General features: G+C 58.9%; 32 protein-coding genes and 1 rRNA gene. 29 read left to right on the top strand and 4 right to left on the bottom strand.

Features of this window, described 5'->3' with window-relative positions:
- Positions 1-56: 56 nt before the first annotated feature.
- From rrf to uvrB, 4 genes are all read left to right on the top strand, one after another.
- Positions 57-172: ribosomal RNA gene (gene rrf, locus DW796_RS08565) — 5S ribosomal RNA — on the top strand.
- 1 nt (position 173) lies between these two features.
- The gene (gene coaE, locus DW796_RS08560; protein ID WP_233539711.1) at positions 174-1007 is read left to right on the top strand and encodes a dephospho-CoA kinase; all 834 of its coding nucleotides are present in this window, start codon (positions 174-176) and stop codon (positions 1005-1007) included.
- Positions 1000-1581: a lytic transglycosylase domain-containing protein gene (locus DW796_RS08555; protein WP_117776100.1), complete on the top strand. Its 582-nt coding sequence runs from the start codon at positions 1000-1002 to the stop codon at positions 1579-1581. The genes coaE and DW796_RS08555 overlap by 8 nt, the downstream gene beginning before the upstream one ends.
- A 51-nt stretch (positions 1582-1632) precedes the next feature.
- Positions 1633-3873: an excinuclease ABC subunit UvrB gene (gene uvrB, locus DW796_RS08550; protein ID WP_118094832.1), complete on the top strand. Its 2241-nt coding sequence runs from the start codon at positions 1633-1635 to the stop codon at positions 3871-3873.
- A gap of 65 nt (positions 3874-3938) precedes the next feature.
- On the opposite strand, the gene DW796_RS08545 is transcribed toward uvrB, so the two are convergent.
- The 4 genes from DW796_RS08545 to DW796_RS08530 form a co-directional block, all read right to left on the bottom strand.
- The gene (locus DW796_RS08545; RefSeq protein ID WP_118094831.1) at positions 3939-5579 is read right to left on the bottom strand and encodes an NAD(P)/FAD-dependent oxidoreductase; all 1641 of its coding nucleotides are present in this window, start codon (positions 5577-5579) and stop codon (positions 3939-3941) included.
- 80 nt (positions 5580-5659) lie between these two features.
- Positions 5660-6931, bottom strand: a complete 1272-nt coding sequence (locus DW796_RS08540; RefSeq protein WP_118094830.1) for an NAD(P)/FAD-dependent oxidoreductase — start codon at positions 6929-6931, stop codon at positions 5660-5662.
- Entirely contained in the window at positions 6932-7762 is an 831-nt protein-coding gene (locus tag DW796_RS08535) for an Mrp/NBP35 family ATP-binding protein (RefSeq protein ID WP_022094864.1), read from the bottom strand. It abuts the gene before it with no gap.
- A 145-nt stretch (positions 7763-7907) separates the two neighbouring features.
- Complete coding sequence (locus tag DW796_RS08530) at positions 7908-10061, bottom strand: LTA synthase family protein (protein WP_158567718.1); 2154 nt, start codon at positions 10059-10061, stop codon at positions 7908-7910.
- Between the two features lie 193 nt (positions 10062-10254).
- Here DW796_RS08530 and uvrA point away from each other — a divergent pair, with 193 nt between their 5' ends.
- The 25 genes from uvrA to DW796_RS08405 all read left to right on the top strand — a co-directional run bounded on the left by uvrA (position 10255) and on the right by DW796_RS08405 (position 41677).
- Positions 10255-13134, top strand: coding sequence for an excinuclease ABC subunit UvrA (uvrA, locus tag DW796_RS08525; RefSeq protein ID WP_118094828.1), 2880 nt, complete (start codon positions 10255-10257; stop codon positions 13132-13134).
- 132 nt (positions 13135-13266) lie between these two features.
- A complete protein-coding gene (ybaK, locus tag DW796_RS08520; protein WP_117746693.1) occupies positions 13267-13767 on the top strand; it encodes a Cys-tRNA(Pro) deacylase in 501 nt (166 codons plus the stop codon).
- Between the two features lie 105 nt (positions 13768-13872).
- Entirely contained in the window at positions 13873-15453 is a 1581-nt protein-coding gene (gene murJ / locus DW796_RS08515; protein ID WP_117759563.1) for a murein biosynthesis integral membrane protein MurJ, read from the top strand.
- A 6-nt stretch (positions 15454-15459) separates the two neighbouring features.
- Entirely contained in the window at positions 15460-17400 is a 1941-nt protein-coding gene (gene uvrC / locus DW796_RS08510; RefSeq protein WP_324249369.1) for an excinuclease ABC subunit UvrC, read from the top strand.
- Between the two features lie 365 nt (positions 17401-17765).
- Positions 17766-19379 carry an ABC transporter substrate-binding protein gene (locus DW796_RS08505; protein WP_117655648.1) on the top strand — a complete coding sequence of 538 codons (1614 nt, stop codon included), beginning with the start codon at positions 17766-17768 and terminating at the stop codon, positions 19377-19379.
- A 157-nt stretch (positions 19380-19536) separates the two neighbouring features.
- A complete protein-coding gene (locus tag DW796_RS08500) occupies positions 19537-20493 on the top strand; it encodes an ABC transporter permease (RefSeq protein ID WP_055251823.1) in 957 nt (318 codons plus the stop codon).
- A gap of 3 nt (positions 20494-20496) precedes the next feature.
- On the top strand, positions 20497-22512 hold the full coding sequence (locus DW796_RS08495; protein ID WP_035138893.1) for a dipeptide/oligopeptide/nickel ABC transporter permease/ATP-binding protein: 2016 nt from the start codon (positions 20497-20499) through the stop codon (positions 22510-22512).
- Positions 22513-23340: an ABC transporter ATP-binding protein gene (locus DW796_RS08490; RefSeq protein ID WP_089573612.1), complete on the top strand. Its 828-nt coding sequence runs from the start codon at positions 22513-22515 to the stop codon at positions 23338-23340. It abuts the gene before it with no gap.
- 80 nt (positions 23341-23420) lie between these two features.
- Entirely contained in the window at positions 23421-24398 is a 978-nt protein-coding gene (locus DW796_RS08485; protein WP_117647499.1) for an acetylxylan esterase, read from the top strand.
- The gene (locus tag DW796_RS08480) at positions 24391-25242 is read left to right on the top strand and encodes an acetylxylan esterase (RefSeq protein WP_118066012.1); all 852 of its coding nucleotides are present in this window, start codon (positions 24391-24393) and stop codon (positions 25240-25242) included. The genes DW796_RS08485 and DW796_RS08480 overlap by 8 nt, the downstream gene beginning before the upstream one ends.
- Positions 25243-25310: 68 nt before the next feature.
- A complete protein-coding gene (locus tag DW796_RS08475; protein WP_035138887.1) occupies positions 25311-26231 on the top strand; it encodes a dihydrodipicolinate synthase family protein in 921 nt (306 codons plus the stop codon).
- 172 nt (positions 26232-26403) lie between these two features.
- Positions 26404-27369, top strand: coding sequence for an ROK family protein (locus DW796_RS08470; protein WP_118094827.1), 966 nt, complete (start codon positions 26404-26406; stop codon positions 27367-27369).
- Positions 27370-27509: 140 nt separating this feature from the next.
- Positions 27510-28196 (top strand): N-acetylmannosamine-6-phosphate 2-epimerase, encoded by a 687-nt coding sequence (locus tag DW796_RS08465; protein WP_022094877.1) that lies wholly within the window; start codon positions 27510-27512, stop codon positions 28194-28196.
- Positions 28197-28297: 101 nt separating this feature from the next.
- Positions 28298-29218: an RNase adapter RapZ gene (gene rapZ, locus DW796_RS08460; RefSeq protein ID WP_118094826.1), complete on the top strand. Its 921-nt coding sequence runs from the start codon at positions 28298-28300 to the stop codon at positions 29216-29218.
- A gap of 6 nt (positions 29219-29224) precedes the next feature.
- A complete protein-coding gene (whiA, locus tag DW796_RS08455; protein WP_117759549.1) occupies positions 29225-30154 on the top strand; it encodes a DNA-binding protein WhiA in 930 nt (309 codons plus the stop codon).
- Between the two features lie 193 nt (positions 30155-30347).
- Positions 30348-31373, top strand: coding sequence for a type I glyceraldehyde-3-phosphate dehydrogenase (gap, locus tag DW796_RS08450; RefSeq protein ID WP_099431436.1), 1026 nt, complete (start codon positions 30348-30350; stop codon positions 31371-31373).
- 140 nt (positions 31374-31513) lie between these two features.
- Positions 31514-32704 (top strand): phosphoglycerate kinase, encoded by a 1191-nt coding sequence (pgk, locus tag DW796_RS08445; RefSeq protein ID WP_117564871.1) that lies wholly within the window; start codon positions 31514-31516, stop codon positions 32702-32704.
- Entirely contained in the window at positions 32697-33464 is a 768-nt protein-coding gene (tpiA, locus tag DW796_RS08440) for a triose-phosphate isomerase (protein WP_022094882.1), read from the top strand. The genes pgk and tpiA overlap by 8 nt, the downstream gene beginning before the upstream one ends.
- A 5-nt stretch (positions 33465-33469) precedes the next feature.
- A complete protein-coding gene (gene gpmI, locus DW796_RS08435) occupies positions 33470-35023 on the top strand; it encodes a 2,3-bisphosphoglycerate-independent phosphoglycerate mutase (RefSeq protein WP_117564869.1) in 1554 nt (517 codons plus the stop codon).
- 165 nt (positions 35024-35188) lie between these two features.
- Complete coding sequence (gene secG / locus DW796_RS08430; protein WP_006236144.1) at positions 35189-35443, top strand: preprotein translocase subunit SecG; 255 nt, start codon at positions 35189-35191, stop codon at positions 35441-35443.
- 290 nt (positions 35444-35733) lie between these two features.
- On the top strand, positions 35734-37410 hold the full coding sequence (locus DW796_RS08425) for an ABC transporter substrate-binding protein (RefSeq protein WP_118094825.1): 1677 nt from the start codon (positions 35734-35736) through the stop codon (positions 37408-37410).
- A 156-nt stretch (positions 37411-37566) separates the two neighbouring features.
- A complete protein-coding gene (locus tag DW796_RS08420) occupies positions 37567-38604 on the top strand; it encodes an ABC transporter permease (RefSeq protein WP_118094824.1) in 1038 nt (345 codons plus the stop codon).
- A gap of 14 nt (positions 38605-38618) precedes the next feature.
- Positions 38619-39554: an ABC transporter permease gene (locus DW796_RS08415; protein WP_117640785.1), complete on the top strand. Its 936-nt coding sequence runs from the start codon at positions 38619-38621 to the stop codon at positions 39552-39554.
- A 2-nt stretch (positions 39555-39556) separates the two neighbouring features.
- A complete protein-coding gene (locus DW796_RS08410) occupies positions 39557-40648 on the top strand; it encodes an ABC transporter ATP-binding protein (protein WP_022094887.1) in 1092 nt (363 codons plus the stop codon).
- The gene (locus DW796_RS08405) at positions 40649-41677 is read left to right on the top strand and encodes an ABC transporter ATP-binding protein (protein ID WP_118094823.1); all 1029 of its coding nucleotides are present in this window, start codon (positions 40649-40651) and stop codon (positions 41675-41677) included.
- Positions 41678-41809: the final 132 nt, after the last annotated feature.

Below are 41809 nucleotides of genomic sequence, written 5' to 3'. Positions count from 1 at the left end.
CCAGGGCACGTAGATGTTAGACCCAGGACACCGTGAACGGTGGGCGCCGCCCACCGGTCAGCGGCCAGAGCATGGGGGGCACGCCCGGTCCCGTTCCGAACCCGGAAGCTAAGCCCCATCGCGCCGAGAGTACTGCGGGGCCAGCCCGTGGGAGGCCAGGGCGCCGCTGACCGGTGGACGGCACCGAGCCGTCGCAAGACTTGAAGAAGGGGGAGGCCTCGCGGCCTCCCCCTTTTTTGCGTTTTATAGAGAGCTGTAATACAAGAACTCGCCTTCTTTTAGCTTGTCTTACTGTTTGGCTGTATTTTGAGTCCTTCTTTTGTATTTGCGCGATAATAACTCCCATTGGCGTTAGGGAGGACTTGATGTTTACCGTTTTTGTCTTGGGCAATATTGCTTCGGGTAAGTCGACTGCCTGCCGCTATCTCGAATCTCATGGCGCCATGCTTATCGATCTGGACGAGCTTGCCAAATCGCTGTATGTGCCAGGCTCCGATATCGTCAATGCCCTCGCGGAAGAATTTGGCTGGGATATTTTGGACGAGGAGGGCGGCGTTCGCCGTAACATCCTCGCTTCTCGAGCTTTTGTTTCTCCTGATGCGGTCGCGAGGCTCAATAGCATTGTGCACCCCGTTCTCATTGAGCAGCTTTCGCTTAGGATTCTTGATCCGGTTTGCTGCACGGTTTCGTCCCCCCGTTATCCCTTTGCGGTTGTCGAGGTTTCTGCCCCGACTGGTTTTGAGGATGCTTTTGGCCTGGCTGATGAAATTCTGGTTATCAGCGCTCCTTTAGCAGTTCGTCGCGGGCGTGCTATTCATCGTGGTATGGAGCCCTCTGATTTTGATGCGCGTTCTGCATGCCAACCTGATGAGGCTTCGCTTTGCAATCTCGCTTCGACGGTAATCGATAATGCGGCGGGCGATAACTCGCTCTTTGAACAACTGGACGCTTGGCTTGTGCGCCATGGCTTCGGGGATGTAGTGGATAAGGAGGAGGTCGATGCCTAGGACACGTTTCTTTACGTGGTATCGCGTGGCGCCACTTGCCGTTGTGTTCGTCTTTGGCCTTATTTCGCTCGTCTACTCGTATGCTCCTGCCGCTTTCTTTAAGCCTTTGTATCCGATTGACTACGAGGCGTACGTAAAGCAATCGAGCATTTCGCACAATCTTGATCCGTATCTGGTGTGTGCTGTCATAAAGTCGGAATCGAATTGGGATCCCGAGGCCGAGTCGAATCAAGGCGCTCGGGGATTAATGCAGCTGATGCCCGAGACTGCCCAGGATATGATTGCCAAAGGTCTTGTCGATGGTAGCGAGTATTCAGCCGACAACCTTAACGATCCCGCTACGAACATCGAGTTTGGCTGTGCGTATCTTTCGTATCTTCTAACGTATTTTAACGGGTCGACCGACAGTGCCATTGCTGCCTATAACGCTGGCATGGGCAATGTCGACGGTTGGGCGCAGCAGAGCACTTCGCTTCATAATGCAATCACCTTTCCCGAGACGCAGGCGTATCTGATTCGTGTCAATAATGCCTGGGTTCGCTATAAGACCCTCTATCCCGATCGGTTCGTATAGGACTATGCCTGCCGCCTGCGTATACTGCAGATATATGAGTTAGGAGTATCCATGGCGGAATTTGAAGTTGAGCGTGTTGGAGGAGAGCTCAAACGTTTTGGCGTTGAGGGCTCTGCGGTGCCATTTAAGGTTGTATCTCCTTATGAGCCTGCAGGTTCTCAGCCTAAGGCCATTGAGTCGCTTGTGCAGGGCGTGAGGGATGGAGATCGCTATCAGGTTTTGCTGGGCGTGACTGGTTCGGGCAAGACCTTTACGATGGCTAAAACCATCGAGGCCCTGGGGAAGCCGACGCTTGTCATGGCTCCCAATAAAACGCTCGCCGCTCAGCTTGCGAGCGAGCTCAAAGAGTTCTTTCCCAACAACGCTGTGGTCTACTTTGTCTCGTACTACGACTACTATCAGCCCGAGGCGTATGTGCCGCAAAGCGATACATATATCGAGAAAGACTCCTCGATTAACGAAGAGGTCGAGATGCTGCGACATCAGGCGACCGCATCGCTGCTCTCTCGACGCGATGTGATCGTTGTCGCATCGGTCTCGTGTATCTATGGCATTGGCTCTCCTGAGGACTATGCGGGTCTGGCTCCAAACGTCGACAAGAAGGTGCCGCTCGAGCGCGATGACTTTATCCACGCACTTATCGACATTCAATATGATCGCAATGACTATGACCTGGCGCGCGGCACGTTCCGCGTGCGTGGCGATGTCGTCGACGTGTATCCGCCTTATGCCGAGCATCCGTTGCGGTTTGAGTTCTTTGGCGACGAGGTCGAGCTGATTGCCGAGATCGATGAGGTCACCGGAGAGATGCTTCGTGAGTACGAGGCCATCCCCGTGTGGCCGGCCTCGCACTACGTGACCGAGAAGCCGAAGGTCAAGGCGGCTCTGAAATCGATCAGCGAAGAGTGCGAGAAACGTGTGGCCGAGCTCAAGGCGACTGATAAGTTGCTCGAGGCGCAGCGTCTGCAGCAGCGCACCGATTATGATCTTGAGATGCTCGAGACCATGGGTTTTTGTAACGGTATCGAGAACTACTCGCGTCATCTGGACGGTCGCAAGCCGGGTGAGCCGCCGTTTACCCTGATCGATTACTTTCCCAAGGATATGCTCTGCATCATCGATGAGAGCCATGTGACGGTGCCGCAGATTCGCGGCATGCACGAAGGTGACCGCTCGCGTAAGGTGACGCTGGTGGAACACGGTTTTCGTCTGCCCTCGGCGCTCGATAACCGCCCACTTCGTTTCGATGAGTTTGAGGCGAGGATTCCCCAGTTCATCTATGTTTCGGCCACGCCGGGCGACTATGAGCTGCGGGTGAGCCAAAACGACGTTGAGCAGATTATTCGTCCGACCGGTCTGCTCGACCCCAAGATTGATGTGCGTCCGGTTCGTGGGCAGATTGACGATCTTGAGGACGAGATTCGCGAGCGCGTGGTGCGCAAGGAGCGCGTACTGGTGACCACGCTCACCAAGCGCATGGCCGAGGACCTGACCGACCATCTGCTTGATGCCGGCATTAAGGTCAATTACATGCACTCCGATACAGCGACGATGGACCGTGTCGAGATCCTGCGAACGCTGCGCGAGGGAAAGATCGATGTTCTCGTTGGTATCAACCTGCTTCGCGAGGGCTTGGATCTCCCCGAGGTCTCACTGGTGGCAATTCTCGATGCCGATAAGGAAGGCTTCTTGCGCAACCGCCGTTCGCTGATTCAGACGATTGGCCGCGCGGCCCGTAACGCCGATGGCGAAGTCATCATGTATGCAGACGTTATGACCGATTCGATGAAAGAGGCCATCGAGGAGACGCAGCGCCGTCGCGAGATTCAGATGGCATATAACGAAGAGCATGGCATTGTGCCCAAGACGGTGCGCAAGGCCATCAACGACATCTCAAGTTTTATTGCCGAGGCCGAAAAAACCGTGGGTTCCAAGGGACGCTCGAAGGGCGACTCTCTTGGCCATGGCGCATTCTATACGCCCGATGAGTCGGGCGAGGGTGGCGTGCCGGAAACGGTGGCGCCCGAGCAGACACTTGCGGAGCAGTTGGAAGAACTGCCGCATGACGAGCTCGTGCGGATCGTCGAAACCATGGAAGAGGATATGCGTAACGCTTCTGCTGCCATGGACTTTGAGGAGGCGGCGCGCCTGCGCGATGCCGTCGTTCAGATTCGAGCGATGCTCGAGGGTGCGTCTGAGGACGAGACGATTGAGCGCTTACGTTCGCAGGCCCGCAAGGGTTCCACGTTCGCATCGGGCAGAAAACGCCAGGGTGCACGGTTTAAGAAATAGTGAACAGGCCCCGAGTTCCCTGTGGAGCTTGGGGCCTGTGTCTTTTGCGCGCTGGAATTCGTGCGTTAGAGGTCTGCGATCAGGGCTTCGGCACAACGGATGCCGTCGGTGGCCGCGCTCATGATGCCGCCGGCATATCCAGCTCCCTCACCACAAGGATAGAGGCCCGGGGTCGACACGGCATGGCACGTTCGGTCTCGGGTGACGGTGACCGGTGAGCTCGAACGAGTCTCCACGCCGGTAAGAACGGCGTCGGGGCGGTCGTAGCCGCGCAGCTTTTTTCCGAGTAGGGGAAGTCCCAGGCGGAGCGACTCGACGATATGCTGCGGCAGGGCTTCGTCAATTGCCGTCCAGGTCACACCGAGCGGATAGGTGGGCTTTACCTTTCCGGGCGCCTTGCTGGCACGTCCTGCGAGGAAATCTCCGACGAGCTGTGCCGGTGCGTTCCAGTTGGAACCGCCCAGGCGATAGGCGGCCGCCTCGCAGGCACGCTGGAGCTCGATGCCGGCGAGCGGGTCATCGTTGGGAAGGTCCTCGGGTGTGACGTTAACGAGCAGGGCGGCATTTGCGTTGCATCCGCCGCGGGCATTGAGACTGGCGCCGTTGACGCACAGGTGGCCCTGCTCGGAAGAGGCGGCGACAACCTGCCCGCCGGGGCACATGCAAAACGAGAACACGCTGCGGCCGTTGGGAAGATGGGCGACGAGCTTGTAAGGGGCTGCTCCGAGGGCAGGATGTCCCGCCGAGGCTCCGTATTGGACTCGGTCGATGTCGCGCTGCGGATGCTCGATGCGAACGCCCATGGCAAAGGTCTTTTGTGCGAGGGCCACGTTGTGGCCCTTAAGGAGCTCAAAAATATCGCGAGCAGAATGCCCGCAGGCGAGGATGAGGTGCTTTGTCTCGATTGGCTCGCAAGCGGCGTCTTGGGACGATTGGACATCAATACCGGTGATGGCGCCAGACGCGTCGATGCGAATGTCGACGAGCTTCGTTCGATAACGGACGACACCTCCGAGCTGCTCGATGCGCTGGGATATAGCGGTGACAACCGTGGGAAGGATGTCGGAGCCAATGTGCGGCTTGGCATCCCACAGAATATCGCGGGGCGCGCCCGCCTCGACGAAGGTTTCGAGGATAAGGCGATGGGCGGGATTTTTGGTTCCCGTATTGAGTTTGCCGTCCGAGAAGGTTCCCGCGCCGCCCAGGCCAAACTGGATATTGCTCTCGGGGTCGAGGATGCGCTCCTTTAGAAAGAGGTCGATCGCCTGCGAGCGGCGAAATGCCGGGTCGCCGCGCTCGATGAGCAAGGGCTTAAGACCTGCTTCGGCGAGCGTAAGCGCAGCGAAAAGGCCGGCGCATCCGGCGCCGACAACGACAGGGCGTTCTTGAGGCGCGTCGGAGGCGGGGGAGGGGAATGAAGGCTCATCGTCTTCTATCGCGCGTACGCGCGAGCGGTCACGCTCGGCAACGCTGTCGACCGCTTCTCGCTCGAGGTGGGGACTAGTCAGCTCAACACGAAAGCTCAGGATAAAATGGACGTCTCGTTTTTTGCGAGCGTCGATTGACTTGCGGTGGAGCTCGATGGACTTGATCTCGGAGTCCTTGCAACGTAGGACGCGCTTGGCGACTCGCTTGCCAACAATGAGACAGGCATTTTCATCGCCGGCTTCATCGAGCGACGCGTTGACTTGGGTGATTTCGATCATCGAGGTCTCCTTAGAGGCAAGAAAGAGGCCGTCCGGTATCCCAGACGGCCCGAATGTGTTTTTGATTATAGACTGCGCGGCTACAGGCTGCTTGCAGCGCGAATGCCCGAGATCCAGGCCCACGCAAGGTTAAAGCCTCCGCAATCGGCGTCGATGTCGAGCGCTTCACCGCAAACGTAAAGCGGAGCGTCGACAACGCTGCGCGCGCGTAGACTGGGTGTTGAGATACTCTCGACAGATACGCCACCACGCGTGACCTGCGCTGAGCGCTCCTCGGCTGTTCCCTCGACGAGCAACTTAAAGTGCTTGAGGATCGAGACCAGATGGATGACATCGTTGGAGCCTGGATGGCACTGCTCGAACGCTGTGCAGACGACGCGGGAGAGTTGCGGGGCGAGCATGCCGTCGAGCCAACGGGGATCGCGGGGTGAAAAGTCACCGAACAGCTCAACGCGCCGGTTGAGCATATCGAGCAACTCGTCTTTGGAGAGGTCGGGGAAAACGTCGAGCAGGATCGTATCGCCGTGCTGGATACGACGAGAGAGGTTGAAGACAGCGACACCCGAGATACCGAAGGTTCGAAACAGCACTTCACCGTCTTCGTGCCAGAGCTCATTATGATTGCGGGCGAGCGTCAAGCGGGCACGGACGCGCAGGCCATCCAACGTCTTGAGTGCCGCTCGATCGCCAACGACCGTTGCCGATACGGGGCAGAGGATGGGGCGCAGCGAAGTGAGGGGAAAGCGAAACGTATCGGCGATACCGGTGGGGTTGCCGCCCGTAGCGATAATTACGGCATGTGCCTGCAGGGCCTCGTTCTTGCGAGGGACATCGGCGAGCGCCTTCCGAAGCGAGCGGAGCTCCGATTTTCGGTCGTCGTGCTTTTTTGCCTTGAGCGCCCGCGCTGGACGGTCTATTTGGAGTGCCCAGCCTTCGGAAGCTTTGTACGCCGAGGCAACGTTGGCTCCGCAGATTAAGGTGATACCTAGGCGGTCGCAAACGCTGAGAAGCGCGTCGCGCACCGATTCGGCGCGAAGGGAGCGCGGGTACAGCCGGCCTTCCTCGGAGGTTGTCATGATGCCCAGCGAGGAGAAGAAACCCATAAGCTCTTGTTCGGGCTGGGGGCCCATGACGGATTCGACGAATGCGGGGTGGTTATACCGCTGAGGATCAATCGATTCGTTGGAGAGGTTGCAACGGCCGTTACCGGTCGCAAGGAGCTTGAGGCCGCAGGCGACATCGCGCTCAACGATGCAGACGCTTTTGCCAGCGCGTGCGGCCGTAATGGCGGCGGCGAGGCCTGAAGCCCCGCCGCCGATTACCAAGACGTCATAGAGGGCGCTCGCGTTCACTTAGGCCTCGTCGGTCTCGTGCGGGGTAATAGCCTCGACGGCAGAGACTGCCTTGGGCAACATGCCATCGGGCAGCGCGGTCTCGACCTCGCCCTTATCGCAGGCCTCGGCGAGTGCCGGATTAATGGGAAGCTGGCCCAAGATGTCGAGGTTATAGCGCTCTGCGACCTCGGGGAGCTTGCTCTTGCCAAAGACCTCGATCTTCTTGCCGCAGTCGGGGCACTCAATATAGCTCATGTTCTCGACAATGCCCAGAATGGGGACGTTCATCTTCTCGGCCATGTTGACCGCCTTGGCGACGATCATCGAGACCAGATCCTGCGGGCTCGTGACGATGACGATGCCGTCGACGGGCAGCGACTGGAAGACGGTGAGCGCGACGTCGCCTGTTCCCGGAGGCATGTCGACCAGCAGGTAGTCGATGGGGCCCCACGAGGTCTCGCTCCAGAACTGCCTAATGGCGCCTGCGATGACCGGACCGCGCCAAAGGACGGGGTCGGTCTCGTTTTGGAGCAGCAGGTTGGAGCTCATGACCTTGACGCCGTGTTCGGAGATTTCGGGCAGCATAAGGTTGCCAAGGGCATGGACGTGGCGTCCGCTCATACCGAACATCTTGGGGATAGAGGGACCGGTGATGTCGGCATCGAGGACGCCGACCTTGTGGCCGTGACGGGCAAGCTCGGTGGCGATGGCACCGGTGACAAACGACTTGCCGACACCGCCCTTGCCGGAAAGCACGGCGATGACGCGTTTGACCTCGGACAGCGTGTTCTCCTCAAATTGCGACGGCGACGTTTGTCCGCCGGCGGCCTGTGCGTGCTCGCAACCCATGTATGACTCCTTTGTATATGTTGGGGCCGGGGCCCCGTGGTGTGACACGAGCGTCATTGTACCCTCGTTTGCGAGCGGGAGTCATTTGCGATTCATTTGGGCCGAGCGTGCTTGCAATACGATGGGTCCAAGCGAATGGGCGGGCTTACTGAACTTTGCTGGCGAACTCGAGGTATTGCATGCGCTGCAGCTTGTCGATCGTCGAGGCGTATGGGCTGTCTTCAGATTCCAAGTCGTAGCGCAGCCCGTCGGCACCGAGGTAGCCGGCGACATTGATGGTGGGCACATCTGACCTTGTTGCTAGCAGAGCCTTTTGATAGTCGGTGAGCGGGGCGCCGATCTTATTAAGGGTAATGGCTGCAATCTCGTTTGCCCCGACGGTGTCGTAGACGTTGAGCTCGGTATCGCCGGCGATTTCATAGTTAGCCCAGACGAAATATGTTGACTGATAGATACGGAAAGCGTGGCTTGCCGTATCTTCCTGAGGGTACAGCTCGTCGTTGAGAGTCGTTGCGGCGCTCGGCTGATGGTCGCCAAAAAAGACAAGGACAACCGGTCTGCCGATATTGCGGAGCTCGTTGATAAAGTACTCGAGGTCCCGGTCGGATGCGTTGATGCAGGTAAGATAGGTGTTGAGCGCGCTATTGGCGCCCTCGCTGGCTCCCTCGACCCAATAGTTTGTCAGCTCCTCGGCGGGAACGGTGCCATAGTCGTAGCCGCCGTGATTTTGCATCGTGACGTCAAAGATGAACTGCGGGGCTTCGTCGGTTCTAAGCAGGTCGAGTATCTTGTCGTAGGTGGCGTAGTCGCATACGCCGGCATGGTAACAGGGCGCACCTTCGAAATCGCCGATTGAAAGAAAGTCTCCAAAGCCCAGCTGCTGATAGATTTTATCTCGATGGTAGTTGACGGGGTTTTGCGGGTGCATAGCGGTAGCGGTATACCCAAGCTCCTTGAGGTTCTTTGCCAGGCTGTTGACGCCATTCATCTGATACAGCTGATAGGGGATTTTGCCTAATCCGACAAAGGCCGTTGTCGCTCCGGTCAAAAATTCGAATTCGGAGTTCGCCGTTCCGCCACCGGCGACCGAAGCGAGCATGGTGCCGCGAACAAGTGTGTCGGGAAGCGAGTTGTAGAATGCGGGGCCGGTGTACCCGGCCGCCTGGAGCTGCTCAAAGCACGAAAGGTCACTAAAACTCTCGTTCATGACGGCAACAATCGTCGGCTTGATTTCATTGAACTGGGCAACGGCCGCCGCGCGCTGCTCGCTCGAGCCATACGTGCTGTCGTAGGCGGCGGCGAGCTCCTGCTCGATGCTCTGCGCCTCATCGGGCGTATAGTCTTCGGGCTTCTCAATGGGCAACTCGTTGACCATTTCGGTGAACGAAGTGATAAAACCCTGAGACGCATACGTGGTGATGGGCTGCCAACGGTCAAATCCAAAATTCAGTGCCTGCTCCAAGTCGATGCTGGAAAAGCCCGAGAGCCCCACAACGGTCACGAGCAGAAAAGCGCAGAGGTTAGCGGCGATTGCGGGGAAGACATGGGTGGGCGTACGGAGCTTTCGCGGTCGGATAAGCGAAAGAAGCCCCAGGGAAATCTCCAGCAGGGCGAGAGAGGTTACGATTCCGGCGGTAAAGGTAAACTCGTATCCCTCGCTCACTTCCATTGCGGTGCCAAGGGCCAAGATATCGCTTGGCAGGATGGCCTCGCCTTTAAACGTTATGACGAAGTGCTCGGCAATGCCAAGGATGCAACAGACGACGGGCACGAGGGCCATGACGCCTCCATGACGCTGTCCCAGCAAATAAAGGGAGAGCAGAACCGTTGCGAGCAGCCCGACGGAAAACCCGAATGAGTTGGCGGGAATGCGATAGAACGTTTCGTTGCAGGCAATTTCGAGTGAAACGAACGAGAGCGCTGAAACAGCGGCGATGACAAGGATGTCACGGCAAATACAGGCAACCGTTCCCGTCGCAAGATCGGTTTGGTCGATAAGTCCCGAAACCAAGGGTTCGACAAGAAGTATGACGGCGGCAGCACCGAGCGCCGAATAAGAAAGGACCCATAGGGAACTGTCCTCATTTACGAGCAATTGATTCGTAATCCATGCAGCTACCACGCCGAGCGGGATGAGGAGCGTCGCGCACCAAAAGACGCGGGCAATGGGCGGCTTTTCATTGTGTTTGATTGAAAAATACACGCGCACGACGACGGTGGCCACGATAAGGACGGCGATGAATATGGGCAGATTGGCCATGTCGCTCGAAGTGATTTCAAGGGGGATATCTTCGGTCATGGACGTTCCTCTGTTACAGCAAATTAAGTTCAGTATTAGATTACTGTAACCTTTCCACGGCATTTCGAGAAACAAAGCGCCCGATACGCAAGGCTAAAGGTCTGCGAATCTTGTATTACGAACATCTGTGCGCGTCGAGTGCGCTAAACTCATCGACAGTATGATTCGATGCAATAGGAGGCAAGGAGCTTCCATGTCTGATTCTTCTATCGTTATTCGCGGCGCTCGTGAGCACAACCTCCGTGATATCGATGTTTCCATTCCGCGCGACCAACTCGTGGTCATTACCGGTCTTTCTGGCTCGGGCAAGAGTTCGCTGGCATTTGACACTATCTATGCCGAGGGCCAGCGTCGATATGTCGAGAGCCTTTCGAGCTATGCGCGCCAGTTCTTGGGCCAGATGGACAAACCCGACCTGGATTCAATCGACGGCCTTTCGCCGGCGGTGTCGATCGACCAAAAGACGACGTCTAAAAACCCTCGCTCGACGGTTGGCACCGTAACCGAGATTTATGACTATCTGCGCCTACTGTTCGCCCGTGTGGGCACCCCGCACTGTCCCGAATGCGGCCGCGTCATTGAGCGCCAGACGACCGACCAGGTTGCCGACAAGGTCTTGGCGGCGGGGGAGGGCCGCCGCGCGTTTGTGCTGGCACCGGTAGTGCGCGGGCGAAAAGGCGAGTACGCCAAGCTGTTTGAGGACCTTCGCGCCGAGGGCTTTAGCCGCGTGCGTGTCGACGGCGAGGTTCGCTCGCTTGATGACCCTATCGATTTGGATAAGAAATTCAAGCACGATATCGAGGTCGTGGTCGACCGCATCGTGATCCGTGAGAACTCGCTGGGCCGTATTGCCGAGTCCGTTGAACAGGCGACTGCGCTGGCGCACGGCAATGTGAACGTATACTTGCTGCCCGACCGCGACGCTCCCGAGGGGACCGAAGGCGAGTTGCTGGAGTATTCGCTGGCGTTAGCGTGCCCGGAGCATGGACACTCCATCGATGACCTGCAGCCGCGTGATTTCTCGTTCAACGCGCCCTATGGCGCGTGCCCAGAGTGCGATGGCCTGGGCTTTAAGAAGACGGTCGATGCCGAGGCCCTAATCGAAGACCCCTCGAAGTCGATCGCCGACGGGGTTTTTGGCAGCCTGTTTGGCAACTCTAACTACTATCCGCAGATTTTCGCTGCGGTCTGCAAACACTTTAAGGTGAGCGTCGATACGCCGTGGGAGGATCTGCCTCCGCGGGTGCGTCGCGCGTTTTTAGACGGCATGGGCGACCAGAAGATTTCGGTCGACTATCAAAAGCTCGATGGGCGCCGCAGCCAGTGGGACACCAAGTTCTCGGGCGTGCGCAATATCCTGTACGAGCGCTATACCGAGACGACGAATGAGAACACCAAGGCGCGCTTGGAGAAGTACATCCGCGAGGAGCCGTGCTCGAGTTGCCATGGTGCTCGTCTGCGCCCCGAGATGCTCGCCGTTACCGTAGGCGGTAAGTCCATTTACGAGGTCTGCTGCCTATCGTGCCGCGAGTCGCTCGAGTTTTTTGAGGGCTTGGAGCTTACCGAGCGCCAACAATTTATCGGTGGGCGCATCGTCAAGGAAATCCTGGAGCGCTTGCGTTTTCTGGTCGATGTCGGACTCGACTATCTGACCCTCGATCGTGCCTCGGCGACGCTTTCCGGAGGCGAGGCCCAGCGCATTCGCCTGGCAACGCAGATCGGCGCCGGCCTCATGGGTGTGCTGTACATTTTGGACGAGCCATCGATTGGCCTCCATCAGCGCGATAACGAGCGCCTGATCAAGACGCTTGAGCGCCTACGCGATATCGGCAATACCGTCATCGTCGTCGAGCATGATGAGGATACGATTCGTGCTGCCGACTATGTGATCGACATGGGCCCCGGCGCGGGCGTGAACGGCGGACACGTAGTCGCGGCGGGAACGCCTGCCGATATCATGGCGTGTCCCGAGTCGATGACGGGCGCTTATCTGACCGGCAAACGAATGATCCGGGTTCCCGATGAACGCCGCAAGCCCGGTCGCGGCTGCCTTAAGATCACGGGCGCCCGCGCCAACAACCTCAAAAACGTTACCGCCAAGATTGAGTTCGGTACGCTTACGGTCGTTACCGGCGTGTCGGGATCGGGTAAGAGCTCCCTGGTTACCGACACTATCGCACCTGCCCTTACGAATGCCATTCACCGTTCGACGCGCCCTGTGGGTCCGTATAAGAAAATCGAGGGCATCGAGTGTATCGATAAGGTTATCGATATCGACCAGTCGCCGATTGGCCGCACGCCGCGTTCCAACCCTGCTACGTACATTGGCCTGTGGGATGATCTTCGCGCGCTGTTTGCGAGTACGCCGGAGTCGAAGGCGCGTGGCTACTCGCCGGGACGTTTCTCCTTTAACGTGAGCGGCGGTCGCTGCGAAGCATGCAAGGGCGACGGACAAATTAAGATCGAGATGCACTTCCTTCCCGATATCTATGTCCCCTGTGAGGTCTGCGGCGGCAAACGCTATAACCGCGAGACGCTTGAGGTCACCTACCGTGGTAAGACCATCTCGGACGTGCTCGACATGAGCGTCACCGAGGCACTGGCCTTCTTTGGGAATATCCCGCAGATTAAGCGCAAGCTCCAGACGCTGTACGATGTAGGCTTGGGCTACGTGAGCCTGGGCCAGCCCGCTACGACGCTCTCGGGCGGCGAGGCGCAGCGTGTGAAGCTCGCCAAGGAGCTTCATCGACGCCAGACGGGCAAGACGTTCTATATTTTGGATGAGCCGACGACCGGCCTTCATTTTGAGGACGTCCGCCAGCTGCTCGATGTGCTGCAGCGCTTGGTCGATGCGGGCAACACGGTGCTGGTGATTGAACACAACCTTGATGTCATCAAGGTTGCCGACCGTCTGATCGATATAGGCCCCGAGGGCGGTAACGGCGGCGGAACCGTCGTGGTTTCGGGCACACCGGAGCAGGTTGCGGACTGTCCGCAGAGTTATACGGGCAAGTTTTTGGCGCCGTTGCTCAGGCGTGACCGGGAGCGTCAGGCTCAACTTGATGCTCAATAAATAGGCGATTCAGTTTATGGGCGCCATCGACTCCTTGTGATTCGATGGCGCTTGCTGTGTCGAAGTGACGTATGCAGCCGAATTGGACATATACTTAATCCTTGCGTCCGAATGCGAGGGAAAGGATATGCCATGGCAAAGGCTGTAAAGACGCCAAAAACCAATGCGATGCGCGAGCTGGAAAGCGCCGGCATTTCCTATGTTCTACATACGTACGAAGACGATGGTGATGAGTCGGCGGGCCTGGGGGTCGCGATTTCGGAGCAGCTTGGCGAGGAGCCCGGTCAAGGATTTAAGACCTTGGTCTGCGTGACGCCGTCCAACGACCACGTCGTGTGCTGCATCCCTGTTGCCGACGAGCTCGATCTAAAGTCCGCCGCGCGTGCCGCGGGGGAGAAGTCCTTGGCCATGATGCATGTGAAGGATTTGCTTGCGGCGACTGGCTACGTTCGCGGCGGCTGCAGTCCGGTCGGTATGAAAAAACGCTACCGGACGCTCATTGATGAGACATGTGTCCTTTGGGATACCATTTTTATTTCGGGAGGCAAGCGTGGTTATCAGCTCGAGCTTGCACCTGATGATTTAATTGCATTTTGCGGGGCGACAGTTGCCGCGATTACGAGAGAGGACTGAGCGATGCCGCAGGAAGAATTGAAGCGCGGAGCTCATTTTGCAGAAGAATCTGCGCCTCAGACACCCTCATCCGAAGCTTCTTCATCGCGAGATGACACTGACGACATGGGCTCGTCGGACTACTCCACGGTTGGTCGTTCCGCCGGGCTTATGACCATCCTGACCATCGTGTCTCGCGTCACTGGTTTTATCCGCACGTGGGCAATGGCGGCCGCTATCGGCATGTCGCTACTCTCGTCCTCCTATCAGGTCGCCAACAACCTGCCCAATATGCTCTACGAACTCGTGATGGGCGGCATGCTCGTGACGGCGTTTTTGCCCGTGTACATGGGCGTGAGGCGTGAGCAGGGTCGCGAGGCCTCGAACGAGTACGTGGGCAACCTGCTCGGCATTCTGCTTTTGGTGCTGGGTGGCATTTCGTTGCTGGGGACCGTGTTCGCCCCGGGCTTTATCTGGACGCAATCGTTCCTTTCGGGTGACGGCGGCAGCATGGATACCGCTGCGTTCATGTTCCGTTTCTTTGCCATCCAGATTCTGTTTTATGGTTTGGGTTCGGTGTTCTCGGGCGTTCTCAACGCACACCGCGACTACTTCTGGTCGACGTTTGCCCCGGTCCTCAACAATGTGATCGTCATTGCGAGCTTTATGGGTTTTGCGCCCGTGTCCGCACAGTTTGGCGAACGTGCCGGCATCATCTTGATTGCGGCCGGTACGACCCTCGGTGTCTTTGTTCAGATGGCATGTCAGATTCCCGCGCTTGGCAAGCACGGCGTGCATCCCCATATCCATATCGACTTTAAGGACCCCGCGCTGCGCCAGACGATTGCGCTCGGTATCCCGACGCTGCTCGCCACGGTGTGCATGTTTGTCTCGACTTCTATCACCAACGCTGCCGCGCTGGTGGTCCAGCCCGAGACTGGCCCTTCCGTCATCGCCTATGCGCGCCTGTGGTACACGCTGCCCTACGCGCTGATTGCCGCCTCGCTTTCGACGGCGCTCTATACCGAGCTCTCTCACGACGCACAGGAGAAGGATTACGACAGCGTTCGCACGGGCATTTCGCGTGGCGTCGCCCAGATGCTGTTCTTCCTGATTCCGTTTGCGCTGTACCTGATTGTCTTCGCGCGTCCGCTCAACATGATTTACTGTGCCGGCAAGTTCGATGAATCCGGCGTGGCGCTGGTGTCCGAGTTCCTTGTCTACCTGGCGTTCTCGCTGCCGCTCTACGGCGTGGTCGTGTTGATGCAGAAGAGCTTCTCTGCCTTGCTCGACATGAAGCCCTATAGCCGCTATTGCCTGTATTCCGCCATCGGCCAGGCCGGCTCGGTTCTGCTGTTTGGCGTTGTGCTGGGCTTCGGTATGCCGGCAATCGCGCTTTCGTATGTCGTCGACTACGTGATCTTGGTCGGCTGTTCGCTGTGGTGGCTGCGTCGTCGCCTGCGTGGCCTTCAGGTCAAATCTATCCTACATGGCGGTTTCTTTGGCCTTTTGCTCGGTGGCCTGGGTGCTGCCGCAGGCGCCGGCGTCATGTGGGCGCTTGAACACTTTGTCGGGGCACTTGGCGGCTCGATTCTGATTACTCTTGGCTATGTTTGCGTTGCGGGTGTCGTCTCGCTTGCTGTTACCTTTGGCCTTGCCGTCGTCCTTAAGATGCCCGAGGTCTCGGCGCTGCTTCGTCGCAAGTAGGTGCGCGTGGCCGGTCACGACAACATTCCAACGCTTGCCGAGCAGGTTTCGCGCGTTCCCACGCAGCCCGGATGCTACCTTTGGAAGGATGCCAAGGGCGATGTCATCTACGTGGGCAAGGCGAAAAACCTGCGCGCCCGTATGCGTCAGTACGTGACGCTGCAGGACGAGCGCCAGAAGATCCCGCTGATGATGCAGCTGGTGGCGAGCTTTGACTATATCGTGGTGGAGACCGAGCACGAGGCGTTGGTGCTCGAGCGCAATTTGATTGGTCAGTACCATCCGTACTTTAACGTCGACCTCAAGGATGACAAGAGCTACCCCTTTATCGCCATTACAAAGGGCGACCTGTATCCCGCTATCAAATACACGCGTGAGCGTCATAAGCCGGGAACGCGCTATTTTGGACCTTATACCGATAGCCGCGCGGCACGTGAGACGATAGATACGCTGCGCAAGGTTATCCCCATCTGCTCCGCATCCTGTGCGGAGTGGCGTCGTTGTCGCCGTATCGTCGAGTCCCACAAGGGCGAGGAAGACATCGTCAATATGATTTGCGCGCAAAACGGGCGCCCCTGCTTTGACTACCATGTCGGGCGCGGCCCGGGTGCGTGTGTCGGCGCGATTTCCCCGGCAGACTATGCCAAGAACGTCAAGCGTGTCGAGCGCTTTTTGTCGGGCCATCGCAAGGATGTCGTCGATGAGCTGACCTCCGAGATGACGGATGCCGCTGAGGCGCTCGACTTTGAGCGCGCGGCACGCGTCAAACGTCGTTTGGAGGTCATCAGGGGTCTGGACGATCGTCAGCAAGTCGTTTTTCCCTCCAGTGTCGATATAGATGTCATCGGTTTCTATCGCGAGGAGACCATCTCCGCCGCTTGCGTCTTCGTCGTTCGCGAGGGCCGAACTGTTCGCACCTGCGAGTTCATTCTCGACAAGGGTCTTGATGTTGACGAGGAAGAGCTCCAGTCGGGCTTTCTTAAGCGCTATTACGACGAGACGGCTGATATTCCAGCTGAGGTCAACCTTTCCGTCGAGCTTGAGGATGCGGAAGCGCTGGGGGAGTGGCTTGCGGGCAAGCGTGAGCGTTCCTGCCATCTCCATAGGCCGCAGCGTGGCGAAAAGCACCGTCTGCTCGATATGGCATCCAAAAATGCGCGCCATGCCCTCATGCGCTACATGATGCGAACGGGGTACGCTGACGACCGCACCAATCAAGCGCTCCTGGAGCTCGAAAGTGCGTTGGCGCTGCCATCGCCGCCGTTGCGTATCGAGTGCTTCGATATCTCTACACTGCATGGCACCTTTACGGTCGCCTCGATGGTGGTGTTTACCAACGGGCGCGCCGACAAGAGTCAGTATCGTCGTTTTAAAATTCAGGCCGAATTGGACGAGGCAAACGACTTCGTGTCGATGTCCGAGGTTTTGGGACGACGTTATGCTCCCGAGCGCATGGCCGACGAGCGCTTTGGCTCGCGCCCCGATTTGCTCGTTGTCGATGGCGGTAAGCCGCAATTGACCGCTGCGATCAAGCAACTTGAGGCTCTTGGGCTCGATATACCAGTTTGTGGCTTGGCAAAGGCCGATGAGGAGGTTTTCGTGCCTTGGGACGAGACTCCCGTCGTGCTGCCGACCGGGTCCGCGTCGCTCTATCTAATTAAACAGGTGCGCGATGAATCGCACCGTTTTGCCATCACGTTCCATCGCGAATTGCGCGATAAAGCCATGACGGTTTCGGTACTCGATGACGTTCCAGGCGTGGGACCCACCAGAAAACGTGCCCTTATGCGCCATTTTGGCTCGATGAAGCGTTTGCGCGCGGCGAGCGAGCAAGAGATCGCGGAAGTTCGAGGCATTCCTGCCGATGTCGCCAAAGCGGTTCACGAGGCGCTCGTTGCATGGAATGCCGAGCGCGCCGAGGCGGCGGCAAAGCAATCCGAAAACTAAACACGCCTCTAAACAACTGATATACATGATTGCGTGATTTTCAATCATTTATTTCACGGCGATTACCAGCCGATTTCGGGTTTAATTAACGCTAAAACGTTTGACTAGCCATGGTGAACAACCCTGCTATCCTGCGGGTTGACGAAGACTGATATCTCACCTCGTCGATACATACTGTCTGGCGAATCGTTTGTCAATGAATTCGGTGAACGGTAGCAAATACCGTTCAAGCGTATGTATGTATCGGTCGCCGAGCGCGGCACCTCAGTTGGGTTCGTCGGTAGGTAAGGTATATATCGTCCGCAAGTTGCGCGGGGGCACGTCTAGGCGCTCCCGGGTAAGATTCTCTATTGATAGGAGAAGACATGGCCATCATCAACAAGGGTATGTCCAGGCGTTCGTTCCTCGGCCTCACCGGCAGCGTCGCTGCTGTCGCAGGGCTTGGTCTCACCGGCTGCGGTGGCAGCTCTAGCGACGAGGGTTCCGCTTCCGGTTCCACCGATTCCGCCAACCGTGGCGGCGGCGTGATCACCGCTGGTTCCGCTTACGCTCCATCCAGCTTCGATCCCGCCAGCACCGGCTCCGCTGTGGGCCTGGGTGCTAACTGGCACGTCGTCGAGGGCCTCTACGGCATCGATTACCACGACTACAGCACCTTCAAAGAGCTCGCCACCGACGATCCCAAGTCTGTGGACGACACCACTTTCGAGGTCACCATCCGCAAGGGCGCCAAGTTCTCCGATGGCACCGAGGTCACCGCTGACGATGTCGTTGCCTCCTACACCGCTTGCGCCGCTTCCGCTACCTATGCTCCGTTCTTCCAGCCCTTCGAGTCCATCGAGGCCAAGGACGCCAGCACCGTGACGGTCAAGACCAAGGTCCCCAACTTCTCCCTGCTCAAGGATCGTCTGGCCATCGTCCGCGTTACCCCGGCCACCCAGACCGAGGAGGATCGCGCCAAGCAGCCGATCGGCTCCGGCCCCTGGATGTACGACTCTATCTCCGATACCGAGATCACCCTGGTTCCCAACCCCGAGTACAACGGTGAGTATGCTGCCGAGGATAAGAAGATCCAGTACAGCATCCTGACCGACCCCACCGCTCGCGTTACCGCTCAGCAGGAGGGCTCCACGCTCGTTATGGAGCTCGTTACCGCTGACGCCGTCGACCAGCTCGAGAGCGCCGGCTGCAAGATCGATAACGTTCAGGGTTTCGGCACCCGCTTCATCATGTTCAACGTCGCCAAGGAGCCTTGGAACAACGTCAAGGTCCGTCAGGCTGTCATGTATGCGCTCGACACCGAGAAGATGGTCAGCAACACCTTCGCCGGCCTTGCCACCGCTGCCAGCTGCTACCTGCCCAAGAGCTTCACCAACTATCATGAGGCTTCCACGGTGTACAAGACCGACGCCAAGAAGGCTAAGAAGCTCATCGAGGAGTCTGGCATCACCCCGGGTGCCATCACCCTGCGCACCACCGACAACGAGCAGATTAAGGGCATGGCCGCCCAGGTCAAGAATGACCTCGACGCTCTCGGCTTCGATGTGACCATCCAGACCGATACCTCGCCGGCCACCTACGCTGCCATCGACGGCGGCGAGGCCTACGATATCCTCCTTGCCCCTGGCGATCCTTCCTGCTTCGGCGCCGACCCCGACCTGCTGCTCAACTGGTGGTACGGCGACAACGTCTGGATGCAGACCCGTTGCCCGTGGAAGGAGTCCGCTGAGTGGCAGAAGCTCCACGGTCTCATGGACGAGGCTCTTGCCGCTGAGGGCGATGAGCAGCAGAAGAAGTGGAACGAGTGCTTCGACATCATTGCCGACAACGCCGTTCTGTACCCCGTTGTCCACGTCAAGACCGTCTCCGCTTCCTGGGACGATCCGTCCACTGCGCCCAACGGCGAGGCCCTCGATGGCTTCAAGGGCATCGGCACGACGAGCATGTCCTTCAGGGGCGTTGCGACCGTCAAGGCGTAAGACTCGCTTGAGTCTGTATGCAGGATGTCGGTCGTTGGGACCGTATCCTCATAGTTGAAACAAAGACCCGGGCGACCTCGATGTCGCTCGGGTCTTGTAATGAGTATCCGTACTCATATACCAGTTGGTCCTACCGACAAAAGAAAGGGGAGAGAACGTGAACAACTTGCTACGTTTGATTGGAAGGCGTCTTGTGGCGCTGCCGATCATGGCATTGGGCGTCACCGTCCTGGTGTTCTTCCTTATGTCGTTCTCCAAGACCGACCCCGCCTACACGGCGTTGGGTGACGGTGCCTCGCCCGAGGCGGTTGCCGAGTACCATGAGAAGTATGGTCTGGACGACCCCTGGCCTGTGCGCTACGTGCGCTATATGGGCGATTTGATCCATGGCGACATGGGCACCTATGGTGCTGCTCGCAACTCCGTTGCCAAGCGCATCTCCACGGCCCTGCCCGTCACGATGCAGCTGACCTTCATCGGCCTTGCCATCGGTGCGGTCGTTTCGTTTTTACTCGGCGTCATCGCGGCACTGTATCGCGACAAATGGCCGGACCAAGTGATCCGCGTCTTTTCCATCGCCGGCTTGGCAACCCCGTCGTTCTGGCTTGCCGTTCTGTTGATCCTGCTGTTCTCTTCCTACCTTAAGGTGCTTCCGGCATCGGGTGCTCTGCCTCACTTCACCACGAATCCGGCTGGCTATCTGGGACGTATGATCATGCCCGCTATCGCCTTGGCATTTCCGCTGACGGGCCAGATGACTCGTATCGTGCGTACCGCCATGGTCGAGGAGCTCGATAAGGATTATGTCCGTATGGCTCGCGGCGCCGGCGTTCCCGAGAAGGTCGTCGTCGGCATCAACGTTCTTCGCAATGCGCTGATCACCCCGGTCACCACCCTCGGTCTTAAGATCGGTTACCTCATGGGCGGCGCCGTCGTCATCGAGGTTATCTTCAACCTCCCCGGCATGGGCACCGCGATTCTGCAGGGCGTTCAGGGCAACGAGGCGAACCTGGTTCAGGGCGTCGTTATCGTCGTTGCTCTTGCCTTCATCATCATCAACATCGTGGTTGACATGCTCTACCTGCTCATCAACCCGCGCATCAGGACGGTGTAGATTATGGTAAAGATTCGAGAGAAGCAAACCGAGCAGCTCGAGAAGGCTGCCTCCAAGGGGCTCAAGCTCGGTGGCTGGAAGAAGATGACGCTGTCTTCTAAGATTGCCGCCGTCGTGTTGGTGCTGGTCGCCCTGACTGCGATTCTGGCGCCCCTTCTTGCCCCCTATAGCCCGGTCGAGATTTTTACGGCTCGCCAGGCTCCCGGCAACGGATTTATCTTCGGTACCGACGATAAGGGTCGCGACATTCTGTCGCGCATGCTCTACGGTGGTCGTTACTCGCTGATTATCGGCTTTGGCGCCACTGCCATGGCTCTGGTCTGCGGCTCGGTCGTGGGCGCCCTTGCGGCGGTTTCGCGCAAGGCCGTTTCCGAGACGATCATGCGTATCCTGGACATCATCATGTCCATCCCGGGCATCGCCCTCGCGGCCGTCTTCGTCTCCATCCTGGGCAACTCCGTGCCGTCGATCATCTTCGCCATCGGCTTTATGTACACTCCGCAGATTGCCCGTATCGTGCGCGCCAACATCGTGTCCGAGTACGGCGAGGACTATGTCCGCGCGGTCATCGTTTCCGGCGCCAAGGCTCCGTGGATTTTGATCAAGCATGTTCTGCGTAACTGCATCGCCCCGATCATGGTCTTCACCGTTACCCTGGTCGCCGACGCCATCATCTTCGAGGCCTCGCTGACCTTCATCGGCGCTGGTATCCAGGAGCCCACCGCTACCTGGGGCAACATCCTCGCCGACGCCCGCGGCGGCGTGCTCGCCGGCCGTTGGTGGCAGGCGCTGTTCCCGGGCCTGGCCATCATGATCACCTGCCTGGCGCTCAACATCCTCTCCGAGGGCATTACCGACGCCATGGCCGCTGCTCCCTCCGCCGCCCTGGATCCGACCGATTCCTCCAAGCGTCGCGAGGCCGACCTGCTGGTCTCCGACCCCGTTCGCGCCTACAAGGAGCAGGCCCAGTCCCTCTCCGCTCGCCTTGGCGCCCTGCGCGATGTCGAGCTCAAGCGTGACGATCGCCATGTGCCCGACGAGTCTGTCGAACCGATCCTTTCGGTCCGCGATTTCTGCATCCAGTTTGAGCATCACGGCGATATCAACGTCGTCGACCATGTCAACTTTGACGTCCGTCCTGGTCAGACCATGGGCCTGGTGGGCGAGTCCGGTTGCGGTAAGTCCATCACCACGCTGGCCATCATGGGCCTGACCGACGACGATGAGCACCTTTCCGGCGAGGTCCTCTGGGAGGGCCGCGACCTGCTCAAGATGAGCAAGAAGGAGTGGTTCGGCCTGCGCGGTACCGATATCGCTATGGTCTATCAGGACGCCCTGTCCTCGCTCAACCCCTCCATGCTCATCTCTGCCCAGATGAAGCAGCTCACCAAGCGCGGCGGCACCCGCAGCGCCGAGGAACTCCTGGAGCTCGTGGGCCTCGACCCCAAGCGTACGCTCGAGAGCTACCCGCATGAGCTTTCCGGTGGCCAGCGTCAGCGTGTCCTGATCGCTATGGCCCTTACCCGCGACCCCAAGCTGGTCATCTGCGACGAGCCCACGACCGCTCTGGACGTTACCGTCCAGAAGCAGGTCATCAAGCTGCTCAACGACCTTCAGGCCAAGCTCGGCTTTGCCATGATCTTCGTCTCGCATGACCTGGCGCTGGTCGCCGAGGTCGCCCATAACATCACGGTGATGTACGCCGGTCAGGTTATCGAGCAGGCGCCCACCAAGGAGCTGCTCACCAACCCGATCCACGAGTACACCCGCGGTCTTCTGGGTTCCGTTCTGTCCATCGAGAGCGGTTCGGGCCGCCTGCACCAGGTGCCCGGCGCCGTTCCGAGCCCGCGCGATTTCCCCAAGGGCGATCGCTTCGCGCCCCGCTCGAGCCATCCGCGTATTGGCCTGGACACCCGTCCGGTCTTCAAGCGCGTGCCCGGCACCGAGCACTTCTATTCCGAGCTCCCCGACGAGGTGCTCAAGGCAAATGGTTTGACCCCTCACGCGGAGGTGATGTAGATGAGCGAGACCGCAGTCAACGGCGTCGAGCCGATCATCTTCCTTGATGACGTCCACGTCACCTTTAGGACCCGTACCGGCTCGATTCTGCACCCTAACCTGGTTCACGCCGTCCAGGGTGTAACGATTAGGCTCATGCCCGGTCAGACGATCGGCATCGTCGGCGAGTCCGGTTGCGGTAAGTCCACCACCGCCAACGTCATGTGCGGCCTGCAGGCCCCCACGAGCGGCAAGGTCTACTTTAAGGGCAAGGACGTTACCAAACGTACCGCCGAGGACCGTCGCCACATGGGTCGCGTCATCTCGGTCGTGTTCCAGAACCCGGCCACGGCACTCAACCCCCGTATGGTCGTTCGCGAGCAACTGCTCGACCCCATGCGCGTCCACAACCTGGGTACCGAGGCCGAGCAGGAGAAGCGCGTCAAGGAGCTCTTGGAGCTCACCGGTCTGCCCAGCTCCGCCGCCGAGGTTCTTCCCGGCCAGCTTTCGGGCGGCCAGCGCCAGCGCGTCGCAATTGCCCGTGCCCTGTCGCTGAACCCCGATGCCATCATCGCCGACGAGCCCACCTCGGCTCTGGACGTTTCGGTTCGCGCGCAAATTCTGAACCTGCTGACCGACCTTAAGAAGGAGCTCGGCCTGGCCATGGTGTTCATCAGCCATGACATCCAGACGGTCCGCTATATCTCTGACGACATCATCGTTATGAATGGCGGCAAGATCGTCGAGCAGGGCGAGGCCAAGCAGGTCTTCCAGCACCCTCAGGACCCCTACACCAAGATGCTGCTCGGTGCTGCGCCGTCGCTGCTGCATCCCAAGCTCGGCGAGTAGCCTCGCTTTCCTCCCCGTGCGCCCGGTTCCCTTGCCGGGCGCACCTCCGTTGCGATTTCGAAAGGTTGGGTTCACGAGCCATGCCAAGTGCTCAGGAGCTACAACAGCAATTTGGTGGGTATCGGGGCGCCATGCCCCGTCCATCAGATTTCGATCTCTTTTGGAAGGACCGCATGGCCGAGGCCGACGCCGTCGGACTTGACTATGCGATCGAGACGGCATCGGTCACCGATGCCGTGACCTGCCAGCTTTTCGACCTCTGGTATACCGGCATGTGTGGCGCTCGCCTGCATGCCAAGTACCTTAAACCCGTCTCGGACGAGCCCGTGCCATTGGTACTTCAGTTCCATGGGTATCCGGGTGCAAGCCGCAGCTGGTTTGAGCAGGCGTCGTTTGCGGGCATGGGCATGGCACTCATCGCCCTCGACTGCCCCGGCCAAGGAGGTCCCTCCGAGGACATTGGTGGATTTGAGGGCACAACGGTCGCGGGCCATATCGTCGCCGGTATCGACGGCGATCCGGCCAACCTCTACTATGTCCGCTTGCACCAAGATATTCGCATCCTGTGCCGCATCGTTCGCGAGCTCGAGGGCATCGATCTTGCCCGTGTGTTTGTGAACGGCGCGTCGCAGGGCGGCGGTTTGGGCATTGCGACCTGTGCACTTAACAGCGAGCTTATCAATCGCGCCGCCATCCTCTATCCCTTCCTGTCGGATTTCCGCCTGGTCTGGGATTTGGATGCCGACGACATTGCCTACGAGGGCCTGCGCTATTGGTCTCGCTGGTTTGACGAGGACTCGACTCGTATCGACGAAGCCTATGCCAAGCTGGCGTACTTCGATTCCAAGAACTTTGCCCCTATGGTCAAATGCCCCGTGCTGTTTGGCACCGGCACAGCCGATACCGTCTGTCCGCCAGCGACGCAGTTTGCGGTCTATAACAACCTGACCTGTGAAAAGCGTCATGAGTTCTTTGAAGGCTTTGGCCACGAGGAGATTCAGGATTTTGACGATCTGATCATTCCGTTTTTCTGCAAGGGAGGGGAGGCTCATGTCTAAGTGCGAGAGCAATGTCAATGAGCTGATTGTCTCCGACCTTGTGGGGATTCCCGGAACGGTCTCGTCAAGGCTCGCTGATTTCCGGGATTGGCGCGGTGATGCTTCTGCGGATGTTTCCGAATTAGAGATAGCCGCTTCGGACCTTGAGGTTTGCGGGCCGAGTATTACGGCGATCGATTTCGCCAATCCGTATGCCCGCTACTCCGAGGTTTCCTTTGAGCTTAGTGGCGATGTGGTCCACGCGCGTTTGATTGAGCCTGCCGGTCGCGCCCGAGCATCCGAGCTTGTGCCGCTATGTCTGATGTTTCACGACATCGACCGACCCGTGCGGGGATGGCATCACATGACGAGGTTTGCGGCCATGGGATATGCCGTGCTTGCGCTGGACGATGAGGCGATTGGATCCAGCGAGCTGCAGCAGGGGATTGCCTCTCCTGCTTTTGTCAAGCGCGTCCGTTGGGGTTGCGCGATGGCGAAGGTGGCGCGCAATCTTGATGGTGTGGACCCCGACCGCATCTTTGCATGGGGCGAGGGCCTTGGCGGCGGAGTCGCGCTGGCGGTTTCTGCTCTGGACGAGCGGGGCCTCGCCTGCACGGCGGTTGCCAATCCAATTCCCGGTGGCCTCGAGGCGTTGTCGTCTCGGGTGCGTGGATCGGTGCTCATGGGCACATCGCTCATGGATGCCGTGAGTGATCCCAAGGGCCAGTTTGCCGTATTCAACGGTCTTGAGTGTGACCGGAGGCATATCATCTATGCCAAATACGCTCATGAGCGCATCAACGCGTTCGAAAACGAAGTCATCGACTTTTTTAACCAAACGTTCTACCCGTGTTCTTTGGCCTAGACGGCCTGGACACTGCCAACAAGAGTGGGTGGCATAGGGCCGCCCGCCAGACAACTAAGGAGATTCTTGTGGCAACTCAGAAATTCACCGGCGTTATCCCTCCCGTCGTTGTTCCCGATACCGAAGACCACCAGCTCGACGTTGCCTCCTTTGAGCGCAGCATCAACCGCATGATCGATGCCGGCGTCGATGGCCTGTTCTTCCTGGGCTCTTCGGGCGAGGTCGTTTTCTCCACCGATGAGCGTCGTCGCCAGATCATCGCCGAGGCCGTTCGTATCGTCGACCACCGCGTGCCCGTCCTGGTCGGCATCATCGATACCGAGACCGAGCGCATGATCGAGCACGGTAAGGTCGCTCAGGAGCTGGGTGCCGATGCGCTTGTCGCCACCTGCCCGTTCTATGCCCTGCAGGGCATGACCGAGGTCGAGGAGCACTTCCGCATCCTGCACGAGGAGCTCGACCTGCCCATCTTTGCCTATGACATTCCCGTCTGCGTTCACACCAAGCTCCCCTGGAAGCTCCTTGCCAAGCTCGGCGCCGAGGGCGTCCTTGCTGGCGTCAAGGATTCCTCGGGTGATGACATCTCGTTCCGCTATCTCGTTCAGGAGAACGAGAAGAACGGTCATCCGATGAGTATCCTCACCGGTCACGAGGTTGTCGTCGACGGCGCTTACCTCGGTGGCGCCGACGGTTCTGTCCCGGGCCTTGCCAACGTTGAGCCCGAGGGCTACGTGCGCCAGTGGAAGGCCGCTCAGGCCGGTGACTGGGCTACCGTCAAGGCCGAGCAGGATCGCCTCAACGAGATCTCCCACATCTGGGATGTCACCTCGGGCGTCCAGGGCTATGCCGGTGGCGTCGGCGCCTTCAAGACCGCTATGAACCTCATGGGCATCTTCGACAGCCCGACCATGCCGCGCCCGGTGAAGGCCATGACTGGCGAGAACGTCGAGGCGATTAAGAAGGTCCTCCAGGACAACGGTCTCCTGTAAAGCTTTCCCAGGCACCCGACCTCGCCGTTCAACCGTGTGGCCATGACCCGTTAGGTCAATGGCCACACGGTTTCTCGGCGATCTCGGGCACCTGGATAACCTTTACTGCGCTGTGACGGCTAGCCTGACGGCGCATTTCCTGTAGTTGTTTTTATCTCCGAAGGAGAGCGACATGGAGAACAAGTACGTCTGCTCTGTCGATATCGGCGGAACTAAAATTGCGACTGCCATCATGGAGTACCCGGCTGACGGTAGTGTGCCCCATTCCGTTTTTGAGGCCGAGGTTCCTACCGAGGCCCAAGAGGGCGGCGAGGCCGTCTTCCAGCGTATCGAGGCGTCTATCAAGGCCGCTCTTGAGGCGAATCCCGATGTCGAGGTTCTCGGTGTCGGTATCGGTGCCGCAGGCGTCGTCGATCCCAAGACGGGCGCCATTGCGTATGCCAATGAGATCATGCCCGGCTGGTCCGGCGTTCAGTTGGGGCCGCGTCTGCGCGAGGACCTTGGTCTTCCCGTTGCCGTTGTGGGCGACGTGCAGGCTCATGCTCTGGGCGAGGCCCACTGGGGTGTCGGCAAGGGCAAGTTCTCCGTCTTGTGTCTTGGCATCGGTACGGGTATCGGCGGCGCATATGTCGAGAACGGCCGCGTGATGCAGGGCTTCCATGGTGCTGCTGGCCATATGGGCCACATCGAGTGCTCGGCTGCCGCCGGCATTCCCTGCGCCTGCGGGCGTTCCGGCCATCTGGAGTCGGTTGCTTCGGGCACTTCCATTGGTCGTATGTACGATGAGCGCTTTGGCCGCGTCGACCCCAGCCGTCCTTCGGTCGGTCGCGATGTGAACGACCTGTGCCGTGCAGGCGACGCAAAGGCGACCGAGGTCATCCATGATGCCGGCTTTGCGCTGGGTGCCAGCTTGGGCTCGCTCGCTAACATCCTGGACCCTGAGGTCATCGTGCTTTCGGGCGGCGTGATTCACCAAGGTCCCGATTGGCGTTCGCAGACGTGGAAGGATTCGGTGCACGAGGGCTATGCCAGCCAGGCGCTCGATCCGCTTCAGGACACGCCGATCCTCATCGGTTCTCTGGAGGGCGATGCTCCGCTCATCGGTGCCGCCGAACACCTTCTTGCGTCGTTGAAGTAAACATAACTACCAAGTGCGCCTTCTGAGGTGCCGCAGATTGACGTGAAAGAGGAGCGAAGCGTACTTCGGTACGCGAGCGACGGTTTGAACGTCAAGGTGCGGTGTCTCAGAAGGCTGTTTTGAGAAAGGTTGAGTCGCACATGACCGTTGATCCTTTGATTCAATCCCTGAAGGGCAAGCTCGTCGTGAGCGTTCAGGCGTATATGGGCGAGCCGCTTCGTACGCCCGAGACCATGGCTCAAATGTCTCGCGCTTGCGAGCTTGGCGGCGCCGCCGCCATTCGCTGTCAGGGCCTTGCCGACATTGCCGCTATTAAGGGTCGCTGTGAGGTTCCCGTCATCGGCCTGTGGAAGGATGGACACGAGGGCGTTTACATCACGCCGACGCTGCGTCACGCTCGCGCCTGCGTTGCTGCCGGTGCCGATATCGTGGCGATCGACGCCACCGATCGTCCGCGTCCCGATGGCAAGACCGTCGAGGATACCTTCCGCCCGCTGCACGAGGAGGGCGTGCTCCTGATGGCGGATTGTGCCACCATCGAGGACATTCGCCGTGCGGTTGATATGGGCTTTGACCTGGTATCCACCACGCTTTCTCACGGCGTCGCCGCCATCGACTGCACCATGGCCGATGGCCCCGACCTGCCACTCCTGCGTCAGGCGACCGAGGAATTCCCCGGTCTTCCCATCATCTGCGAGGGCCGCGTGCACACGCCCGAGGAGGCTCGCGCTGCGATCGATGCTGGCGCCTGGGCCGTTGTCGTCGGCACCGCCATCACGCACCCCACGAGTATTACGAGTTGGTTCAAGGCTGCGCTTGAGGCGTAAGACAGGCCTCGTATCCGCTCGGGGCGGTATACTCAATATAGGCAATTGACCGCGCGGGATCCGGGTTGCTGGGTCCCGCGCTTGTTTTTGGGAGGCAGCACATGCAAAAGGGAGATGCCATGGATGCGGCGGAGCGCTCGGAGCGCATCCCCGATATCGTCATCATCACCGGAATGTCCGGATCGGGCCGCACACAGGCCATGCACGTGTTCGAGGACATGGGCTATTTTTGCATTGATAACCTACCTCCGCGTCTCATCGCCCAGCTTGCCGAGCTCGTCGGCATCAATACGGGCGTGGGCAGGCATCTCGCCGTCACCTGCGATTTGCGTAGCCAGGGACTGTTTGACGAGTTGCTCGATGCGGTCGCCGCGCTCGAAGAGCGCGAGATGAGCTGCGACATCGTGTTCCTGGAGGCTTCTGACGAGGTGCTGATTCGTCGCTACAGCGAAAATCGCCGCCGTCATCCCATTGCCAAGCCGGGGGAGACTACGGCCGATGCCATTCAGCGCGAGCGCCTTCAGCTGCAGGGCGTGCGCGATCGAGCCGATATGATTATCGACACGAGCCGCCTGCGCACCTCTGCCCTGCGCAACAAATTGCGCATGGCGTTCTCCGAGTTGTCCGACCAGCAGCTCATGGACGTTCACGTGTTCTCGTTTGGCTTTAAGCACGGTATGCCCGTCGAGGCGGACATTATGATCGACGTTCGCTTCCTGCCCAATCCGTTTTACGATACCGAGATGCGTACCATGACCGGTCTCGATAAGAAAGTCTCCGACTTTGTTCTGGACCATCCCAAGACCCAGGAGTTCTGGAAGGCCTGGACGCAGCTGCTCGATACGGTGATGCCGGGCTATATCGCGGAGGGTAAGCCGCAGCTTTCTATCGCCATCGGCTGCACGGGCGGACAGCACCGTAGCGTCGCCATTGCCGAGGCCACGGCCCGTTACCTGGAAGGCGCCCAGTATCACGTGAGCATCTCCCACCGCGACCTGTCGCGCGCCAACACGAAGGCATAGGCCTGCATGTCGTTTACCGCTGAGGTGCGCGACGAGCTTGCGCGCTGCGAACCCGAATGTGAATACTGCGATTTGTCGACGCTTGCCGCCCTGACGCGTGTGAGCGGTACGCTTTCGTTGGCCGGCTCCGGGCGGTATCGTTTGACGGTCGCGACCGAGACGGGAGCCGTCGCGCGCACGATGATCACGCTGACGCATCGCATCCTTAAGCTCAAAACGGAATTCACCGTTCGTAAATCGGTCTTGCATAAGGTCCGTAACTATCTCATTACCCTGCCCGATCAACCCGACCTGGACAAGGCTCTGGTGCTGCTGGGCATTCTAGACCGCAGGGGAGGGCTCGTTGCTGGTGTTCCCCGACACATCGTTGCCCGTCCCTGCTGCAGGCTTGCCTACATCCGCGGCGCGCTCATCGCGGGCGGCTTCGTGGCCGATCCACGCGGCGATTTTCATTTGGAGATCGCGGTGCAGGGCGAGCAATATGCCAAGGGGCTTTGCGACCTGTTGGGGCAGATTGGGGTCCATGCTCGTGTTAATGCGCGGCGGGGGTCATATGCCGTGTACATTAAGAGCGCCGAGGAAATCGAGCATTTATTAAAGCTGATTGGTGCCAAGCGCAGCGTTGCCGAGATTGAGGAGGCGCGCGCGGTCAAGTTGGTTAAGAACGATGTGAACCGTCGCGTGAACGCCGAGCTCGCCAACCAGACCAGAAGCGCCGGTGCTGCCCAACATCAGCTTGCGCTTATCGATGAGCTCGAGCAGCGCGGCCTTCGCGATGCGCTTCCGGATGCCTTGGCGGTCTTTTGCGACCTGCGCGAGCGCTATCCCGATCTGTCGCTGCGTGATTTAGGGGAGATGGCTGACCCTCCCTTGTCGAAGTCGGCCCTCTACCATCGAGTTTTGAGGCTTGAAAAGCTCATTGAAGCAAACGGGTAGTTTAAAGTATCGACTTATATACGGATTTAGCTGCTATTTTATTCTTTAAAACGTTTTAACGTAAATTTGATTTTCAATTTCGAGCATTCTCGTGAAATTCAAGTCAAAAAAAAGGTATATTAGGCGAGTGGTTAGTTTGTGGGCCTCAACGGCGGGCGCTGTAGCTTGCGGGGGCCTTACGAAAGGAGACACAATGGCAGTAAAGGTTGCTATTAACGGCTTCGGTCGCATCGGTCGTCTGGCTTTCCGTCAGATGTTCGGTCATGAGGGCTCCGAGATCGTCGCTATCAACGACCTCACCTCTCCCGATATGCTCGCTTACCTGCTGAAGTACGACTCCACGCAGGGCAACTACGCTCGCGATCACGAGGTCGTTGCTGGCGAGGATTCCATCACCGTTGACGGCAAGGAGATCAAGATCTACAAGGAGGCCGACGCCAACAACCTGCCTTGGGGCGACCTCGACGTCGACGTCGTTCTCGAGTGCACCGGCTTCTACACCAGCAAGGCTAAGGCTCAGGCCCACATCAACGCTGGCGCCAAGAAGGTCGTCATCTCCGCTCCGGCCGGCAGCGATCTGCCCACCATCGTGTACAACGTCAACCACGAGACGCTGACCGCTGAGGACAACATCATCTCCGCTGCTTCCTGCACCACCAACTGCCTCGCCCCGATGGCCAAGGGTCTGAACGACTTCGCTCCCATCGTGTCCGGCATCATGACCACCATTCACGCCTGGACCGGCGACCAGATGCCGCTCGACGGCCCGCAGCGCAAGGGCAACAAGCGTCGTAGCCGCGCCTGCGCCGTCAACATCGTCCCCAACACCACCGGTGCTGCCAAGGCTATCGGCCTGGTTCTCCCCGAGCTCAACGGTAAGCTCATCGGTGCCGCCCAGCGCGTCCCGACGCCGACCGGCTCCATCACCAACCTCTACGCTGTTGTTGACAAGAAGGTCACCGTCGACGAGGTCAACGCCGCTATGAAGGCCTACGCTTCCACCATCTCCGAGACCTTCGGTTACAACGAGGACGACATCGTCTCCACCGACATCATCGGCGAGACCCACGGCTCCATCTTCGATGCCACTCAGACCATGTGCTCTGACCTCGGCAACGGCCAGACCCTCGTTCAGGTCACCTCTTGGTACGACAACGAGAACTCCTACACCTCTCAGATGGTCCGCACCATCAAGTACTTCGAGAAGTTCGTTGCTTAATTTAGCTTTTAGCGAATAGCTCGTTGAGCGTCTAAAGAAGGGCGCGGCCTCATAGGGCTTACACCCTAGGGTCGCGCCCTTTTTATAGGAAATCGTCTGCCGTAATGGGAGGCAGACACGTACGAAAGGTAGAAGCAAACATGGCCTTTACCAAGAAGACCGTCCGCGACATCGATGTCGACGGCAAGCGCGTTCTCGTCCGCGTTGACTTCAACGTGCCTATCAAGGATGGCGTCGTTGGCGATACCACCCGCATCAAGGCTGCCCTGCCCACCATCAACTATCTCGTTGAGCACAACGCTCGCGTCATCCTCATGAGCCACCTCGGCCGTCCCGATGGCACCGGCTTCCAGCCCGAGCTCTCCCTTGAGCCTGTCGCCAAGAAGCTCGCTGAGCTCTCTGGTCTCGATGTTGCCTTTGTCGCCGACACCTACGGCGAGAAGGCTGCTGAGGCTGTTGCCGCCGTCGAGCCGGGCAAGGTCCTCGTTCTCGAGAACGTCCGTTTCGACAAGCGTGAGAAAAAGAACGATCCCGAGATCGCCAAGAAGCTCGCTTCCTATGGTGACGTCTTCGTTCTCGATGCCTTCGGCACCGCTCACCGCGCCCAGGGTTCCGTCGTGGGCCCCGCCGCTTACCTGCCTGCCGTCGCCGGCTTCCTGCTCGAGAAGGAGGTCGACACGCTGACCGGCATCTTCGCCGAGCCCGAGCGTCCCTTCGTCGCTATCGTCGGCGGTTCCAAGGTTTCCTCCAAGATCGGCGTTCTCGATCACCTCATCGACTCCGCTGACACCCTGATCATCGGTGGCGGCATGGCCTACACCTTCTTCCTGGCTCAGGGCTTGACCGTCGGTCAGTCCCTCAAGGAAGAGGACTGGGTCGAGCGCGCTGGCGAGATGCTCAAGAAGGCCGAGGAGAAGGGCGTTAAGATCCTGCTCCCCATCGACAACCGCGTTGCCGATCACTTTGGCGAGGACGCTGTCCCCGAGGTTGTCGCTTCCGACGCTATCCCCGACGATCGTGAGGGCATGGACATCGGCCCCAAGACCGAGGAGCTCTACGCCGAGGCTGTCAAGGGCGCCAAGACCGTGTTCTGGAACGGCCCCATGGGCGTCTTCGAGTTCGATAACTTCGCTCACGGTACCCAGGCTATCGCCGAGGCTGTTGCCGAGGCCGACTGCACCTCGATCATCGGCGGTGGCGACTCTGTCGCAGCTGTCAACAAGTTCAACCTGGCCGACAAGATGAGCTGGATCTCCACCGGTGGTGGCGCTTCCATGGAGCTCGTCGAGGGTAAGGCCCTGCCCGGAGTGGAGGCGCTTCTCGATGCCTAATCGCACCCTTCTTATCGCTGGTAACTGGAAGATGAACAACGACGTCGCTGAGGCCGCCAAGCTCGCCGACGAGCTGGCTCAGGCTCTGCCCGAGGTTCCGGCTGGCGTCGAGGTGCTCGTCTGCCCTCCGACCATTGACATCACCACGGTTCATGACCGCATTCAGGCTGCCCCCATCGCCCTCGGTGCACAGAACGTGTACTGGGAGGCCAAGGGTGCCTTCACCGGTGAGTCCTCTTGCGACATGCTCAAGTCCGCTGGCTGCACCTACTGCATCATCGGCCACTCCGAGCGTCGCGACTACTTCCACGAGACCGACGAGGACCAGAACAAGAAGGCCAAGGCCCTCGTTGCCGCCGGTCTTGTTCCCGTCTTCTGCTGCGGCGAGTCCCTCGAGGTCCGCGAGGCTGGTACCTATGTCGAGCACGTCGTGAACCAGGTCAAGGCTGGCCTTGCCGGTCTTGAGATCACCTGCCCCAAGCAGGTCGTCGTCGCCTACGAGCCCATCTGGGCCATCGGCACCGGCAAGACCGCTACCGCTGAGGACGCCCAGGAGGTCTGCGGCGCTATCCGTGAGACCCTCAAGGAGATGTTTGGCGAGGAGCTCGCTAACGGCATCCGCGTTCTCTATGGTGGCTCTGCCAAGCCCGGCAACATCGCCGAGCTCGTCGCCAAGCCTGACGTTGACGGCGCCCTCGTGGGCGGCGCTTCGCTCAAGGCTGCCGACTTCGCCTCTATGGTCGTCAAGGCAGGCGAGTAGGACATATGGCACAGCGTCATCTTCCTGCACTCCTGATCATCATGGATGGCTGCGGCCTTGCTCCGGCCGATGGCGAGAACGCCGTCGCCGCTGCCAAGACGCCCTTCCTTGATAGCCTGTACGAGAAGTATCCTCACACCACGCTCGGTGCTTCGGGCGAGGACGTGGGCCTTCCCGACGGTCAGATGGGCAACTCCGAGGTAGGCCACCTCAACATCGGTGCCGGCCGCATCGTGTTCCAGGAGCTTTCGCGCATCAACAACGCCATCAAGGACGGCTCCATCGCCAAGAACGAGGTCTTCGTCAAAGCTATGGACGACGTCAAGGCCGAAGGCAAGACCCTGCATCTCATGGGCCTTATGAGCCCTGGCGGTGTTCATTCTCACATGAACCACGTCGAGGCTCTGGTCAAGATGGCTGCCCAGCATGGCGTCAAGACCGTTCGCGTCCACGCCTTCATGGATGGCCGCGACGTCGACCCGCAGTCCGGTGCCGGCTACATGAGCGAGTTCTGCGCTTTCCTGGCTAAGATCTCCGAGGAGACCGGTTGCGACGCTCGCGTTGCCACCGTTTCGGGCCGCTATTGGGCCATGGACCGCGACAACCGTTGGGAGCGCATCCAGCGCGCCTACGACGTCATGGTCAACGCGTCCGATGCCGATACCGACCCCGTTGCCGGTATCAAGGCCTACTACGAGAAGGATCCGCGCGGCGACGAGTTCGTCGAGCCTTTCGCGGCCCACAACGAGGGCATCCACGAGGGCGACGCGGCCATCTTCTTCAACTTCCGTCCCGACCGCGCTCGTCAGATGACCCGCGTGTTCACGGACAAGGAGTTCGATGGCTTTGAGCGCGAGCAGATTAAGCTCTCGCACTTTGTGACGATGACCGAGTACGATCCGACGTTTGACGTCGAGGTCGCCTTCCCCAAGACGTTCCCCGAGAACGTCCTGGCCGACGTTATCGCCGCCAATGGCCTGAAGCAGCTGCACACCGCCGAGACCGAGAAGTACGCTCACGTGACGTTCTTCCTCAACGGCGGCATCGAGGAGCCCAAGGAGGGCGAGGAGCGCGTGCTCGTCGCTTCCCCCAAGGTCGCTACCTACGATCTGCAGCCCGAGATGAGCGCTCCCGAGGTTACCGAGAAGCTCGTCGCCGCAATCAACGAGGATCGCGCTGATTTCTACATCGTGAACTTCGCGAACTGCGACATGGTTGGTCACACCGGTGTATTCGACGCCGCCGTTAAGGCCGTCGAGGCTGTTGACGATGCTCTGTCCAAGGTTGTCCCGGCGATTCTCGCCAAGGGCGGCTTTGCGCTGATTACCGCCGACCATGGCAACGCCGATCACATGTTTGACGTTGCTTCCGACGGTTCCAAGCATCCGTTTACGGCTCACACCACCAACCGCGTGCCGTTCATCATCGTTGATGATAAGGCCAAGCTCACCGGTATCGAGGACGGCCGTCTTTCCGATATCGCTCCGACCATGCTCATCATGGCTGGTATTGAGCCTTCCGCCGAGATGACGGGTCGCGTGCTCGCCACCGAGGCCTAATAGAAAACAAATACCGTTTTCTAGTAAGGGGGTTGTCCACAACCGGACGACCCCCTTTTTTGGTATTTCTGCCATTTCTGCCCCGTCCCTAAATGGCAGGTGGGGGAGTGTTGGAGGTTGTGGTACAGTACTGGAGTTTGAATCGTTCTATTAAGGAGCTTATCTATGGGTCCGTTTCAGATTCTTCTGTTTGTCGTTTGGGCTGTTTCTGCCGTGGCGCTGACGATTCTCGTTCTGATGCATTCCGGTAAGGGCACCGGCGTTTCGGATATGATCGCTAGCTCGCTGTATAACTCCAGCTCTGCCACGGGCGTCATGGAGCAGAACCTCGATCGCCTGACGGTAATTATGGCCGTCGTTTTTGCCGTGTGTGTCGTTCTGTGCATGTTCTTCTTCCCGCAGGGCATCGTCGGCTACTAAGCATCGGCGTATATACGTTTGTAAAGGGTCCCGCATGTGCGGGGCCCTTTTTGTTTACAGACTTGTAACAGAGCCAAAATATCCCCACATACTTCGCCCAACTAAAGAAATTCTCGACCGTTAACCGGAATCAGCGCCAAATTGTGCATAAAATGCGCTACTGTATTGCAAAACGTTGGCCCGCATTGCATAACCAGCCATAACAGCGGACCGCGTTTGAATGGTTCGATTGGGCTGTCTCGACGTTGCCCGGCCGAATTCACTTTGTCCTATCTCATAAGGAGGATGGCATGGCTGATTCTATGTTCCACCAGCCCGTTATGGGTCGTCGCGCCTTTGTTGGCGGCACCCTCGCTGCGAGCTCCATGGCTTTTCTTGCCGCATGCGGCAAGAAGGGCGGCGACGCTTCCGGTTCTGAGTCCGGTTCGACGCTGAACTTCTACATCAACAACCCGGTCTGCATCGACCCCTACAACGTCCAGGAGGATCAGGGCACTCAGGTCGAGTACCAGCTCTTCGACGCTCTGACGGAGTACGACCCCGAGAAGGGCGAGATCGTTCCGCTGGCTTGCGAGTCCTTTGAGGCTAACGACGACGCCACCGAGTTCACCTTCAAGATCAAGAAGGCTAAGTTCCACAACGGTGACGACGTTACCTCCAAGTCCTTCAAGCTCGGTTGGGAGCGTCTAGTCAACACCAAGTCGGCCATCGCCACCGAATATGGTCCTTCCGAGGTCTCCTACCACCTTTCCATGGTTGAGGGCTATGACGATCTGCTTGCCGGCAACGCTACCGAGCTCAGCGGTGTTACTTGCCCCGACGATGAGACCCTCGTCGTCAAGCTGTCTTCCGCTTACGCCGACTTCCCCTTCGTCGCCTCTCACCCGGCTCTGTCCCCGGTTCCCGAGTGCGCCGAGTCCGATGTCAAGAGCTTCTACCTTGCCCCGGTCGGTAACGGCCCGTTCATGATGGACGGTAAGTGGGAGGATGGCCAGGAGATCAACCTCAAGAAGTTTGACGATTACTATGGCGACAAGGCCAAGATCGACGCCATCCACTTCCAGGTCATCAAGGACATGGAGACCGCTTACAAGGAGTTCCAGGCCGGTAACCTCGATGTCTGCGACGTTCCCGTTGCTCAGATCGACGCCGCCAAGAAGGACCGTGGCGAGTCCAAGGACGGCTACACCATGGGTGACGGCGAGCATATGCTGCTCGGCGCCGAGCCTTCCACGTACTATCTGACCTGCAACACCACGGCCGAGCCGTTCAATAACGCCGACCTGCGCAAGGGCATCTCCCTGGCCATCAACCGTGAGGCCATCTGCAAGACCATCTTCAAGGGTACCCGTACCCCCGCCGACGGTATTGTTCCTCCGGGAATCGCCGGCTACAAGGAGGGCGCATGGGAGTTCTGCGCCTATGACGTCGACAAAGCTAACGAGTACCTCGACAAGGTCGCTCCCGCCGGCGCTAACGGCGATCGTGGCATTAACGTGACCCTGTCCTACAACCAGGACGGTGGCCACAAGGAGATCATGGAGTCCATCATCGGCGACCTCGCCAAGGTGGGCGTCACCGCCGTCTCCGATACTCCCGAGTGGTCTGCCCTGCTCGAGCAGTATCAGAACTTCAACTATCAGTTCGGCCGTCTGGGCTGGATCGCCGATTACCCGATCATGGACAACTTCCTGTATCCGCTGTTCCACTCCGACTCCCTCGGTGGCGACAACCGCTCCGGTTACAGCAACCCCGAGTTCGACGCCAAGGTCGATGAGGCCCGCACCACGGTTGACGACGACGAGCGCATCGCCAAGATGCGGGAGGCCGACGCTATGGTCGCTGCCGACTGCCCGGTTATCCCGGTGATGTTCTACACGCACACCATCGCTGGCTCCGACCGTGTCAAGCACCTCTATGTCGATCCGCAGAAGCACGCCGATCTGAGTACCGCTGAGCTCGCTTAAGAGTTTGCAGCTTCCGTGAGGGTCAAGTATTTACGTAGACCTCATGGGAAACATACAGTTCCCCCTAACCTGGGGTAAACTGGCTGATGGTAATTTTGGGATGCCGGTCTGGCGATCGGCATCCCATTTAGGTTAATCCCTAGATAGGGGAGTGGTATGGGTAAGTACATCGTTAAACGTGTGCTTCAGTTCATCCCGGTATTTTTGGGCGTTACGCTGATTCTGTTCGCCCTCCAGAATATCGTGCCGGGAGATCCGATCAAGCTGATCGGTGGAGACAAGGCTCTGTCCCCCGAGGTGGAGCTTCAGCTTCGCGTTCGCTATCACCTGGTCCAGACGGACGAGGACGGCAACGCGATCCTTGACGAGAACGGCGATCCCGTTCAAACGTCGCTCGTGGACCGTTATCTGTATTACATGAACGGTCTGCTTCATGGCGATCTGGGCAATTCGTACCAGCGCAAGCTGCCGGTAACGGATATCTTTGCCCAGAAGTATCCGTATACGGTCAAACTTGCCGCGTGCGCTATCGTGCTCGAGACAATCATGGGTATCGGTGCGGGTATCATTTCGGCGGTCAAGCGTTATTCCTTCTGGGATATTTTGGTAACGCTCACCACGTCGATTCTCGTTGCCGTCCCGGCCTTCTGGCTCGGTATGTTGCTGCAGCTGTTCTTTGGCGTCATTCTCAAGGACGCCACGGGCGGTGCATTCTCCATGCCGATCTCGGGTGCCGGCGGTTCCAGCTCTCAGTATCAGGATTGGATGCACTATGTGCTTCCGACCATTACGCTGGCTTCGGTTTCGACCGCCTATGCTGCCCGCATCATGCGCTCGCAGCTGCTCGACGTCATGAATCAGGATTATATCCGCACGGCAAAGGCCAAGGGTCTCTCCAATCGCGCGATCATCGTCAAGCATGCGCTTAAGAATGCACTCATCCCCGTTGTTACCTATATTGGTGTCGACTTCGGCGGCATGCTTTCGGGCGCCATCCTGACCGAGACGGTCTTTAACTGGCCCGGCATCGGCTTCGAGGTCTACCGCGCCATTAGCATGCGCGACTGGCCCATCGTTATGGGCGGCGTTACGCTCATTGTTGTCGTCGTTATGGTGATCAACCTGCTCGTCGATATTAGCTATGCATTCCTCGACCCGCGCATCCGCCTTGGCGGTCCGTCGGATAAGGCCTAAGGGAGGTACGTCTCATGCAGGAAACTGATTCTCAGTCTCAGGAGCAGGCTACCGCCACCAAGGCCGCATCTGCTCCCGCCAAGTCCCGCACGCTGTGGGGCGACGCTTTTAAGCGTCTTCGTAAGAACAAGCTCGCCGTTATCGGTGTCTGCTGGATCATCATCGTTGTTGTGGTCGCCCTGACCGCCGATCTGTGGGCTAAGCCCTGGCTCGGCTCTCCTACGGCTTCTGACTCGACCACCATGGCCGAGACTTCGCTGCTGGCTCCGTGTGCCGAGCACCCGTTTGGCACCGACTCTCTTGGTCGTGACATTCTCGTCCGTGTTATCTACGGTGCACGCGTTTCGCTTTCCGTCGGTATTATGGCCACCGCCATCTCTACGGTGATCGGTCTGGTCATGGGCGCCCTGGCCGGTTTCTATGGCGGCATCTGGGATACGATCATCATGCGCTGTGCGGACATCTTCCTGGCGTTCCCGTACGTGCTGTTCGTTGTTGCCATGATTGCCGTTATCGGTCGTGGTCTTCAGAATGTCTTTATCGCCATCGGCATTCTCGGCTGGCCCTCGATTGCCCGTGTCTTCCGATCTGCGATCCTAACGGTCAAAGAGAACGATTATGTTGACGCCGCTCGCGCTATGGGTGCATCCGATGCGCGTATCGTTATGCGCCATATCTTCCCGAACTCCGTTGCTTCTATCGTGGTCTATGCGACCATGAACATTGGTGGCGCTATTCTGACCGAGTCCGCTCTGTCCTTCCTCGGCATGGGCGTTATCCCGCCCACGCCTTCGTGGGGCTCCATGATTCAGGATGGCCAGCAGTATCTTCTGACTGCTCCCTGGATGATGATCATGCCCGGTCTGGCAATTCTCTCGACGGTGCTCGCCTTCACCCTACTTGGTGACGGTCTGCGCGACGCCCTCGACGTCAAGATGAAGGACGCATAAGGATGAAGAAGAACAAGAACTATGTGGACCTGAAGGACCAGCCGGTTCCCGAGGGCCAGCATCTGCTCGAGGTCGATGACCTTAAGATGTATTTCCACACCGAGGATGGCGTGGTTCGCGCCGTCGATGGTGTGTCCTACACGCTCGATCGCGGTGAGACCCTGGGTGTCGTCGGTGAGTCCGGCTCTGGTAAATCCGTGACCGCCATGACCATCATGGGCCTTATCTCGATGCCTCCGGGAAAGATTGAGGGCGGCGACGTTCGCTATCGCGGTCGTTCTATCCTCGAGATGACCGAGGAAGAGATGCAGCACATTCGCGGTAACGATATCGCGATGATCTTCCAGGATCCTATGACCTCCCTGAACCCGGTCTATAAGATCGGTAAGCAGGTGGGCGAGGGCCTTCGTCTGCACCGTGGCTACTCCAAGCAGGAGGCGCTCAAGCGCGCCACCGAGCTTTTGGACCTTGTTGGTATCCCCGAGCCCGAGAAGCGCGTCAACGAGTATCCGCACCAGTTCTCCGGCGGTATGCGTCAGCGCGTCATGATCGCCATGGCCCTTGCCTGTGATCCCGATATTCTGATTGCCGACGAGCCCACAACTGCCCTGGACGTTACCATTCAGGCTCAGATTATTGAGCTTATGCAGGAAATGCAGGAGAAGAACGGCAACGCCATCATCATGATTACCCATGACCTGGGCGTTGTCGCCGATATGGCCGACAAAATCATGGTTATGTACGCCGGCCGTCCTGTCGAGTTCGGTACTGCTGAGGAAATCTTCTACGAGAGCCGCCACCCCTACACCTGGGGCCTTATCCGCTCCATCCCGGAGCAGGCCATCGAAGAGAAGAAGCCTCTTACGCCGATTCACGGCAACCCGCCTTCGCTCATGAACTTGCCTGAGGGCTGCGTCTTCTCTCCTCGTTGCCCCTATGCGACGGACAAGTGCCGCAAGCAGCGCCCCGAGCGCGTTGTTACCGAGTCTGGCCATTACTCTGCGTGCCACTACTCCGGTGACCCCGAGTTCCTCAAGAACGCTCCTGAGACGTCCCGTACGCGCAAGGATTCCAAGAAGGGAGGCGAGGCGTAAATGGCAGACAATAATGAGCGTACTCCGCTGCTGAAGGTTGAGCACCTCTCTAAGGAGTTCCCTGCAGAGTCCGGCATGTTCGCCAAGCGTTTTTCCAAGCGTGTCGTCTCTGCTGTGAACGACATCTCGTTTGAGATTTATCCTGGCGAGACCTTTGGTCTGGTTGGCGAGTCTGGTTGCGGTAAGTCCACCACGGGCCGCACGATTATGCGCCTGACCCAGCCGACTGCCGGCAAGGTGTTCTTCCAGGGCAAAGATGTTGCCGAGATGAGCAAGCATGAGATCAAGGACATGCGTCGCGAGATGCAGTTCATCTTCCAGGACCCCTATGCTTCGCTCAATCCTCGTATGACCATCGGCGAGATCGTCTCCGAGCCCATGACTATTCACGGCGTGGGCACCAAGGAGGAGCGTATCGAGCGTGTTCGCGAGCTTCTCGACGTCGTTGGACTGAACCCCGAGCACATCAACCGCTATCCGCACGAGTTCTCGGGCGGTCAGCGTCAGCGTGTCGGCATCGCCCGCGCCTTCGCTTTGAAGCCCAAGCTGATCATCTGCGACGAGCCCGTTTCCGCTCTGGATGTTTCCATTCAGGCCCAGGTTCTGAACCTGCTCAAGGAACTTCAGGACAAGTTTGGTACGGCGTATCTGTTTATCGCCCACGACCTGTCCGTCGTGCAGCACATCTCCGATCGCGTTGCCGTTATGTATCTGGGCAAGATGGTCGAGGTTTCGGACTGGAAGACGCTCTATAGCGAGCCTCACCATCCGTACACGCAGTCGCTGCTATCTGCTGTGCCGGTGCCCGATCCGGATATCCAGAAGACCCGCAAGCGTATCATCCTCGCCGGCGATCCGCCGTCGCCGCTGGATCCGCCGACCGGCTGCCGTTTCCACACGCGTTGCCCGATCGCGCAGGGCATCTGCTCAGAGAAGCTTCCTGAGTTTAAGGAAGTTGCCCCGGGCCACTGCTGCGCCTGCCACTTCGCCGAGCCGTTCCCGATCAAGGAATCGCACATCGACCTGTAGTCGGTTGTTTTCGTCCGGGCCCGCCCTGGTGTTACTTTTCAGAACGTCCTCGGACATGCAAGTAACCCCCGCTGCGCACTTCGTGCGGCGGGGGTTACTTGCGTCCTGCGGAATGTTCTGAAAAGTAACACC

It is taken from the genome of Collinsella sp. AM31-2AC, from assembly GCF_003469285.1.
GTDB lineage: Bacteria > Actinomycetota > Coriobacteriia > Coriobacteriales > Coriobacteriaceae > Collinsella > Collinsella aerofaciens_AT.
The sequence above is the reverse complement of the archived record's forward strand: the minus strand, read 5'-3'. Positions and strand labels throughout refer to the sequence as shown.

Coding starts and splice junctions, on each gene's coding strand:
- DW796_RS08545 (WP_118094831.1), bottom strand. CDS start 5,579: ATGATCGAAATCACCCAAGTCAACGCGTCGCTCGATGAAGCCGGCGAT.
- uvrA (WP_118094828.1), top strand. CDS start 10,255: ATGTCTGATTCTTCTATCGTTATTCGCGGCGCTCGTGAGCACAACCTC.
- DW796_RS08470 (WP_118094827.1), top strand. CDS start 26,404: ATGGAGAACAAGTACGTCTGCTCTGTCGATATCGGCGGAACTAAAATT.
- DW796_RS08490 (WP_089573612.1), top strand. CDS start 22,513: ATGAGCGAGACCGCAGTCAACGGCGTCGAGCCGATCATCTTCCTTGAT.
- gap (WP_099431436.1), top strand. CDS start 30,348: ATGGCAGTAAAGGTTGCTATTAACGGCTTCGGTCGCATCGGTCGTCTG.
- DW796_RS08485 (WP_117647499.1), top strand. CDS start 23,421: ATGCCAAGTGCTCAGGAGCTACAACAGCAATTTGGTGGGTATCGGGGC.
- DW796_RS08535 (WP_022094864.1), bottom strand. CDS start 7,762: ATGGGTTGCGAGCACGCACAGGCCGCCGGCGGACAAACGTCGCCGTCG.
- whiA (WP_117759549.1), top strand. CDS start 29,225: ATGTCGTTTACCGCTGAGGTGCGCGACGAGCTTGCGCGCTGCGAACCC.
- murJ (WP_117759563.1), top strand. CDS start 13,873: ATGGGCTCGTCGGACTACTCCACGGTTGGTCGTTCCGCCGGGCTTATG.
- DW796_RS08415 (WP_117640785.1), top strand. CDS start 38,619: ATGCAGGAAACTGATTCTCAGTCTCAGGAGCAGGCTACCGCCACCAAG.
- DW796_RS08420 (WP_118094824.1), top strand. CDS start 37,567: ATGGGTAAGTACATCGTTAAACGTGTGCTTCAGTTCATCCCGGTATTT.
- gpmI (WP_117564869.1), top strand. CDS start 33,470: ATGGCACAGCGTCATCTTCCTGCACTCCTGATCATCATGGATGGCTGC.
- DW796_RS08530 (WP_158567718.1), bottom strand. CDS start 10,061: ATGACCGAAGATATCCCCCTTGAAATCACTTCGAGCGACATGGCCAAT.
- DW796_RS08555 (WP_117776100.1), top strand. CDS start 1,000: ATGCCTAGGACACGTTTCTTTACGTGGTATCGCGTGGCGCCACTTGCC.
- DW796_RS08480 (WP_118066012.1), top strand. CDS start 24,391: ATGTCTAAGTGCGAGAGCAATGTCAATGAGCTGATTGTCTCCGACCTT.
- DW796_RS08410 (WP_022094887.1), top strand. CDS start 39,557: ATGAAGAAGAACAAGAACTATGTGGACCTGAAGGACCAGCCGGTTCCC.
- secG (WP_006236144.1), top strand. CDS start 35,189: ATGGGTCCGTTTCAGATTCTTCTGTTTGTCGTTTGGGCTGTTTCTGCC.
- ybaK (WP_117746693.1), top strand. CDS start 13,267: ATGGCAAAGGCTGTAAAGACGCCAAAAACCAATGCGATGCGCGAGCTG.
- DW796_RS08465 (WP_022094877.1), top strand. CDS start 27,510: ATGACCGTTGATCCTTTGATTCAATCCCTGAAGGGCAAGCTCGTCGTG.
- DW796_RS08505 (WP_117655648.1), top strand. CDS start 17,766: ATGGCCATCATCAACAAGGGTATGTCCAGGCGTTCGTTCCTCGGCCTC.
- DW796_RS08495 (WP_035138893.1), top strand. CDS start 20,497: ATGGTAAAGATTCGAGAGAAGCAAACCGAGCAGCTCGAGAAGGCTGCC.
- uvrB (WP_118094832.1), top strand. CDS start 1,633: ATGGCGGAATTTGAAGTTGAGCGTGTTGGAGGAGAGCTCAAACGTTTT.
- rapZ (WP_118094826.1), top strand. CDS start 28,298: ATGCAAAAGGGAGATGCCATGGATGCGGCGGAGCGCTCGGAGCGCATC.
- tpiA (WP_022094882.1), top strand. CDS start 32,697: ATGCCTAATCGCACCCTTCTTATCGCTGGTAACTGGAAGATGAACAAC.
- pgk (WP_117564871.1), top strand. CDS start 31,514: ATGGCCTTTACCAAGAAGACCGTCCGCGACATCGATGTCGACGGCAAG.
- DW796_RS08425 (WP_118094825.1), top strand. CDS start 35,734: ATGGCTGATTCTATGTTCCACCAGCCCGTTATGGGTCGTCGCGCCTTT.
- DW796_RS08405 (WP_118094823.1), top strand. CDS start 40,649: ATGGCAGACAATAATGAGCGTACTCCGCTGCTGAAGGTTGAGCACCTC.